The sequence below is a fragment of the Mariniluteicoccus endophyticus genome (genome assembly GCF_054780035.1).
Map to the genome: position 1 here is coordinate 57,672 of NZ_BAAGXC010000022.1, position 42,843 is coordinate 100,514.

Here is a 42,843-nt window from a genome sequence, read left to right on the forward strand (position 1 = left end):
CCCAGCTCGACGACCAGCGGCGCCGGCAGCTTGCAGTGCACGCGCACAGGCACGTCGTACGCGTACACCGGCAGGTCGACCCCGTCGCGGATCCGGCGGAAGTGGTCGACGATCTCCTGGAGGTCGTTGATGGCATAGAACGGGCCGGTGCACACGATGCCGGCGAGGCCCAGCCCTGACAGGCTTCGGGCCTGGTCGACGACCCGCGCCGCGGTGAGGTCGATGCACCCGGCCAGGACGGGCACCCGGCCGTCGACCGCCGCCAGCGTCGTGTCGATGATCCGCGCGCGGTCCGCGTCGGTGAAGTACGCCACCTCCGAGGTGGACCCCAGCGCGAACAGGCCGTGGACGCCGGCGGCGACGAGCCGCTCGACGTGGGTGGCAAGCGCGGCGTGGTCGACGGCACCGTCGGCGGTGAGGGGGGTGACGACCGGGGGCACGATCCCGTGCAGGTCGAAGGTCATGGCGTCTTCTTTCTCAGCGTGGTTTCTCGGCGTGATCGGGGCGGGAACGGGCGACCGGACGGTCAGCCAGCAGGGTTCAGGAGGCTCGGCACCGCGCCCAGCAGGGTGCGTGTGTAGTCGTCCTGCGGGTCGGTGAACAGCTGTTCTGCGGGGCCGACCTCGACGATTCGGCCGAAATACATGACGGCCATCCGGTCGGACACGTAGCGCACGGTGTTGATGTCATGGCTGATGAAGACCATCGACAGGTCGAGCGACGACTTGAGGTCGGTGAGCAGGTTCAGCACCTGCGCGCGCACGGACACGTCGAGCGCGGAGGTCGGCTCGTCGGCGACGAGCAGGTCGGGGTCGAGCGCCAGGGCACGGGCGATGGCGACGCGCTGGCGCTGGCCACCCGAGATCTGCCGCGGCAGCACATCCAGCGCCGACTTCGGCAGGCCGACCATCTCCAGCAGCTCGTGGACGCGCTTCTCGCGCTCGGCGGGGGTACCGATGCCGTGGACCTTCAGCGGATCGAGCAGGACGTCGCGGACGACCATGCGCGGGTTCAGGGCCGTCGCCGGATCCTGGAACACGACCGAGACCGCGCGCCCGAGCTCCTTGCGGCTGCGCCCGTCATGGCCGAGCGGGCGCCCACGGAAGCGCACCGTCCCGGACGTGGGCCGCTGCAGGCCGACCATCACGCGGGCAAGCGTCGACTTGCCACAGCCCGACTCACCGACGATGCCGAGTGTCTCCCCGGGCGCCACCGAGATGCTGGCGTCGTTGACCGCGTGGACCTTCTGCGCACGCAGGAGCGTCCCGCCGCGGCCGTGGTGGACGACGTGCACGTGGTCGAGCTCGACGATCGGCTGGTCGTTGCCCGGACGGGCTTCCGAGGACTTCATCGCAGGCTCCCCTGATGGTCGAGGTGGGTGGCATACCGGTGGTCGTCGGCGCCGGCGACCGGCACTATCACCGCCCGCTGGTCGCGGCCGACCTCGGGATGGCTGGAGCGGGGCGAGAACCGGTCGCCGGGCACGAAGTCGCGTGGCGACGGCACCACGCCGGGCACCTGGTGGAGGCGGTCCGAGCCGGCCTCGATCGACAGGACGGACCCGAGCAGGCCGCGGGTGTATTCGTGGCGCGGGTCGCCGAGCAGGTCCGGCGTACGCCCGGACTCCACGACCTGGCCGGCGTACATGACGGTGATGCGGTGGGCGAGCTGGGCGACCAGGGCGAGGTCGTGGGAGACGAACACCATCGCGAAGCCCAGCTGCTGCTGCAGGTCGCGCAGGAGGTCGACGACCTGCTTCTGCACGGTGACGTCGAGCGCCGTGGTGGGCTCGTCGGCGATGACCAGGCGCGAGTCGCGGGTCAGGGCCATGGCGATGAGGACGCGCTGGCGCTGGCCGCCGGACAGCTCGTGCGGGTAGGACTTCAGCGTGCGGTCTGGCTCGAGCCCGACGAGCTCGAGCAGCTCCTCGGCCCCGCGCGTCCCCCCGCGGCTGGTGAGCTGGGCGAGCTGGGAGCGGATGAGCATCGACGGGTTCAGCGAGCTGAGGGCGTCCTGGTAGACCATCGACATCTGGTGGCCGCGCAGCGCGTTGTGCTCCTTCGGCGACAGCTGCAGCAGGTCGCTGCCGGCGAACAGGATCTCACCGCGCAGGCGGGCCGTGGGCGGCAGCAGGCCCATGACGGCCATCGATGTGATCGACTTGCCGCAGCCCGACTCGCCGACTAGCCCCATCGTCTCGCCGGGGCGGACGGTGAACGACACGTCGTCGACGATGTCGACGTCGCCGTGGGCCTCGGGGAAGGCGATGGACAGGTTCTTGACCTCCAGCACCGGCGCGGCGGACTCGTCGGCCAGCACGAGCCGGTCGTCGCGGCGTGCCTCCACGGTGCGCAGCTCGGCGAGCCTTTCATCGAGCGAGACCTTGGGCTGCGGGCCGGGCACGACGGCCTCCACGGCGGTCGTCGCCTCGAGCGCGTCGTCGAGCCTGACCCGCGTACGCAGCCGCGGGCTGACCATGGCGTCGGTCATTCCCTCCGACAGCACGTTGAGGCTGAGCACCGTGACCAGGATCATCAGGCCGGGAAAGAACGTCGGCCACCAGTAGCCCGACAGCAGCAGCGACTTGCCGTCGGCCAGGATGTTGCCCCACGACGGGTTGGGCGGCTTCACGCCGGCGTTGATGAACGACAGCGAGGCCTCGAACACGATCGCATCCGCCACCAGCACGGTGGCGAACACCAGGATCGGGGCGACGCAGTTGCGGGCCACGTGCTTGGCGAGGATCCACGAGGTACGCGCGCCCATGACGCGGCTGGCGGCGACGTAGTCCTCGCCGAACTGGGACAGCACGTTGGCGCGCACCACGCGGGTCAGCTGGGGGACGTACAGGAACCCGATGGCGCCGACGAGCACGGGCAGCGAGCTGCCCCACACCGCCACGAAGACCGCCGCCAGGGCGATGCCGGGGAACGACATGACGATGTCGAGCGCACGCAGCAGGACCTCGGAGACCCACTTGTTGGAAGTCGCGGCGATCGAGCCGAGGACGAGTGCGACGGCCAGCGCAAACGCGGTGGCCAGCAGGCCGATGGTCAGCGAGGCGCGGGCGCCGTAGGCGACGCGGGAGAAGATGTCGCGCCCGATGGCGTCGGAGCCGAACCAGTGGTCGGCGCTGGGTGGCTGGACCGGCGTACCGCTGGCCAGCGGGTCGTACGGGGCGACCAGCGGGGCGGCGAGCGCCATGAGCCCGACCAGGGCGAGGACGCCCAGAGCGATCTTCGAGCCGAGGGGAAGCGCAGCGAGCCGCAGGCCGGGCTCGGACAGGCGTTCAGTGAGTCGACGGCGCATCACACGCTCCTGATCCTCGGGTTGACAAGCACATACAGCATGTCGACCACGATGTTGACGACGATGAAGGCGATCGCCACGGTGAGGGTGACGCCCTGGACGAGGAACACGTCGTTGCGGGTCACGCCGTCGAGGATGAGCTGGCCCATCGCCTGGATGTTGAAGATGATCTCGATGATGACCGCGCCGCCCATCAGGTAGCCGACGCGGAGCCCGAGGACGGTGATCGGCGTGATGAGGGCGTTGCGCAGCACGTTGCGGCCGACCACCACATGCTTGGGGATGCCTCCGCCGATGGCGGTGCGGACGTAGTCGCGGTCAAGCTCCTCGACCATCGACGTACGCACCACGCGAGTGAGCGAGCCGGCGACCGGCACGGCGAGGGCGAAGGCAGGCAGGAACAGGTTGTTGGCCCACACCGCCGGGTTCTCGGAGAAGGGCACCCAGGTGGCCACCAGTGCCGGGAACTGGCCCAGGCCGCCCGGGATGTCGCCGAGCGCCTGGATGAGCAGGATGGCCAGCCAGAACGAAGGGGTCGCCAACGAGGCGATCGACAGCACGCGGATCAGCTGGTCGGGCCACCGGTCACGGTATAGGGCCGCGACGACGCCGAGCACGAGCGCGATCACCACGGCCAGGAACAACCCGACGAACGTGAGCTGCAGGGTGATCGGGAAGGCCTGTCCCACCATCTCGGTGACCGGTACGTTGCCGCTGGACGTGCCCAGGTCGCCCCGCACCAGGTTCCCCAGGAACGTCGCGTAGCGGGTGAGCAGGGGCAGGTCGAGCCCGTGCTCGGTGCGGTACTGGGCCAGCGCCTCCGGCGACGCGGACTCCCCGAGTGCCAGCCGCGCGGGGTCGGCCGGGGAGAACGACATCACGAAGAACACGAGGAACGTGACGCCGAGGACCATCACGGGAAGCGCGATCAACCGGCGTCCCAGCAGTCGGATCAGTGTGGACACAGGGGCTCCTGGGTGTGGCCGCCGGGCCGCGGCGCAGCGCGGCCCGGCGGGAGGATCACTTGGTAGAGGCGACGTCGATGAACGACAGGCCCGTCAGCGAGATGGGCTTGAACCCGACCAGCGCCTTGTCGTCCCACGCCGTCGGCGACTTGCGGTGGAACAGCGGGTAGAGCGGCACCTCGTCCGAGACCAGGTCGAAGATGTCCTGCCACAGCGTCTTCTGCGCGTCACCGGTGGCCCGGGAGGCCTGGTCGAGGAGCTCCTGGACCTTCACGTAGGACGGCTGGCCCTTCCAGTGCATGCGCTGGTCGGTCCAGGTGTCACCCGCGTACCACCAGCGCAGCAGCAGGTCGGGGTCGTTGCCGAACACCGAGGGGTCGCCGGGGGCGATGACGATGTCGTACGCCTCGGGCTTGCCGTCGATGGTGTTGTAGACGTCGGCGGACTTCTTCTCGGTGAACTCGACCTGCAGGCCGGCCGCCTCCAGAGACTCCTTGATGATCGGCGTGGCCTTCTTCACCCAGCCGTGGTCGGTGCACAGCAGGCGGACCTTCGTCAGCCTGGTCTCACCGAACAGCTGCTTGGCCTTCGCCTGGTCGAACGCGTAGACGTTCTTGGCACGCTTGTAGGCCGGATGCTCCTGGTGGACGAAGGAGGTCGCGGCCACGGCGTTGCCGAGGAACGCCGTCTTGATGACCTTCTCCATGTCGATCGCATACAGCACGCCCTGGCGGTTGCGTACGTCGTTGAAAGGAGCCGCGCCACAGTTGAACATGGCGAACAGGAGGCTGAACCCGGTGACCGACTCCACCTTGTTGCGGCCCTTGATCGCGTCGATCGACAGGTAGGGCACCGAGTCGATGGCCTGTACCGAGCCGGACGTGAGCGCGTTGGTTCGGGTCGACTCGTCGGCGAGGATCTTCCACTCCATCTTGGCGGCCCGGGCCTTTCGGGGGCCTGTGTAGCCGTCGAAGCGCTCGAACTTGATGCTCTTCGAGGCGGCACCGCCGTCGGTGAGCTTCCAGGGGCCGGTGCCGACGGGCTTGGCGTCGAAGCCCTTCGCATCGGCCGTGACGGCCGCCTTCGGGACAATCTTGACCACGGCGAGGCGCTCGGGGACCAGGGAGAAGGGGTAGCTCAGCTTGAACTCGACGGTCTTGTCGTCAACCTTGACCACCTTGTCCAGGAACGGGATGAACGACGCGTACAGCGACTTGTTGGCCTTGTCGAGCACGCGCTCGAAGCTGAAGACCACGTCGTCGGCGGTCACCTTCGAGCCGTCGTGGAAGGTGGCGCCGTCGCGGAGAGTGGCGCGCCACGTCGTGTCGTCGACCTTCTGGGGCAGTGCGGAGGCCAGCGCCGGGTAGGTCTCACGGTCACCGGTCGGCATGATCTCCGTCAGGCCCTCCATGACATGCCAGTTCACCGCGACCGTGAGGGCGGCCGTGGTCGTCATCGGGTCATATCCGTTGGTGCCGAGCTCGTAGGAGATGCCAGCGGTGATCGTGCCCTGGTCGTTGGCTGCGCCGCCCTGGGTGGCGGGCCCGCCGCTGGTTCGCTTGTTGGGGTTGTCACCCCCGCCACAGGCCGACAGCGGCCCCACGATGGCGGCCGCGGCCGCGATGATTCCGGTTGCCCGGAGGAAGTCTCGTCGGCTACCGGCGAGCGGGACCCCGTTCGTCATTGAATTCTCCCCTTCGCTGATTTTAGATCAGACGTCTGATGTCTGATGAACAGATGCTAGCATAGGCACGACAGAAGGAGGGAGTAATGACCACCAATCGTCGCGAGTCCACCGCTCGTCTCACCGAGGTACGCCTCCGCGAGCTGATGCTCGACAAGGGCCTGCGCCCCGGCGACCCGCTGCCCACCGAGAGCGAGCTCTGCGATCGGCTCGGCGTCAGCCGCTCCAGCCTGCGTGAGGCCATGCGTACACTCACCGCCCTCGACATCGTCGACGTGCGCCACGGCCACGGCACCTTCGTCGGCCAGATGTCCCTCGAGCCCTTCGTGCAGGCGCTGGTCTTCCGCGGGTCGTTGTCGCACCGCGGCGGCCGCGACGTGCTCCGCGAGGTCGTCGAGTTCCGCGAGACGCTCGATACGGGGCTCGCTGGCAGCGTGTGCGCCGCCATGGCCGGCAGCGAGCACCCGCGCCTGGACGAGCTGGTCGACGAGATGGTCGCCCTGAGCACCCGGGGCAAGGACTTCACCGACGCCGACCGACTGTTCCACCAACTGCTGCTCGAAGAGGTGCCCAACCAGCTCGTGGGCCAGATGGTCACCGCGCTGTGGGACATCCACACGCGGATCCTGCCGCACATGGGCGTGCCGACCCCCGACGACATCCTCGCCACGGCCCACGCCCACGGGGCGATGGTGCGAGCCGCCCAGGCCGGCGACGTGGCCGCGTACCGCTCGGCCGTCGCCGACCACTACCTGCCGCTGCGGCGGGTGCTGGACCGCCAGGACGAGGAGGACCAGGGCGAGTCGGAGGGCTCAGGCGAGCAACCCGCGCGCTGACCCCAGGATCCCCGCTCCCTGGCCGAGCGCGGCCGCGGCGATCGGCATGTCGCCGGCCACCGCCCCCACCTGGGCATCGAAGACCTCTCGCCACAGCCCACGGCTGAGCCCGACACCCCCACCGAGCACGAGCATGTGCGGATCGAGGGCGACAACCAGCCGTGCCACCTCGCCGGCCAGACCGCGGGCGGCGTACGCAACGACCTCGCGCGCGACCGGGTCTCCTACCTCCGTCAGGGCGAACACCGCCCGCGTGTCCGGGCAGTCCCGGTCGCTGCGGCCGGGATGGGACTGGTAGGCGCGGTGGATGCCGGGTCCGGAGAACAGGTCGTCGACCAGCCCGCCCGCCACGTGGATCCGGCCGATCTCGCCGCAGTGGCCACGCCGCCCCGACAGGGGGCGGCCGTCGACCACGTAGGCACCCCCCACACCGGTGCCGACCGCGACCATCAGTGCCGTGGGCAGCCCCTGGGCCACGCCCGCCCAGGCCTCGCCTGCGGCATGGGCGTCCACGTCGTTGATGACCAGGACCTCACCGAGGTCGTAGCCGCGGGTGCGCAGTCGCTCGTACACACCGTCGGCGATGCGCGTCCCCGTCCACCCGGGCATGGTCGCGGTGGCGTCGACCACCACACCCCTCGCCGGGTCGATCACCCCGGCGCTGCCGATCCCGACGTCCCACCGGGCGGCGGGGTCCGCGGCGGCACAGGCCTCGACGACGTCGGCGACCGCATCCAGCACCGCAGCCGGCCCGGCCGCCGCCCGCGTCGGGCGGGTGTGGACCTCGCCGAGCTCGCCGCCGGCGGCGACGGTGGCACCGCTGCACTTCGTTCCGCCGAGGTCGATCCCGATCACCCTGGAACGCCCGATCACCCTGGAATGCATGCGCCCTGCCCCTTCGGTCTAGGATGAGCCCATCCTAGACATCAGACGTCTGTTCTCAAAGGAAGTCATGGAGATCATCACACGAGCCGACGCGGAATCCGTCGGCGCGTACGCCGCCTCGATCATCGCCGACGTCGTCACGCGGGCCGACGGTCGTGCCACCCTGGGCCTGGCGACCGGCTCCTCGCCCCTGCCCACGTACGCCGCCCTCGCCGCCCTCGTCCGCGCCGGCGACCTCGACCTCGCGCGGTGCCAGGCGTTCGCGCTCGACGAGTACGTGGGGCTGCCCGCCGGCCACCCGCAGTCCTACAGGGAGGTGATCCGGCGTACCGTGGTCGAACCACTCGGCATGGACCCCGACCTGGTCCACGTGCCCGACGGTGCGGCGGCCAACCCCGCTGCGGCCGCAGCGGCATACGACCGCACGATCGCCGAGGCGGGCGGCATCGACGTGCAGATCCTCGGCATCGGGTCGAACGGCCACATCGCGTTCAACGAGCCCACGTCATCGATGACATCGCGCACGCGGGTCAAGACGCTGACCGCCCGCACGCGCCGCGACAACGCCCGCTACTTCGACTCGCCCGACGACGTTCCGGTCCACTGCATCACCCAGGGACTCGGCACCATCGGCGAGTCGCGTCGCGCCCTGCTCGTCGCCACCGGGGCCAACAAGGCCACCGCAGTCGCGGCGATGATCGAGGGTCCGCTCAGCGCCATGTGCCCAGCCTCGGTCCTCCAGCTCCACCCGCACGCGACGGTCGTCATCGACGACGAGGCGGCGGGCCAGCTGGCCGGCATCGAGCACTACCGCGACATCCAGCTGCGGCGACCCGAGTGGCAGCCCCGATGAGGTTCGTCGTGGCGGACGCCGTCGTCGACGGCGCCCTGGCGGGGCCGCACGAGGTCGAGGTCGAGGGTGACCGGTTGGTCGCGCTGCGCCCCACCACTGCCGCACCGACCGTCGCCGGGGTCGCGGTCCCCGGTTTCGTCGACACCCACGTCCACGGTGGGGGCCGCGGCGACTACGCGAGCGCCGACCCCGACCAGATCCGTCGTGCCCGCGACTTCCACCTGGCCCACGGCACGACCACCACGTTCGCCAGTCTCGTCACCGCCGACGCGAACAGGCTCGCCGAGCAGATGGCGGTGCTGGCACGTTTCGTCGCCGACGGCGACATCGCAGGCATCCACCTGGAGGGCCCGTGCCTCGCCCACGCCCGCCGCGGCGCCCACGAGGCCGGGCTGCTGGCCGACCCCGACCCCGCGCTGGTCGACCAGCTCGTCGCGGCGGGTCCCCCGGCGATGGTCACCCTGGCCCCCGAGCTCCCCGGCGGCATCGCCGCGACCGAACGGTTCACCGCCGCTGGTACGGCGGTGGCGCTGGGCCACTGCGAGGCCGACGCCGCCACCGCGCGTGCGGCGATCGAGGCAGGCGTACGCGTCGTGACCCACCTGTTCAACGCGATGCCTGCGATCCATCACCGCGAGCCCGGTCCGGTGCCGGTGGTGCTCACCGACCCGCGCGTGACCGTCGAGCTGATCTGCGACGGCCACCATGTCAGCCCCGAGGTGGTAGCCCTGGCGGTGGCCACGGCCGGGCCGAGCCGCGTTGCGCTGGTCACCGACGCCATCGCGGCCACGGGCGTGCCGGACGGGCCGACGATGCTCGGGAACCTCGCGGTGACCGTCACCGACGGTGTGGCCCGCCTCGACGACGGTGGGAACCTCGCCGGGTCGACGCTCACCATGGATCGGGCGTTCGCCTTCTGCGTACGCGAGCTCGGACTCGGGCTCGCCGACGCCGCGACCATGGCCGCGACCACGCCCGCACGGCTGCACGGGCTCGACGACGTCGGCGAGCTCGCCACGGGACGCCGGGCCGACCTCAACCTCGTCTCCGCCGACGGAGACCTGCTCGCGGTGATGTCCCGCGGCCGGTGGGTCGGCGACCGCCGCCCCTGACGGGACGGCCCGCGCGGCTCAGATGTCGAGGAAGCGTACGTCCTTCGCATTGCGCTGGATGAAGCTGCGTCGCTGCTCGACGTCTTCACCCATGAGGATCGAGAACATCTCGTCGGCGCGCGCGGCGTCGTCGAGCGTCACCTGCAGCAGCACGCGGCCCTCGGGGTCCATCGTGGTCTCCCACAGGTCGTCGTGGTTCATCTCGCCCAGACCCTTGTAGCGCTGGATCGGGTTGACGTTCGGCAGCTTCTTGCCGGCCGCCAGGCCCTTGTCGCGCAGCGCGTCGCGCTCGGCGTCGGTGTAGGCCAGCTCGTGGGGCGCGTTGGTCCAGCGCAGGCGGAACAGTGGCGGCTGGGCCAGATAGACGTAGCCACCGTCGATCAGCGGCTTCATGAAACGGAACAGCAGCGTGAGCAGCAGCGTACGGATGTGGGCGCCGTCGACGTCGGCGTCGGCCATCAGCACGATCTTGTGGTAGCGCAGCTTGTCGATGTCGAACTCGTCGTGGACGCCCGTGCCGAACGCGTTGATGATCGCCTCGACCTCCTGGTTCTGGAGGATCTTGTCGATGCGTGCCTTCTCGACGTTGAGGATCTTGCCGCGGATCGGGAGGATCGCCTGCGTACGCGGGTCGCGGCCCTGCGATGCCGAGCCGCCGGCCGAGTCGCCCTCGACGATGAAGACCTCGCACTCCTCCGGGTTGGTCGAGGAGCAGTCCTTCAGCTTGCCGGGCAGGCCGCCGCCGAACAGCAGGCCCTTGCGGTTGCGGGCCATGTCGCGGGCCTTGCGAGCCGCGATGCGCGCCGACGCGGCCGCCTGGGCCTTGCGGACGATGTCCTTGCCCTCGGCCGGGTTCTGCTCGAACCAGTCGGACAGCTTGTCGTTGACGGCCTTCTGAACGAACGAGCGGGCCTCGGTGTTGCCGAGCTTCGTCTTGGTCTGGCCTTCGAACTGGGGCTCGCCGAGCTTGACCGAGATGATCGCGGTCAGACCCTCGCGGATGTCCTCACCCTTCACGCGGTCCTCGGGCTTGCGGACGAGCGCCCACGTCTCGCCCCATTTGTTGACCGTGTTGGTCAGTGCGGCGCGGAAGCCCTCCTCGTGCGTACCGCCCTCATGGGTGTTGATCGTGTTGGCGAACGTGTGGACCGACTCGTTGTAGGACGTCGTCCACTGCATCGCGATCTCGGCGGACAGGCCGGCGTCGTCGTCCTCGGCCTCGACGTCGATGACGGTCGAGTGGATGACGTCCTTGCCCTTCACCAGGTAGTTCACATAGTCGACGAGACCCAGATCGTATTTGTAGGTCGCCGTGTGCTGGTTGCCGTCCTCGTCGACGTGGTCGGGGCGTTCGTCGGTGACGGTGATCTTGAGGCCCTTGTTGAGGAAGGCCATCTCGCGGAAGCGCGTCGACAGCGTCTCGTAGGAGAAGTCGACCGTCTCGAAGATCTCGGGGCTCGGGTGGAACGTGATGCGCGTTCCCGTCTGGTCGGTCTCCTCACCCTTCTCGAGCTCGCCGGTGGGGACGCCGAGAACGAAGTCCTGTTTCCAGACGTGGCCGTCACGACGCACCTCGACACTCAGCTTGTCGGACAGCGCGTTCACGACCGAGGCGCCGACACCGTGCAGGCCGCCGGAGACCTTGTAGCCGCCGTCGCCGAACTTGCCGCCGGCGTGGAGCTCGGTGAGCACCAGCGTGACCGTCGGGATGCCCTTCGCCGGATGCATCTTCACCGGGATGCCGCGGCCGTTGTCGGTGACCTGGATCGCGCCCGACTCGAGGATGCGTACGTCGATGTCGTCGCAGTAGCCGGCCAACGACTCGTCCACCGCGTTGTCGACGATCTCCCACACCAGGTGGTGGAGGCCGCGCTCGCCGGTGGAGCCGATGTACATGCCCGGGCGCTTGCGGACCGCGTCGAGGCCCTCGAGCACGGTGATGGCGGACGCGTCGTAGACGCCGGCGTCGACCAGATGCTTCTTGTGGGCCTCGGCCTTCTCCTCGACCACCTCGGACGCCTCGGGCGAGATGCCGGGGTCGACGATCTCGGGGTCCATCTCAGGCGTGGGGTTCTGGGGAGTTTCGGTCACAGGGAGTTCCTCTCGTGTCAGCGACACGATCCTAGTCGGTCACACCGACAAAGGCCGGATCTTCCGGGGCCGGGCACTCAGCCGTAGGTGTCACGCGGGCCGCGGCCGCGTACCGATCGCCGCCCGTGCTTCCACGACGGCGCATCCGGGCCCTTCACGACGACCTTTGTCACCGACCCGTCGCCGAGTTCGGAGTTCAGCAGCGCCACCAGCTGGGGCGCGAACAGCCGCAGCTGGGTCGCCCAGGTCGTCGACTCGGCCCGCACCGTCAGCACGCCGTCGTCGAACGCCTCGGGGTGGGAGTGATCGGCGTTGACGGGCCCGACGAGCCGCGGCCAGTTGCCGAGCAGCATGTGGACGTTGACCTGCGCCGACCAGCCCCGTTCCGACATCAGGCGCTCGAACGCCGCGCCCAGCAGTTGTGGGTCGCGGTCGTCGGGACGCGCGCCTGAGCGATGCTCGCCGGTGGGTCGCTGGCGGCGGGGCTTCTTGCGGCGTACGCCCTTCGACTGGGCGCCGATCGACGCCGCGACCTGGCGGGCGAGGTCGAGGCCGGTCAGGTCGTGGGACTCGGCGGCGGCCGCCAGTTCGGAGGCTCGGTCGGCCGGATCGCCTTCGGGGCCCTCGTCGAATCGGTCGTACGCCTCGTCGGCCTCCGGGTCGATCGGCTCGTCGTCGAGCGGGCGGTCAGTCATGGGGCTCCTCGTCCTCAGCCTCGCTCGAAGAGCGGTCCGCGTCCGACCCGCTCCCCCCGTCCCGTTCTTCGTCGGCTGTCCTGAGCACCGGGACGGTCGGCAGATCGGCCGGCGGTTCCTCTCCGTCGGGGCCGACCCAGCCACGCACGACGCGGAACCTGGTGCCCTGCAGCATCTCGGGAACGTCAGCCCCCACGGCGGCGGTCACGAGCACCTGCTCACCCTCGACGACGCTGGCGGCAAGCCGCTCGCGGCGGGTGGTGTCGAGCTCGGCGAACACGTCGTCGAGCACCAGCACGGGCTCGATCCCGTCGGCGCGCAGCAGGTGGAACGAGCCGAGCTTCAGCGCCAGCGCGTACGACCACGACTCGCCGTGGGACGCGTACCCCTTGGCCGGGAGGTCACCCAGGAAGAGCGTCACGTCGTCGCGGTGGGGGCCGACGAGCGAGACACCGCGCTGCAGCTCGTCGCCGCGGCGCTCCAGCATGCGCGCCCGCAGCGCCTCGGCCAGCCCCTCGCGGGTCCAGGTGTCCCCGATCTCGAGCTGGGTCCTGTAGTCGGCGGTGGCGACGTTGTTCGTCGGCGCGATGTCCGCGTACGCCTGCGACGCCAGCGGCATCAGGTCGCGGAGCGTGTCGAGCCTGGCCTCGAGCAGCTCTGCGCCGACGACGGACATGTGCTCGTCCCACACGTCGAGCGTCGCTGAAGCGTACGGGTCGTCGGGGCGGACGCGGGATCCCTTGCCCGCCAACGACTTCAGCAGGGTGTTGCGCTGCTTGAGGACCTTGTCGTAATCGCTCTTGACCCCGGCCATGCGCGGCCAGCGGTTGATGACCAGCGCGTCGAGAAAGTGGCGCCGCTCGGCCGGGTCGCCCTTGACGATGGCGAGGTCCTCGGGCGAGAAGACGACGGTTCGCAGGATGCCGAGCACGTCTCGGGCGCGCGGCAGCGGTGAGCGGTTCAGGCGGGCCCGGTTCGCCTTGCCGGGCGTGATCTCGACCTCGAGGACGAGGCGGCGGTCGTCGTCGCGTCCCGCGCGTACGCCCGCCCGCACCAGCGCGCGCTCGGCCCCCGCCCGCACCAGCGGCACCTCCGACGCCACGCGGTGGGAACCCAGCGTCGACAGGTATTCGACCGCCTCGACCAGGTTGGTCTTGCCCTGCCCGTTGGCGCCGATGAAGATCGTGACCCCGTCGGTCAGCGGGACCTCCGCGAGCTCATAGCTGCGGTAGTCGGCGAGGGAGAGGTGGTCGACATACATGGCGGCACCAGCCTAGTGGTCGCGATCGCGTGAGTCTGTGCCGTGAGTACGCGGCAATCGCTCACACGGTTCGGCACGAGGGTCGCCCGCAGGGGGCCGATCGGCCCGCCCAGCCCCGCGTACGCAGCACCCGGCCGACCTGCCCCGCCGCCTGGCACGGGCGCGACACGGTGTCGGACCATCCGTAGCGCAGCGTGACCAGCCCCGACTCCGCGTGGCGGTTGTCGCGGCGCGCGTCCCGGAACTCGCCGCGGCCGGCGTGGCCCAGCAGGCCGTCGAGCTCGGCTCCAGCACGAGGTCGACCCGGCCGGCGGTCGTCACGACCTGACGCCGGCCGGCGGGAAGCCGGTGCGCGGCCAGGACGTCGCGGGCGAAGCGCAGCTGGAGCGGACACTCGGCGCCGGCGACGACCTCGGCGAACATGTCGGCGATCAGCGCCCCGGTGGGGCTGGCACGTACGCTGGGCCAGCGCGCGACGCAGCGCCTCCGGCCGGGTCCCGCCCCGGGAGGCGAGCGCCAGCGACCGCACGATCCCGTCGGGATCGGCGCGTGCGCACAGGTCGAGCGCGGTGTCGGCCCGGTCGGTGCCACCCGGACGGCCCACGGGCGTACGCCCGAGCTGGTCCCTATGGAACCGAACGCGGCCGAACGCCGACAGCTGGCGGCCGCCGGGCACCCAAACGTCGACGGTGCACGGGGCGTACGCAGCGGCCTCGAACCCCAGGGCGCCGTGCTCACCGGCCCGCAGGACGCCGGCCCACGCGTACGCCTCGAACGAGGGCTCGCCGGGCCGCGTGAGGTACAGGCCCGAGCCGAGGCGCTGCCAGCCCTCCGCAGCAGACGGGCCAGCGAGTGACGGCGTGAGCCCGTCGGCCAGGCACTGCTCCTGCGACAGGACTCCCGCCTGGAAGTCGGCTCGCCGCAGCAGCTCGTCGCTGGTCCGGTGACGCGCGTACATGGGCGCGATGCCGTGACGGATTGCCGCGACTGTGCGGCAATCCGTCACACGTTGACGTCCCCTACGCCTGACCGGTCTTGGCCAGGCCGCCCGACGACTCCTTCGGCACGGGGGCCGGGGTCGGACCGGCGGGCTCCGACGGGGCCGGCGACGCGGGCTGCGACGGCGTGGCGGTCGCCGGCGGCGGCGTCACCGCGGCCGCGCGCGGCCAGGCGACGACGACCGACGGACGCGGGACCGACGTGCCACCGTCGGGCCAGTGGGAGCGCTGCGACTCGAACGTCGCACCGTCGACCTCGCCCGGGTGCTGGATCGCGGCGGCGACGCGCTCGGAGTCGACCCACGGGCCGCAGCACTCGGCGCCGGTCGGCACCGACAGGAACTGCTTGAGCAGACCGCGCTGGGGGCCCTCGGCCACGGCAGCGAACATGCCGTCGTGGGCGCCGAGCTGGGAGCCGTCGGTCGAGATCCACAGGTTGCCGTGCTCGTCGAACGTGACGTTGTCGGGGCAGGAGATCGGCGAGACCTGCGACTTGTCGAAGCCGCCGAAGTAGGTGGCTGAGTCGTTGGGGTCGCCCGCGACGAGGAACAGGTTCCACGAGAACGTCTCGGCCGCGGCGTCGTTGTTGGTCTCGATGAGCTCGAGCACGTGTCCGTGCTTGTTGAGGTTGCGCGGGTTGGCCTCGTCAGCTCCAGCCTTGCCGGTCTTGCCGCGGTCGGAGTTGTTGGTGAGGGCGATGTAGACCTTGCCGGTCGTCGGCGACGGCTGGGCGTCCTCGGGGCGGTCCATCTTCGTGGCGCCCACCTTGTCGGCGGCCTGGCGCGTGAACAGGTAGACCTCGGCGGCGGTCATGCCCTCGACGTAGGACGTGTTGCCCGAGGCGAGCTTGATCCACTGGCCGGTGCCGTCGAACTTTCCGTCGGCGGGCAGGGCTCCGGAGCCGTCCATCGGGCCCGAGTTGCCCGAGAACTTCGCCACGTAGAGCGTGCCGTTGTCGAGCAGGTCGGAGTTGGCGCGTACACGGGCGCGACGCGTGCCGTTGGTCTGCATCTTCTCGGCCGAGACGAACTTGTAGAAGTAGTCGAACTTCTCGTCGTCACCCATGTAGGCGGCCACGCGGCCGTCGGCGGCCACGGAGATGTTCGCGGCCTCGTGCTTGAAGCGGCCCAGCGCGGTGCGCTTCTTCGGCGTCGAGTGGGGGTCGAAGGGATCGATCTCGACGATCCAGCCGAAGCGGTTGGCCTCGTTGGGCTCCTGGGCGAGGTCGAAGCGGCGGTCGAAGCGCTCCCACTTGCGCTCGGAGGCGACCGACGTGATTCCGTAGCGCTTCAGGCGGGCGGCCGTGGTGGCATCGGTGACCTTGTCGGCGTTGCCGAAGTACTGGTTGAAGTTCTCCTCGGCGGTCAACCAGGTGCCCCAGGGCGTGAGACCTCCGGAGCAGTTGTTGAGCGTGCCGTAGACGCGGCGACCCGAGGCGTCGGCCGCGGTGCGCACCAGCGGATGGCCGGCGACCGGGCCGGTCAGCTCGAACTCGCTGAGGGTGTGGAAGCGGCGGTTCAGCGGGTGGTCGATGATGGGCTCGACGTTGCCCGTGCCGGGGACCTTGCGTACGCCGACGACCGACAGGCCGTGGGCGGCCCAGCCGATCTCCACCTGCTCGCGGGTGGGGTTCTCCGGGTCGTAGCCCGGGAACATGATGTATTCGTCGGTGTATTCGTGGTTGGCGACCATGAGCAGGACGTTCGGGTCGTCGGTCGGCAGGAAGCCGAGGTAGTCGTTGTTGTAGCCCCACTGGCGCTGCTGGGACGCGGCTGTCTGGTTCATCGGGTCGAACTGCGGCGTACGCGGGAAGATCGGGTCGCCCCAGCGGATCACGACGTCCTGGTCGAAGCCCTCGGGGACGACGACCGTGTCGGCGGTCGACGGCGCGATGGCGTTCCAACCCATGCCCTGCGGGCTGCCGACGAACGGGATCGCCGCGGCCTCGGGGGCCTTCACGAAGGCCGTCGCGCCCGCACCGGCAGCCGCGACGCCGCCGACGACCACGGTGGCCTGGAGAAGCGAGCGGCGGGAGATCGCACCGGTGATCACGTCTCCGAGGTATTCGTTGTCGGTCTCGTTGGGGACCGGCTGGCTGCACTGGTCGGCGCAGCGCATCTGGCACGTGAGCTGCTGGCGGCCGATGGCCGGCGTGAGCAGCGTCAGCAGGTTGCGACGGTTCTCCATGAGGGATCCTTCTCGACGGGGGACGGACAGTTGCCTATGAGAACCTAAGGGCCACCGGGACTGTTCTCTGGTCGCTGAGGTGAACAGAGGACCAACTCTTTGCCTGCTTGGGTTTACGACACAGGGGCCTCGCGGAAATCGCTTCGCGGGGCCCCTGCGTGGGGGTGGTGGATCGGTGGTTCGCCGTGCGGCGATCAGACCTTGCCGGACTGGTCGCCGTCGGCCGGCGCGGCGGGCTTCTCACCGGGCATCGACTCGATGCCACGCACCGCGTGGCCACCGAACTGGTTGCGCATCGCGGCGATCATCTTCATCGCCGGCGAGTCCTCCTGACGCGACACGAAGCGCGCGAACAGCGCATCGGTGATCGTCGGCACCGGCACCGCCAGGTCGAGAGCCGCCTCGACGGTCCAACGGCCCTCGCCGGAGTCCTCCGCGTATCCCTTGAGCTGGTCGAGGTGCTCGTCCTCGTTGAGCGCGTTGACGGCAAGGTCGAGCAGCCACGACTTGATGACCGACCCCTCGCGCCACGAGTTGAACGTCTCACGCACCGAGGTGACGTGGCCGGCGGCCTCGAGGAGCTCCCAGCCCTCGGCATACGCCTGCATGATCGCGTACTCGATGCCGTTGTGGACCATCTTCGCGAAGTGGCCCGCACCGTGGCCACCCGCGTGGACGAAGCCGAAGTCACCGGCGGGCTTGAGCGAGTCGAAGATCGGCTGCACGTGGGCGACGACCTCGGGCTTGCCGCCCACCATCAGGGCGTACCCGTTCTTGATGCCCCACACGCCGCCGGATACGCCGCAGTCGAGGTAGTCGATGCCCGAGGCGGCCAGGCGCTCGGCGCGCGGCCCGTCGTGGGTCCACTTGGAGTTGCCGCCGTCGATGATGACGTCACCCTCCCCGAGCAGCCCCGCGAGCTCGGCGATGACCCCGTCGACGAACTTGTCCGGGACCATCACCCACACCACCTTCGGGGAGTCGTGCAGCGCGTCGACCATCGCCTGCAGGCTCTCGACCTCGGAGACCTCCGGGTTGGTGTCGAAACCGATGATGTCGTGACCGGCCGCCTCCAGCCGCGCCAGCATGTTGCCGCCCATCTTGCCCAGTCCAACAAGGCCCATCTGCATGGTGGTGCTCCCTCGGTGTCGCGTACGCGTCGTTGTGCCCAGAACCCTAGTGGCAGGTCGTCGGAACCGGACTGGCGCCCCGCGCGACCAAGTACGCGGGTGGGGCTCGCCGGGGGACGAGCCCCACTCCTCTTTTCCCGAGGGAGCGGGCGACCCCGGCAAGGGGGGAATCTTCCAAGGGCCGCGGGGTGTCGGGTGGCCGACGATCCCCCTAGTTTCGACGGAGTACACACCCCCCGGCAGGAGCCCCCCATGCTGAAGCGCCTCTCGTCCCTGTCCCGCGCGACCCGCGCGTTCCTCGCCCTCGCCCTCGTCGCCGTCACCTGCGGCATCGGCACCCCCTTCGCCCTCGCCGCGGCCGCGCCGAAGTTCGAGGCGCCGTTCGCGTGCGGCTACAAGCAGGGTGGCGGCACGAGTTCGGGCGCCCACAAGACGCCCTGGGAGATCGACTTCTGGACTCCCGTCGGCGTCCCGATCCACGCCTCGGCGGCCGGCACCGTACGCATCGCCTCGTTCCAGAGAACCGGCGGCTACGGCAAGCTCGTCGTCATCGAGCACTCCGGCGGTTGGCGCACCTACTACGCCCACCTCGACGCCATCAACGTGAAGGTGAACCAGAAGGTCACCCAGGGCCAGCGCATTGGCAAGTCGGGCGCGACGACGGCCAAGTACGCCAACATGGGCCCCCACCTGCACTTCGAGGTGCGCGCCAACCGCAGCTGGCCCGGCGGCATCCGTCCCGCGGTCTTCCACGGCAAGAAGTTCCCCTACCCGAGCGGCTACATCACGTCGCAGAACTGCCCGAAGAAGGCGACGCCGACGAGGCCCAAGGCGACTGCCAAGGCAACGCCGAAGACCACGGCCAGGGCAACGCCGAAGACCAGGACGACCGCCACCCCGAAGGCCACCGCCACAGCAGCGACGAAGGCTGCGACGCCCAAAAAGAAGACCACGGCGACCGCGACCCCGAAGACCTCGCCCGACGCGAAGTCGTCAACCACGAACCCGACCACGACCGCCACCCCAGCCACGCCGAGGGCCACCGCCATCCCGACCACGGCCACCCCGACCACGGCCACCCCGACCACGGCGACGCAGACCGCGGAGCCCACGGTCGAGCCCACCGAGACCCAGCGTCCGGCCGCGGAGCCGGAGGCCGACGACCTTCCTGACCTGTCAGACACCAACCCGCAGATCGAGGAGCCGAACCAGCCGAAGGAGCCGGTCGCCGACGCCTCTCCGCGCGACGCCGACCCCGTCGTCGACCAGGAGACGGGCTTGACCCAGTCGGGCAACAAGGTCCCACCGGCCGACACGGCCCCGGCGTCGGAGGTTCAGCCCGCCCGTGACGAGCAGGGTGGCTACGGCGGCAAGGACTCCAAGGGCGGCCTCGCCAAGACCGGCTGCTGACCCACCGACCCGTGGCGGCCCGGGCCGCACGCGGCCCAGGTTCACACGGCGGCGCGGAAGAAGTACGAGCGGCGGCGCTTGATGAGCCCGTCGCGGTAGTGGAAGAAGTCGGCGAACGACTCGTGGGCCTGCGTACCGTCGCGCAGTACGCCGTCGAAGTCGCCGTGGATGGCGACCGTGTCACCCTCGACGACGACGTCACGCAGGGTGTGCCGGCCTTCGGCGATCACCCGCGTACCGCCGTAGAAGGCCTCCATCGCGGCGCGACCCTCGATGGGGTCGTATCCGGGGCGCTCGTAGACGCAGTCGTCGGTGAACAGGTCGTGCATCGCCGGGAAGTCCTGGGCGTCCACGAGCTCGTAGTAGCGGCGGGCCAGTGCGTGGAGATCCATGCCCGGAGTCTGTCAGGAATCCCCGGCTCGGTGAAGTGGTGAGACAGATCGCAAACCACTCGCCGGAATCTGAGTGTCCGGCGACAAATGTCCTGCGATTCGTCTCGGTCGCGTCGTCTCGGTCGCGTCGTCTCAGTCGCAGTCGTCGCAGATGCCGGTGGCGGGCATCTCGAGGTGGCAGGTGGGGCACACGGATGCCTTGCGCGGCGGTGGCAGGTCGCGCGTCGATTTCGTGGGCGTGCCGGTGTTCTTGACCTTGCGGGCGCGGGGCTTCGCCGGCTCGTCGCTCACGACGGGGATCTTCGCGCCGTACGCGCGGTAGCACTCCAGACGGGCGGCGGTAGCCAGCTCCTCGTTGGCGTGGCCGATGGGACGGCCGGCGCCGTCGGTCACCAGCGACGTCAGCTGGGGTACGCCCTGCTCGCGGGCGCGGGCTTCGACGAGGCCGAGGACGGGGGCGATCCAGGACGAGGTCGGCTCGGAGGTGTGGATCTGGGAGCGACGCTGGACCTCGGAGCCGAGGTCGTCGGTGGTGAGGGTGCGGCGGTAGCGCCCGGCCACCGCTTCCAGCACGTCCCACGCGTACAGGGACCACTCCGCGATGGCCTCCTTGACGGTGACTTCCGATCGGTCAGTGTCGCGCCAGAAAGAAGACATGTGCGGGACCTCCTCAGGTCAGCCCCAGTCTTCCACCGACAGCGCCACGGCCAGAAATCGACCATTGGTCTAGCGCGGGGACCGCGTACGCCCACCGCCACAGTGTCGGCCATGGGCGTCCGGGATGAGGGCCGGGTCGCGATGAAGGTCTCTTGGACCGATTGAGGACAATGGGGTCATGAACTGGATCCTTCGTCTCCTCGCCACCGCCGCGGCCACCGCTGTGGCCGTCTGGCTGGTCCCGGGAATCACGGTCACCGCCCCCGACACCACCGGGAAGGTCGTGACGCTGATCGTCGTCGCCGCGATCTTCGGCCTGGTCAACTCAGTCGTGAAGCCGATCTTCGCCACCCTCACCGGGTGTCTGATCATTCTGTCGCTCGGGCTGTTCCTGCTGGTCATCAACGCGCTGATGCTGATGCTCACCTCGTGGCTCGCCCAGAACATCGGCTTCGGCTTCGACGTGGCCGGGTTCTGGCCCGCGCTGCTCGGATCGATCGTCATCAGCCTCGTCTCGGGTCTGCTGTCGGCATTCCTGCCCGAGAAGGACAAGCGCCGCGCGTGAGGGAGTCCTGGGCTCGGGCCATGGACATCGACGTTCTCGTGGTCGGCTCGGCGAACCTCGACCTGGTGACCCACCTCGACCGGCGTCCCGGCCCGGGCGAGACCGTGCTGGGCGGTGACCTGACGCGGCTGCCCGGTGGCAAGGGCGCGAACCAGGCGTGGGCCGCGGGCCGCGCGGGGGCGCGTACGGCGTTGCTGGCCTGCATGGGATCCGACGAGGCCGCCGAGACGCTGCTGGCCTCGCTGACGGGCGCGGGCGTGGACACCACGGGCGTACACCGGGTCGACGCCCCGACCGGGACCGCGCTCATCATGGTCACGCCCGACGGCGAGAACTCGATCGTCGTGTGCCCGGGCGCGAACGCCCACCTCACGCCCGAGGTCGTCGCGAACGCTGCGGAGGTCCCGGCCGCGCGGGTCGTCGTGTCCCAGCTCGAGGTCCCGCCCGAGACGACGGTCGCGCTCGCGCGCCGCGTACGCGAGGCCGGCGTACGCCTGGTGCTGAACGCCGCACCGTCGGCACCGCTGCCCGACGACGTGCTCGCCGCGTGCGACCCGCTGGTGGTCAACGAGACCGAGGCGGCCGACCTGGCCGGCACCACCGGCTCACCCGCCGCGCTGGCCGCCGCGCTGCTCGACCGCGGCCCGCGCTCGATCGTGATCACCCTCGGTGACCGCGGCTCGCTGGTGGCCGACGGCACGACCATGCAGGAAGTCCCCGCTCAGAGCGTGCAGGTGGTCGACACCACCGGCGCCGGGGACTCGTTCGTTGGCGCGCTCGCCGCCGCCCTCGCGGAAGGACAGTCGTTGGCCGAGGCCGCACGCCGGGGCACGGAGGCGGCGGCACGCGTGGTGGGTCAGGACGGCGCTCAGCCCGTCTAGCAGGATGTCAGCGTGGTGGCCGCCAGCAGATGGTTCATCCAAGTCCCCAGATGCGGCAAGGCCGACGACACTTCCCTCCTGTGGCTGTTCCAGTCACATCCGCCGTTCCTAGCATCGAACTCGAATGGCCCACGGGCATCAGCCGATCAGCAGCAGCTCCTCGCCCAGGAGCACCAGCGCACCGGCCGGAGTGACGAGCGAGTCGATCCAGTCGCCGTCGCGCACGACCGACGTGGGATGGCGGGCGTCGACGACGTCGTAGCGCTGCGCGTCGAAGGGCTGCCCGCTCGCGAGGGCGACGAACGGGTTGGCCTCGGTGACGACGACCGCGCCGAGCGGGTGTGCCGCCCACCGGCGCAGGGCTGTGCCCCGCGTCCAGACGCGTTCGCCGACCGCCCACACGGCGGTGCGGTTGCCCGCGGGTGCGGCCCACCACATGCCCGGTCGCAGGGTGCCGAGCCAGCCCTGGTCGGGGACGCCGACGGGCCGGCCGACACCACGCGTCAGGTCGACGACGAAGATCTCCTCGTCCCCCGCGGTCACCCAGACGGCGTCGTCGCTGCCGCTGGCGATGCGGCAGTCGTGTCGTGCGGTGCGGATCTCGCCCTCCATCGGCGGCCCGCCCTCACGGCGCACCACGAACCGGCACGCCGTCACGTCGACCACGTGGCGTCCCGTCGAGATGCTCGTGGCGGGCAGGTCGGTCGCCAGCTCGGTCCCGTCGGCACCGGAGACCAGCGACACCGGACCCTCACCGGTCAGCAGGTCGCGCGCCGGCTCGAGCACGGTCGGCGCATCGGTCCAGCGATAGCCCGCCCGCATCGCCACGGGCCGCGACCACAGCTCGGCCCCGGTTCGGGTGTCGAGCGCCACCGTCCGCGGGCCGTCGAGCGCGACGAACACGCGGCCCGCGTCGGGGTCGACGCCGGCGGTCCGGCTGCCTGCGGGGAACGTACGCGTCCACGCCCAGCGACCGTCGTCGTCCAGCAGCCGCAACCGCACCGCGCTCCCAGGCGCGGTGACGTCGGCGACGAGCAGCCCGCCGGGCACCGCGTGGGCCTCGACCAGCTGGCCGGCCTCCCCCACCTCGCGCCGCGACCCGCCGGCCAGCGAGACCTGCGTCAGCGCGGGACCGGTCGCGAGCAGGGCCTGCCTGGCGCCGGCGCCGACGATGGTGCTGGCGTGGCCCGCGTACGGCACGGCCCAGACGAGCCCCCGGTCGGCGGCCGCGCGCCCCCACGCGACCAGGCCGGCGACGAGCGCCAGCGCGATCGCGCACGCGACCAGCACCGTACGCGGTCGCCCGTTGTCCCTCACCGGGCGGCGGTCAGGGCTTCACGGCGCGGATCACCCGGTCGAGCCGGTGATGCGCACCGGCACCACCGGTGACGTCCCGCTTACGGGTCTCGTCGAGCACGACGTCCCAGCCACGGTCGGCGACCGCCGCCGCGACGTCGTCGAGCCCCACGTAGTCGGCCGGGTCGTAGCCGCGCTCGCGGGCATGCTCGGGGTCGACGTCTGCGTGGTGGCAGAACAGCAGCGTGCCGCCGGGCTCCACCGCACCCAGCAGGGCCTCCAGCGCACGCCCGTCCGCCTTCGGCAGCGCCGGGTAGAACGACGAGACCACGGCGTACGTCCCCAGGTCGGCCGCGGTGAAGTCGGCGGCGTGGAAGGCGACGCGTACGCCGGCCGCCTCGGCGGCCGCCCGCGCGCGCTCGATGGCGACCCCGGACACGTCGATGGCCGTCACGTCCCAGCCGCGGGAGGCCAGCCAGACCGCGTCCGCGCCCTCGCCGCAGCCGACGTCGAGGATCCGCCTGCTGGTCTCGGGGCCGAGCTCGGCGACCAGGAGACCGTTCGGCTCGCCGGACCACATGCGCTCACCCTCGGAGCGGTAACGCTCGTCCCAGTCGGCGGCGGTGTCGATGCGGTCAACGGCATGGTGGTGGTCGTGGGGTGCGGCTGGCTCCTCGTCTCGTTGACGCTCGCTCGTAGAGCGGTGGGAGAGGTCACCCGGAGAGCGGTCGGAGAGGTCGCCCGGAGACCGGGGGTCGCTCCTCACTCGTCGGCCCCTGACAGGTCGATGTCGACCATCAGCTCCTGGGCGATGTCCTCGAGCCGGGACGCGACCTCGGCCCGGTCGGCGCCGTCGGGCGCGGTGAGCAGGGCCTTGGCCTCGAACAGGCGGCCACCCGACATCGGGGCGTCACGAGTGGTGGTCTCAAGGTCGAGGAAGCTCACGCCGGCAGCGACAAGGGCCGCGGAGATCTCACGCACGATGCCCGGGCGGTCGTTGCCGACCAGCGCCAGGGTCCACTGGGCACCCGCGGGCTTCTGGTCCTCGGTGTGGGTCACCTTCACCTCGAGGACGCCGAGCCGCTCAAGCTGGGCTGCGAGTCCGTCGACCTTCGCCTCCGGCACGTCGACCAGGACGATGCCCGCGAACTTGCCGCCGAGGCGTGCCATGTCGCTGTTCAGCCAGTTGCCCTCGTGCTCCGCGACCTTCGCGGCCAGCGCGTTCACCAGTCCGGGGCGGTCGTCGCCCACCACCGTCAGCACAAGATTCGTCATGGGCTCAGCCTAGAGTGCAGCCATGCGCGTCGCACTGGTCACCTCCGCCCAACGTCCGAACCTCGACGAGGACGGCCCCCGCCTGCTGGCCGCGTGCGAGTCGAGGGGCCTCGAACCCCACGTCGTGGCCTGGGACTCCAACGCCGACTGGTGTTCGTACGCGGCCACCGTGATCCGCTCCACATGGGACTACACCGAGCGCATCGACGAGTTCCTTGCATGGACGCGTATCGTCCCGAAACTGATGAACGACGCCGATACCGTCGCCTGGAACAGCGACAAGCGCTACCTGCAGGACCTGGCCGCGGCCGGCATCCCGACCGTCCCGACCCGCTTCGTCCCCCCCGGCGGAGAGCTGCCGTCGGTCGACGCCGCCGAGATCGTCGTCAAGCCCGCGATCAGCGCGTCGGCCAAGGACACCGCCCGCTTCACCGCCGGCGACCCGGCCGCCGCCGACCTGCTCGCCGAGATCGGTGCCTCGGACCGGTACGCGATGGTCCAGCCCTACCTGACCGCCGTCGACACCGAGGGCGAGGCGTCCCTGGTCTACTTCGACGGCCACTACTCCCACGCGTCCACCAAGGCGGCGGTCCTCAGCGAGGCCGACGGCGAGCGCGTCACGCCGCGTACGCCGACCTCCACCGAGGACGAGCTGGGACGCCGCGTCCTCGCCTACGTCTCTGAACGCTTCGGCACCCCGCTGTACGCCCGCATCGACATGCTGCCCACACCCGACGGGCCCGTGCTGCTCGAGGCCGAGCTCATCGAGCCCAGCCTCTGGCTGCGGGAGGACGAGTACGCCGTCCGCCTCGTCGAGGCCATCGGCAACCGCGCCTGAATCCCGTCAGACCCGGCCGTGTTCGAAGTGCCGCTACCGGCTGCCGCGTCCCACGTCCACCCCTGGGGCCGGTCGGCCTGCCGACCGGGGCTGGCATATCCGCGCATCTCGGTCCACTCCTGCTGGGTGGGCGGCACGGCCTTCTTTGTGGCGAGCTTCGCACCTCGCTCAGACGCCGAGGCGCATGAGCATGATCACGTGCTTGTAGTCATTGATCGGCTCGCCGTCCATCTCGGGCAGGCCCGTGATCAGGCAGGGCTTGCCGGCGGCGGTGAACGCGAAGTTCGCGTACGGGGCGTCGATCGCGCCGAGCCCGTCGAGCAAGTACGTCGGGTTGAAGCCCGCCGCGGTCAGGGCCGGCTCGCCGTCGGTGTGGTTGATGACCTGTGCCGGCAGCTGCTCGGAGGCGTGGGCCTGGTCACCGGTGCGGGCGTCCAGCAGGATCGAGTCCTCCTGGATCGTCATGCGCAGCGACGTATGGGCCTCGGCCACCAGCGCGACGCGCTTGGCGGCGGAGATCAGGTCGGCCGTGGCGACGCGGACCGTCAACTTCGGCTCGATCGACATCAGGTGACGGACCTTGGGAAACTCTCCGTCGATGAGGCGGGTCGTGGTCTCGCGGACGCCGCCGGAGCCGCTGCCCTCGAAACCGATGAGTCCGTCACCGGCACCCGCTGTGGCCAGCGACATCGTGACGCGCTCACCGGAGGTCATCGACTTCGCGGTGTCGGACAGCACCTTGGCGGGGACGAGCGCCGCGCCGGAGGCCTGCGGGCGGTCGGGGTTCCAGGTGATCTCTTTGAGCGCCATGCGGTAGCGGTCGGTGGCGAGCAGCGACAGCGTGTCGCCCTCGATCTCGACGCGTACGCCGGTGAAGACCGGCAGGAGCTCGTCGCGGCCGGCGGCGACCACGACTTGGGAGACCGCGCGGGCGAACTCGTCGGAGGCGACGGTGCCGGCCGACTCGGGCATCGTGGGCAGCGCTGGGTATTCGGCGACGGGAAGCAGGTGAAGCGTGAAGCGTGCGGACCCACAGACGAGATCCATCTTGGACTCGTCGCTGGTGATCTCGACCGGCTTGTTGGGCAGCGAGCGGCAGATCTCGGCGAGCAGGCGACCGGAGACGAGTGCCTCGCCCTCGTCGACGACCTGGGCGGCGACGTTGACCTGGGCCGACGTCTCATAGTCGAAGCTCGACAGCACGACGCCGTCGTTCGTCGCACGGACCAGGAGGCCGGCCAGGATCGGGACGCTGGGGCGGGTGGGCAGGCTCCGGGCCGCCCACGCCACGGCTTCCGCCAGGACGTCACGCTCGAGGCGAATCTTCACGAGGGCTCCTTCGTCGGGGCTTGCACTCACACTCGTGGATCGGCAGTCAAGACGACGCGCCGGTCCGGGGCGTCGATCATATCCACCTCGTCGTTCGCCAGCCAACCGCCCGGCAACACCGTTGTCATTCGAGGGGGCGTCTGGGCGTCGATCCACAGCTCACAGCGAACTGGCTTTGAGCCTCTTGGAAGAATTCGTCCTCTCATGGTGGTCATAGGGGTTGTGGATCGTGTGGACAACCCTCGTTCGGGCTGGTCAGAAGCACATCGGTGTTCTTCCTCTGATGTGGAGAACCCAGAACTACACGGGTAGTACTTGAGGAAGGAACTGTCTGACCTCTGGTCTGACCCACATCCGAGTGCCTGGATGTGCACCGACGGGCACCGTTATCCACAAGTTTTCCCCAATGTGTGGACACTCTCATCTCGTTCCTGACCGTTCGGTGAACTTTCAGGTCACGCTCAAGTACCGTTGGTCAAAACCACACCGACGAAGCGGGGAACCATGAACCAGACAGCGACCAAGGGCGGTCGGCGCCGTGAGCAGATCTTGGCGGCGGCGGTCGAGCTCTTCGGCGAGGTCGGTTATCGCGGCACCTCGCTGCGCGACATCGCCCAGCGGGTGGGCATCACCCACCCGGGCCTGCTCTACCACTTCCACTCGAAGCAGGAGCTCCTGAGCGCCGTTCTCGAGCGCCGCGACGAGACCAACGACGACGTCTTCAACCTGCTCGAGCAGCCCGGCCCCGTCGAGCACGTCCGCAAGGTCCTCGAGCTCGCCGAGCACAACTCGACGATCCCCGGCATGATCGAGCTCTTCGCGACGCTGTCGGCCGAGTCGACCGATCCCGAGCACCCGGCGCACGACTACTTCACGGCCCGCTACGAGCGCATCGTCGGCATCAACCAGCAGATCTTCGACGACCTCGCCGAGGGCGGCCACCTCAAGGACGATGTCGACCCCGAGGGCCTGGGCGCGAGCTTCACCGCTCTCATGGACGGCATCCAGATCCAGTGGCTGTACGCCCCCGACACGGTCGACATGCCGGCGATCCTGAAGAAGTACTTCAACACGTACCTCAAGGAAGAACTCTGAGGGGCTGAGGCCTCCCGAAGCGCAACTTCTGCACCATCCGTGCATCGGGAGCACTGCGGTGGTCTGCGTACGCACGCCGCCGCTCGCGCCGCTGCCCGGCGTACCGGGAAATCGACATCACAGGCCGAAAACTCCACAACAGGCGTTGGATGACCTGTCGTGAAGTTTTCGGCCTGTCGTGGGGGCGCTGGGTGGGGGCAGACGGAGCTAGTACTTCTGCTGCTGCTTGATGCGGTTGGTGAGCTCCGTGACCTGGTTGTAGACCTGGCGACGCTCGGTCATGAGCTGGCGGATCTTGCGCTGGGCGTGCATGACGGTGGTGTGGTCGCGGCCACCGAACTGCTGGCCGATCTTCGGCAGGGAGAGGTCGGTGAGCTCCCGGCAGAGATACATGGCGATCTGGCGGGCGGTGGCGAGCACGTGCGTACGCGACGAGCCGCACAGGTCGTCGACGGAGATGCCGAAGTAGTCGGCGGTGGCCTGCATGATCAGCGGCGCGGTGATCTCGGTCTCGCCGCCCTCGGGGATGAGGTCGCGTAGCACCTGGGCGGTGAGGTCCATGTTGACCTCCTGCCGGTTGAGGCTCGCGAACGCCGTCACGCGGATGAGGGCGCCCTCGAGCTCGCGGATGTTGGTCTGGATGCGCGAGGCGATGAACTCGAGCACGTCCAGGCTGACCGTGAGCCGCTCCTGGGTGGCCTTCTTCTTGAGGATCGCGATGCGAGTCTCGAGGTCGGGGGCCTGGACGTCGGTGATGAGGCCCCACTCGAACCGGCTGCGCAGGCGCGGCTCGAGCGCCTCGAGCAGCTTCGGCGGGCGGTCGGAGGTCATCACGATCTGCTTCTGCGCGTTGTGGAGCGTGTTGAACGTGTGGAAGAACTCCTCCTGCGTCTGGATCTTCGACTCCAGGAACTGGATGTCGTCGATCAGCAGCACGTCCACGTCGCGGTAGCGTCGGCGGAACTCTGCCGTGCGGTTTTCCGAGATCGCGTTGATGAAGTCGTTGGTGAGCTCCTCGGTGGACACGTAGCGCACGCGTACGCGGTCGTAGTAGTTGCGCACGTAGTGGCCCAGCGCGTGGAGCAGGTGGGTCTTGCCCAGCCCGGATTCGCCGTAGATCATCAGCGGGTTGTACGCCTTGCCCGGCGCCTCCGCCACCGCCACCGCCGCAGCGTGGGCGAAGCGGTTGGACGAGCCGATGACGAAGTTCTCGAACGAGTACTTCGGGTTGAGCCGGGAGTCGATCTCGGACGGGCGGGGCGCCTGGCTGGCATGCCGGCTCACGCCCTCGCCGAAGCTGTCCTGGCCCCGGTCGATGGCGGTGTCGGGGGTGGGGCGCGAGGTGGGAGCCTCCTCCGGCGCCGCGGTGGGCTCGATCACCATGTCGTGGAGCGACTCGTCGATGGTGATGGCCAGGCGCGACTCGCGGCGGAAGATGTCGGAGAGGTCCTGCTCGATGCTCTCGCGCATAGTCGACTCCAGGCGGTTGCGCGTGAACTCGTCGGGGACGGCGACCATGACGGTCGAGCCGTGGACGGTGAGCGGCATGGTGCGCCGCAGCCAGATGAGGTCCTTGGTGGGCGCGCCTTCGACGACCTTGCGCCAGGCCTGCTCCAGCTCGGTCTGGGGGTCGACCTGGTCGGCGAACTGGTCATACGGATGCGCTCTGCGCAGTCCCGGATCACCCTGTTCGTTCGACTCGGTCAAGACGCTCTCCACATTGGTTCGAGATGGGCTCCGGCGCGCCCCAGCGTACAAGATAGTGCTTTCCCCACATAGTTATCCACAGGCTGTGGAGCGGCATAGCACCCGACGCTAGTCCGTTCACAGGATCCGTGCAAGACGTCAGGCGAGTCTCCCGGCGTGTCGGCTGGACACGCGTACGATGACTTCTTCGGTTTGACCGGAGGGCGTCACCCGCGTACCGTTTCATGGTCGCCGGGATGTCCGGCGCCTTTCTTGTGCCCACACGACACGACTTGAGGTCTTCCCGATGAGCAAGCGTACTTTCCAGCCGTCCAACCGGCGTCGCAGCCGCACCCACGGCTTCCGCCTCCGCATGCGCACCCGCGCCGGTCGCTCGATCCTGGCCTCGCGTCGCCGCAAGGGCCGCGCCAAGCTCGCTGGCTGAACGACTCCGCGGCCGTGCTGCCGTCGAGGCTGAGGATGCGCTCGTCGCTGGACTTCCAGCGCACCGTCCGTCAGGGCGTGCGCGCAGGTCGGCCCACACTCGTGGTGCACGCCCTGCGCGTTGACGTATCCGAGGTCGATCCCACCACCCCGGTGCGGGTCGGTCTCGTCGTCTCGAAGGGGGTCGGCAACGCGGTGGTTCGTTCGCGCGTGAAGCGTCGCCTGCGTCATCTGGCGCGTCCCCTCGCGCTCGCCACGGACCATCCGCTCCACGTCGTGATCCGCGCCCTGCCTGCGGCCGCGACCTCGGATCAGCTCGACACCGACCTGGCCTTGGCCTGGGCGCGGGCGAGCGACAAGGCGTACGCATGAAGTGGCTCATCATCGGCTTCATCAAGGCGTGGCGCCTGCTGATCAGCCCGCTCTACGGCAACGTGTGCCGCTACTACCCGAGCTGCTCGGCCTACGGCCTGGAATCGGTGCAGGTCCACGGCGCGTGGCGCGGTTCGGTCCTGACCATACGCCGCATCGCCCGCTGCAACCCGTGGTCGGCCGGCGGCTACGACCCGGTGCCCGGCACTGCGGCGGCGCGGGAGTGGGAGCATGAGCAGGCCGAGCAGGCCCGGTCGCGTGCCGCGCGCGGCGGCGACTCGCCCTGGAAGCACGACCCGAACGATCCTGAGCACAACCGACACGAGCACGACGAAGGTGTGAATTGATGGACCTCCTCCTGACCCCGATGGCCGGTTTCTGGGACACGATCCTGTATCCGCTGCACTGGGCGGTCTCCGGCCTGCTCGTGCTGGCGCATGCGATCTTCTCGCCGCTGTTCGGCGCCGACTCGGGTGTCACCTGGGTGCTCTCGCTGATTCTGCTGACGGTGTTCATCCGCACCGCGTTGATCCCGCTGTTCGTGCGCCAGATCCGTTCGTCGCGCAACATGCAGATCTTGCAGCCGAAGGTGCGCGAGCTGCAGAAGAAGTACGCCCACGACCGGGAGAAGCTCGGTCAGGAGACGATGAAGCTGTACAAGGACGAGGGTGTCAACCCGATGGCGTCCTGCTTCCCGCTCCTGCTGCAGATGCCGATCTTCTTCGCGCTGTTCAACGTGCTCAACGGCGCGGCCCGCGGCAAAGCCGTCGGCATGTTCCTCGAGCAGCGCCCAGAGCTGGTCCAGTCGCTGAGTCAGGCCAAGACCCTGGGCGGAGCGCGCCTCGCCGACTCGTTCATGCCGATGAGCAACGGCTTCGGCTCGGTCCAGGTCGTCGCGCTCGTGCTGATCCTCGCCATGGTGGCGACGCAGTTCTACTCCCAGCTCCAGCTGATGAGCAAGAACATGCCGCCGGAGGCGATGACGGGCCCGATGGCCCAGCAGCAGAAGATGATGCTCTACCTCTTCCCGGTGATCTTCGGCGTGGGTGGCATCTCGTTCCCGATCGGCGTCCTGATCTACTGGACCGCCACCAACCTGTGGTCGATGGGCCAGCAGTTCTTCGTCATCCGTAACTCCCCGACCCCGGGCACCCCGGCGTACGAGGCATGGGAGGAGCGCATGCGCAAGAAGGGTCACGACCCGAAGACCATGCGTCCCGGCGAGAAGCCGAAGCGCGGCGGTGCGACGGTGGCGAAGTTGCGCGGTGAGGACACCTCTGAGCCGACCAACGATGACCTCGCCGCTCAGAAGCCGCGCGTGCAGAGGCAGCAGCCGCGTCGCGAGACGCGTTCCAAGCGCAAGAAGTGACCCCACCTCGGCCGACCCATGGCCACCCGTCCTCCCGGACGGTTTCGATGAAGGAGCAGCAGCCGTGACCGAGAACACCGACGAGAACGTCCGCGCGGAGGACGAGCAGCCCACGAGCCAGTCGATCGCCGACGGCGTCGAGACCGACGAGGATGCGAACGCCGACGTCGAGGAGACCGGCAACGTCGATGGCGACGAGGACAAGGACGCGCCCGCGGGCAAGAAGTCGTCCAAGCTGGCCGCCCTCGACGAGGAGGGCGACATCGCCGCCGACTACCTGGAGGAGCTGCTCGACATCGCCGACCTCGACGGCGACATCGACACCTTTACCGAGGGCGGCCGCGCCCACGTCTCGATCGTGACCGACAGCACGGTCCTGGTCGGCAAGGACGGCGAGGTCCTCGAGGCCCTCCAGGAGCTCGCCCGGCTGTCCGTGATGACGGAGACGGGCCGCCGTTCGCGCCTCATGCTCGACGTGGCCGGCCACCGCGACAAGCGACGCCGCGAGCTCACCGACCTCGCCACCGACGCCATCGAGGAGGTCAAGGCGTCCGGCGAGCCCGTGCGCCTGACGCCGATGAACCCATTCGAACGCAAGATCGTCCACGACGCGGTCGCCGCCGCGGGTCTCGTGTCCGAGTCGGATGGCGAGGAGCCGCAGCGCCGCGTCGTCGTCCTCCCGAGCTGACCTCCGTGACTCCCCCGGAGGTCTTGGCCGCCGCCCGGCAGGTCTTCGGCGACCGCTTCGAGCTCGCCGAGTCATATCACGACCTGCTGGCCGGCCAGGGCATCGAGTGGGGCCTCATCGGCCCTCGCGAGGTCGACCGGTTGTGGGAGCGGCACATCCTCAACTCGGTGGCGCTCGCCCATCTGATGCCCCAGGGCGCCCTGGTCTGTGACGTCGGCTCCGGTGCCGGGCTCCCCGGCGTACCCCTGGCGATCGCTCGGCCCGATCTGAGGATGACCCTGCTCGAGCCGCTGCTGCGCCGCTCGAACTTCCTCACCGATGTTGTGGACAAGTTGGGGATAACCGAACACGTCGGTGTGGAAAGAGGGCGCGCCGAAGACTTCGACGGCGACTTCGACGTCGTGACGTCGCGCGCCGTCGCCCCGCTGGCCAGGCTCCTGCCGTGGTGTCTGGACCTGATGGGGGCGGGCGGGTCGCTCGTGGCGCTCAAAGGCGCCTCTGTGGCGGATGAGGTCAAGACTGTGGACAAGTTCTTGGACAGGTTCCGCCTGCGAGCCGAGATTCTGAGTGTGCGCGCCCACCCTGCGGTGGAACCCACGACCGCAGTACGCGTCACGCGCCGCTGAGTCGGTCCGGGTCGAGTTCCGACTACTACTCCCAGCTGCCGACGAAGTACGCGAACCTCACTTACGACGGCATGTACAGCGAGCGCGGCGACGCACTGTTCTTCCCCCTGTGGGCAGGGATCCCCGACGACGCCGGCGTCCTGTGGTGGTCGCCCGGGCACTCGCCCGAGGGCTGGGACATGTGGTGTCTGGCGCGCCGGAGCCCCACCGACCTCGGAGATGGCTGGTTGGGGTGCGGGGCGAAGCCCCAGTCTGTCGCAATGTCTCACGGGATCTAGCGTGGCGACGAGACAGGCTCAGACTTCCTGATCGTGTGCAAGCCCGCGTGGTGACCACGTCACCGACGCGATCGGACGTTTCCAGTCCTCGTCTACGGCGTGTGAGGCGCCCTCAGGACAGCAGGCGAACCAGATCGGGGACGAAGGACTCGCGTCTGGCGCTCGACGAGTCGGCGAGGTAGGACGCGACGAGGGTCGCCACGACGACGTCGACGACGATCTCGGGTGACGGGGTGTTCAGATGTTGTCGAGCCCGAACTCATTCGAATGACACTGCGGCCTTTTTCTCCGAGTCCACCTTCAACTGGAATATATCTGGTCGTGCGTAGTGGCCTACCGCGTCCAGATCGTACCTGGATTCGGGGATCATCGCGAGATCGATCTCGGCGGTTATCAATCCTTCTTCACCCCTGAGTGGACCCGCCAGCACATCGCCATACGGGTTGCAGATAATGCTACCGCCGTCGATGAGCGGATCGCCCTCCGGCCATCCAGAGGGGTTCTCCCTGCCCTGCTCGGCTGCCGGTGGCTGATACTGGCAGGCGCTCACCACGAAGCATCGACCCTCAGTGGCAATGTGGCGCATGCTGGCTTGCCACACATCACGGGCATCCACAGTGCTGGCAGCCCAGATCTCGACCCCTTGCGCGTACATGGCAGTGCGCAACAGCGGCATGTAGTGCTCCCAACATATGGCACCACCAACCTTGCCGATCTCAGAATCGGCGACGAACAAGGTGCTGCCATCGCCCTGTCCCCAGATCAGGCGTTCGGTAGCGGTGGGCATGAGCTTACGATGTTTGCCGATGTACCCAGCATCTGGATCAAGATATATCTGGGTGCAATAGAGGGTGGAACCATCCCGCTCGATGACACCCACCACCAACACGGCGCCGGTGCGAGCGCTGAGCTCGGCGAGCGTATCCACTTCTGGACCCGGGATCGAGATTGCTTGCTCGAAGTAGCGAGCGAACGCCTCCCTGCCATCTTGCATGCGGTATCCCAGTAACGTACCGAAACCTTCGCCCTTGGGATAGCCTCCAAGAACTGCCTCCGGCATCACCACCAGATCGAGATTCTCGCTCTTGATCTGCGATTCAAACGTCAGGATATGTTCCAGCGTAAACCCGGTGCCTTCGGGACGTGAACCGATCTGTAAAGCGCCAATTCGCGTTGATTTCATGCCTGATTTCCTAGCGTTGGAGGCGACAATTCGATGGTCTCAGCGTAGTACGGAACGTGGAGATGATTGATGCAGGGCTCACTTGAAGCGAGCCGCCGAGGAACAGGCAGAACGGGTGGGCGGAAGGATCTCGCATCCCGCACGGCTCCCTGTAGCTGAATTGGATCTTGAACGGCGCCACATTCCTCGGCCCAGGCTACATCAGACTCGAGATGGGAGAGTCGAGTCCCAAACCCGTAAAGACAGGGATGTGACCAAGGGTCACGTGCTGGACGAGGGGTCAAAGCGTGACTGGGGTCAGCGCTCGAGCGGCCGGGATGGGTCAGTTGGCGTCGTCCTGGACCTTCATGATGTCGAGGATGCGATCGAGGTCCTCCTCGGAGGCGAACTCGATCACGATCCTGCCCTTGTTCTTGCCCATGTCGACGCGAGCGCGGGTCTCGAAGTGGTCGGATAGCCGGTCGGTCAGCTCCACCGCACGGGGCGGGCGCTCCTTGGGGGCGCGGGCGGCTCGGGGCTCGGAGCCGGTGTCGCCCAGCATGACGATCTCCTCGGTCGCACGCACCGAGAGGCCCTCGGCGACGATCCGCTGGGCGAGGCGTTCCTGGGCCAGCTGGTTGTCGAGCCCGAGCAGTGCGCGGGCATGTCCCGCGCTCAAAACGCCGGCCGCGACGCGGCGCTGGACCGACGGCGGCAGCTTGAGTAGACGGATGGTGTTGGAGATCTGGGGACGGGAGCGCTTGATGCGCACCGACAACTCCTCCTGGGTGCACCCGAAGTCGTCGAGGAGCTGCTGATAGGCGTTGGCCTCCTCGAGCGGGTTGAGCTGGGCGCGATGGATGTTCTCGAGGAGCGCATCGCGGAGCAGGTCGTGCTCCTCGGTGCGGCGCACGATCGCCGGGATCGTCTTCTTGCCGGCGACCTGCGAGGCCCTCCACCGACGTTCACCCATGACCAGCTCGAACTTGTCCTTACCCAGCGGTCGGACGACGATGGGCTGGAGGAGGCCGACCTCCTTGATCGACTCCACGAGCTCATCGAGGAGGTCCTCGTCGAACTCGGTACGCGGCTGCTTGGGGTTGGGAGTGACCGCGCCGATGGGGATCTCCGCGTAGTAGGACCCCTCAGGGATCCTGCGGGAGGACTTCTGGGAGTCGATGACCTCGTCGACGGGGCGATGGCGGGGAGCGGTGTCGGTGTTCTGGATGAGCTGGCCGAGGCCTCGGCCGAGTCCGGACTTCTTGGCTGGGGTCGTCATGAGTTCTCCTTCGCGCCGCGCTCGGCGATCTCCCGGGCGGCCTTGATGTAGCAGTCCGCTCCGATGGACTCGGGGTTGTAGGTGAGGACGGTCTGGCCGTACGAGGGGGCCTCGGCGATCCGGACAGATCGAGGGATGACGTTGTGCAGGGTCTGCTCCGGGAAGTGCTTGCGTACCTCGTCGGCGACTTGGGCAGACAGGCGTGTGCGCGCGTCGAACATCGTGAGAAGCACGGTGGAGAGGTGGAGGTCGTCGTTCAGTTCACCCTTGACGAGTTTGATCGTGTTCATCAGCATCGAGACACCCTCGAGCGCGTAGTACTCGCACTGGATCGGGATCAGGATCTCCTGGGCCGCGACCAGTCCGTTGAGCGTGAGGAGCCCTAGCGACGGCGGACAGTCCAGGATGATGTAGTCGGTCGGGTTGTCCTTCAGATATCTGCGGATCGCCTTCGCCAGCCGGCTCTCGCGCGCGACCGTGGAGACGAGCTCGATCTCAGAGGCGGCGAGGTCGATGGTGGCAGGCAGTACGCGTAGGCGGGCCGCCTCGGGGGACTCCTGCACATGTTCGGTGATCGCGTCGCCGTCGATGAGGACCTCGTAGGTCCCCGGTGTTCCTGGCGGGTGCTCGATGCCCAGCGCGGTGGACGCGTTGCCCTGAGGATCGAGGTCGATGACGAGGACGTCCAGCCCGCCCAGTGCCAGTGCAGCGGCGAGGTTGACGGCGGTCGTCGTCTTTCCAACGCCCCCCTTCTGGTTCGCCACGACCAAGGTGCGGGTCGAGAGGGGCCTGGGCAGCTGGGCCTCGAGTGGCTCCTCGGGATCCGGTTCGGCGCGTGGATCGAGGTCGACAGGGGTCTCGTCGGGCTCGGGTTCCGGGGCGGGTTCAGGTTCGTCGGGAAGGCTGCGGGGATCGGTCAGTTCTTCTTCCACATCCACCGGAACGCCTCGTTCGGAGTCGGGGGCCGTCTCGGGACGTGGCTGGCTGACGCTGTCAGCCAGAAACATGGGCGTTTCACGTGAAACGTTGGGCCACCCCACTCCTGGGGTCGCGTAGGCGCGGCCGGGCCAGCCAAGAGACGGCTGTGCTTTGTCGCTCATCGATGCCTTCCTACGTCGCTTCAGCAGGTGGCCACACTACAGGGAAACGAGCAACGCGTTGATCATGGACGCCTCCGCGGTTTTGGCCGGGTCCGGGTGGGCCCGTTTGGAGGCGGGGTCAACGCACGGAAGTTTCACGTGAAACGGCCGCGTCGTCGAGTCGAGCGAGCTTCCTTCGTACGTCCTTGGTGGCGAAGTGTTCCGCAACGAAGGAGAGAAAAGGAATGGTGCCGGCCAGCGCGATGCCGATGAGCCGTCCGACGTCCCACTTGGCCTTCATACCGAGATTGATCGCGCTTGCGAGAAGGGCCATGTAGAGCCAGCCGTGGGCGATGCCCAGGGACATGTTGATCTTTGCGCCGAGCGCGTTGAGGTTGGGGTCGGAGGCGAGGTACTTGAGGGGCATGCCGACGCACATCAGGACGACCAGCGCGATACCCACGATCCAAGCGAGGGCGCGGTAGATCGGCAACGCCTTGCGCACGGCCTCGGCGTCGATGCCTTTCACGGTGTTGTCCACAACTCTCCTCTATTCATGCACGCGCGTGTGCGGGGGATCCACAGGGGGCGTCTCATTCTTCCACAGTGTCTTCCACAGGCTCCTTGGGAGCCATGAAGCCCTTCTGGTGCGCTGCGTCGCGAGACAGCTTCACAGTCGCCGCCATCGTCGCGGCGGCGAAGATCCACCACTGCAGCGCGTAACCGCTGCTTCGTGCGTTGCCGGCATTGCTGGGGAGGACGACCTCCGCGTGCTCGAGGCCGTGGGACTGGGAGCCGGCCGCGACCAGGTTGAGGTATCCGGGCATCAGGGCACCGTCCCACTGCTGTGCGACGAGAGGGAGGCGTACGGTCGCAAGCTTTCCGTCGCCGAGGTCGGTGCCCGACTCCCCCTCGCTGGGCAGGAAGACCCCCACCTCCGTTCGCTGCTCGATCGGCACCTCGGGCGCGGTGCACGTGCGGCTCACGCCTCGGACCACGGGCACGAGCGTCCCGTCCTGGAGGCGGAGGGGGGAGAGCACGCGGCAGCGGTTCGCGTCCTTGGTGTCGGGGACGAGGATGTCCTGTCCCGGGAGATAAGTGCCGGTCGCCTCGAGTGGCCGCCCGTACGCGTCCTTGGGGATCTCCTCGGTGTTCACGGCGTCGGTCAGGGGGATCGCCGGGAGAGACATGCGGTCGACGAGGTGGTCCTTGCCCTGGGACCGGAACACCGACATCTGCCAGAGTCCGAGCGTGAGCATCACTGCGGTGACCACGAGCCCGACCGACCAGATGATCGCCTGCTGACGGCGGCGATGACGAGGGTCCTGGGGTGTGTCGCTCATGGTGCCACCAGTCTACGCTTGTCCCATGAATGGCGAGGGGCTCATGCGTGCTCGGCACCGTCGCCTGCGTCCGTTTCACGTGAAACATCTGGAGGCCCTCCCCGCGACCTGCCGCTCCTGTCCCCTAGGTCCTCTCGCCATCCCGGCTCTTCGTGACGCCGAACCGGCGGGGTGGGTGCGGGCCTCGGAGGGAGAGTGGGGGCAGGCCGGTGTCTCATGTTGGGACGACGGGCAAATCGTCGGCTACCTGCTCGTGAGCACCCCGCTGCATGTGCCTCGCTCCGGGCCCCAGAGCGGTGTCGCCCAGCGGCCTGACGCCGCCGTCGTCATGTCGCTGCGGGTCATCGACGAGTACGCGAGGCTTGGCATCGGCCGTCAGCTCGTTCAAGCGGCCGCGGCCATGATCGCGAGGGGTCCGGCACCTTTCCGCGCACTCGAGGTGGAGGCGACTCGAGCTGTGGCGACGTGCGCGCTGCCGTCGGCCGAGTTCCTGACGGCGGTGGGCTTCGAGATCTGCCGTCCCGATCCCGTCCGTCCTCGTCTCCGGCTGGACGTGGACCGGGCGGTGCGCTGGAGGCCCCACCTGAACGCGGCGGTCGTCGACCGGCTCACGGCGTGGGCGCGACCGCTCCCGGCCGAGCCCGCGAATCGCGAGGGCTGATCAGCCCAGGGTTCGCAGCTCGGCGGCGGTGGCGCGTACCTCCAGGGTGGCGGCCGGGACGTCGAGATCCTCCAGGGCGACCACACCCACCGCCGACTCCACGTCCCCGAGGACGACTCCCGAGGCGACTCCGATGGCCCCGACCTGGATCTGGCCGCGGCTGACCGCATGTCCATCCCGCCGCGCGTCGGCGACCGCAGCCGGCTCACCTGCCGTGTGCGGGCGGAGAGCGAGCAGGGCGATTCCCGACGCGCCCCGGACGAGGTCGTGTCGTGACCCCACCTGGTAGCCGACCCGAAGCACGGTCCCGTCGGGCTCCTCGACGGCGACCACGACGCACTCGTCGCCCTCGGCCACGGCCAGGTAGGCGGTGGCGCTGGTCCGGGAGGCCAGCCGACCGAGCAGCGGGGCGGCCGTCGCTCGGAGCGTGGGCGCGAAGCGGGCCGCGAGCGTCGTGACCCCCGCGCCGAGGCGTACGCGTCCGTCCGGAGACCGATGGACGAGGCGGTGGTCGGCGAGCGTCGCCACGATGCGGTACGCGATGGCCCGGTGGACGTCGAGGACCTCGGCCACCTCGGCGACCGTGAGCCCGTGGGGGGCGCGGGAGACGGCGTCCAGTGCCGTCAGGCCGCGGTCGAGCGTCTGCAGCGTGGCCACGTCTCCCCCTTGCTGGACAGATGTCCATGTGCGCTATCGGTCAATGATGTCACGAATCGGCTGCGATTGCTCATGGCGACGAATGAGGCGTTGCCGATGTGATGTGCAACACCTTACGGTGCGTGCGCTGGGAGAACACCAGTGTGCACTATTCGTCACATGCGCAGAAATGAGGAGTGTCCATGACGTGCCCCGTCTCACACCGAGCCGCCGAATTCGATCCGTTCGAGGGGGCCTATCAGGTCGACCCCGCGGAGGCCCTGCGCTGGAGCCGCGAGGAGGAGCCCATCTTCTTCTCGCCGAAGCTGGGCTATTGGGTCGTGACGCGCTACGACGACGTCAAGGCGGTCTTCCGCGACAACGAGACCTACTCGCCCGCGATCGCGCTCGAGAAGATCACCCCGAACAGCGACGAGGCCAACGAGGTGCTGCAGTCCTACGACTACGGCATGCGCCGCAGCCTGGTGAACGAGGACGAGCCCGAGCACATGCCACGCCGTCGTGCACTGATGGAGCCGTTCACGCCCGAACAGCTCGCCGGGCGCGAGGAGATGGTGCGCCGGCTGGCCCGCCGCGCGGTGGACGCGATCATCGACAAGGGCCGTGCCGACCTCGTGGACGACATGCTGTACGCCGTCCCGCTCGAGGTCGCCATGCACTTCCTCGGCATCCCCGAGGAGGACCACGGACCGCTCAAGGAATACTCGGTCGCCCACACCGTCAACACGTGGGGCCGCCCGAAGCCCGAGGAGCAGGTCGCCGTCGCTCACGCGGTCGGCAACTTCTGGCAGTACGCCGGGGGCGTCCTCGACAAGATGCGGCAGTGCCCCGAGGGGCCGGGTTGGATGCAGTACAGCATCCGCGTACAGAACGAGGAGCGGGCCAACGGCGCGAAGCCCGGCGAGGAGGTCGTCACCGACTCCTACCTTCACTCGATGATGATGGCCGGCATCGTCGCCGCGCACGAGACGACGGCCCACGCGTCGGCGAACGCCGTGCGCCTGCTGCTGGAGAACCGTGAGGTCTGGGACGAGATCTGCGCCGACCCGACCTTGATCGCCAACGCCGTCGAGGAGTGCCTACGCTTCTCCGGCTCGGTGGCCGCCTGGCGCCGGCTGGTGATGGAGGACACCGAGCTGTCCGGCGTACGGTTCAAGAAGGGAGACAAGCTGCTGATCGTGCAGGCCTCGGCCAACCACGACGAGCGCCACTTCGACAACCCCGATGAGATCGACGTACGCCGCGCCACGGCGTCCGACCACCTGACCTTCGGCTACGGCTCCCACCAGTGCCTCGGCAAGAACCTGGCCCGCATGGAGATGCAGGTCTTCCTCGAAGAGCTCACCTCGCGCCTGCCCCACCTGCGCCTGGCCGAGCAGGAGTTCACGTTCGTGCCGAACACGAGCTTCCGCGGTCCCGAACACCTCTGGGTCGAGTGGGACCCCGAGCAGAACCCCGAGCGCACCGACCCCACGGTCCTCGACCGCCACGCCACCATCCGCATCGGCGAGCCGAGCCGGCACACCATCGCACGCAACGTGGTCGTCGAGGCCGCCGACCAGGTCGCCGAGGGCGTCGTACGCCTCACCCTGCGCGACGTCACGGGCAAGCCGCTGCCCCGCTGGACGCCGGGCTCGCACGTCGACATCGAGTGCGGAACCGACGCCGACGGCAAGCAGATCTCGCGGCAGTACTCGCTGTGCGGTCCCACCGACGCCGACACCTACGACATCGCCGTCCTGCGTGAGGACGCGGGCCGCGGCGGCTCGCGCTGGGTCCACGAGAACGCCCACGTCGGCGTCCGCCTGCGCATGCGTGGCCCGTCGAACCACTTCCGCATGGACGAGGGGTCGACCGCGCCGCTGGTGCTCGTCGCCGGCGGCATCGGCATCACCCCGGTCCTCGCCATGGCCGACCGCGCGCGGGAGCTCGGCCTCGACTACCACCTTCACTACGCGGGCCGCTCGCGTACGACCATGGCCTTCCTCGACCGGCTGGAGGCCGACCACGCCGGCCGTCACACCTTGTACGCCAAGGACGAGGGCCACCGCGCCGACCTGGCTGAGCTCACGGCCGATCCGACGACCATGGTGTACGCCTGTGGCCCCGAGCGGCTGCTGGAGGCGCTCGACGCGATCGTGCCCGAGGAGCGCCTGCGCGTGGAGCACTTCACCTCCACCCTCGGCGAGCTCGACCCGACCAAGGAGCACGCGTTCGACGTCGTCCTCGCCGACTCGGGCCTCACCCTCACGGTGCCGAACAACCAGACCGTCCTCGAGACGCTGCGCGGCGCGAACATCGATGTCCCCTCCGACTGCGAGGAGGGGCTGTGCGGCACCTGCGAGGTGCCGGTGCTTGACGGCCAGGTCGACCACCGCGACGTCGTGCTGTCCCGGGCCGAACGTGAGGCCAACACCTCGATGATGACCTGCTGCTCCCGCGCCTGCGGGGGTTCGCTGACCCTCCGTCTCTGACCGAGACCTTGATCAGATCCTGAAAGGAAACCCATGAGTTCGTCCGCCACCGAGGGAGTCACCGGCGACACCCTCAACGCCCGTCCCAAGGGCTTCACCCGCGTCATGGCCGGTTCCATGGTCGGCGCGGTGCTCGAGTGGTACGACTTCGCCCTGTTCGGCGTTCTCGCCGCGACGATCTTCGGACCGCTGTTCTTCAAGTCGGCCGACCCCATCGTCGGCACGCTCCAGGCCCTCGCGACGATGGGTCTGGGCTTCGTCGCCCGTCCGCTCGGAGGCGTGGTGTTCGGTCACCTCGGTGACAAGTTCGGCCGCCAGCCGATGCTGGTGACTACCTTCCTGATGCTGGGTGCGGCCACGGCCGCGATCGGCTTTCTGCCGACGCTCCACTCGGCCGGCGTGTGGGCCACGGTGCTACTCGTCCTGCTGCGTCTGGTCCAGGGCTTCGCCCTCGGCGGGGAGTTCGGGGCGGCCGTCCTGCTGGTCTCCGAGTACGGCGACAAGGACAAGCGGGGCTTCTGGGCCTCCTGGCCGCAGGCCGGCGCCCCGATGGGCACCGTCCTCGCCACGGTGGTCGTCACCGCGCTCCAGATGATCTTCCCGGGCCAGGCGTTCATCGACACGGGATGGCGTGTGGCGTTCTGGCTCGCCATCCCGCTGCTGGCGTTCGGGTTCTGGGTGCGTCACGGCATCGAGGAGTCGCCGGTCTTCCAGGCCGCCCAGGAGCACGCCGCCCAGACCCAGACGGAGACGCCGAGGTCGTCGATCGTCGAGGCGCTCGCGAAACCCCGCGCAGTGCTCCACGGTCTGGGCGTACGCCTGGGCGAGAACATCGCGTTCTACTTCTACACGGTGTTCGTGCTGTCGTTCGCGACGAAGGTGCACAAGTACGCGATGCCCGACGTGCTGAAGGTCGTGGGCCGCCCCCGTCATTCGGTCCGGACGGTGTGTGAGTCGTCGGTTTCGATTTGATGGGTGCAT

40 protein-coding genes and 2 pseudogenes (1 of these 42 cut by a window edge) are annotated in these 42,843 nt (G+C 69.1%); 17 read left to right on the forward strand and 25 right to left on the reverse strand.

Annotation, left to right across the window (positions count from 1 at the left end; translation table 11 throughout):
- The 5 genes from ACYVGD_RS11560 to ACYVGD_RS11580 all read right to left on the reverse strand — a co-directional run.
- Positions 1 to 464: the 5' portion of a dihydrodipicolinate synthase family protein gene (locus ACYVGD_RS11560; protein WP_460743795.1), read on the reverse strand. Its footprint begins 448 nt before the window's first position; 464 of the gene's 912 nt are visible here — the first part of the coding sequence; the start codon lies at positions 462 to 464; its stop codon lies beyond the left edge, outside the window.
- Positions 465 to 526: 62 nt separating this feature from the next.
- Positions 527 to 1,351, reverse strand: a complete 825-nt coding sequence (locus ACYVGD_RS11565; RefSeq protein ID WP_460743796.1) for an ATP-binding cassette domain-containing protein — start codon at positions 1,349 to 1,351, stop codon at positions 527 to 529.
- Positions 1,348 to 3,309 (reverse strand): dipeptide/oligopeptide/nickel ABC transporter permease/ATP-binding protein, encoded by a 1,962-nt coding sequence (locus tag ACYVGD_RS11570; RefSeq protein WP_460743797.1) that lies wholly within the window; start codon positions 3,307 to 3,309, stop codon positions 1,348 to 1,350. Before ACYVGD_RS11570 ends, ACYVGD_RS11565 begins: the two co-directional genes overlap by 4 nt.
- On the reverse strand, positions 3,309 to 4,274 hold the full coding sequence (locus tag ACYVGD_RS11575) for an ABC transporter permease (protein ID WP_460743798.1): 966 nt from the start codon (positions 4,272 to 4,274) through the stop codon (positions 3,309 to 3,311). The genes ACYVGD_RS11570 and ACYVGD_RS11575 overlap by 1 nt, the downstream gene beginning before the upstream one ends.
- A 55-nt stretch (positions 4,275 to 4,329) precedes the next feature.
- Positions 4,330 to 5,958, reverse strand: a complete 1,629-nt coding sequence (locus ACYVGD_RS11580) for an ABC transporter substrate-binding protein (RefSeq protein WP_460743799.1) — start codon at positions 5,956 to 5,958, stop codon at positions 4,330 to 4,332.
- A gap of 86 nt (positions 5,959 to 6,044) precedes the next feature.
- Here ACYVGD_RS11580 and ACYVGD_RS11585 point away from each other — a divergent pair, with 86 nt between their 5' ends.
- The gene (locus tag ACYVGD_RS11585; RefSeq protein WP_460743800.1) at positions 6,045 to 6,794 is read left to right on the forward strand and encodes a FadR/GntR family transcriptional regulator; all 750 of its coding nucleotides are present in this window, start codon (positions 6,045 to 6,047) and stop codon (positions 6,792 to 6,794) included.
- Here ACYVGD_RS11585 and ACYVGD_RS11590 read toward each other — a convergent pair.
- Complete coding sequence (locus ACYVGD_RS11590) at positions 6,771 to 7,679, reverse strand: ROK family protein (protein WP_460743801.1); 909 nt, start codon at positions 7,677 to 7,679, stop codon at positions 6,771 to 6,773. The two genes, ACYVGD_RS11585 and ACYVGD_RS11590, sit on opposite strands and share 24 nt — an antisense overlap.
- A 67-nt stretch (positions 7,680 to 7,746) precedes the next feature.
- Here ACYVGD_RS11590 and nagB point away from each other — a divergent pair, with 67 nt between their 5' ends.
- Both nagB and ACYVGD_RS11600 read left to right on the forward strand, forming a co-directional pair.
- The gene (nagB, locus tag ACYVGD_RS11595; protein WP_460743802.1) at positions 7,747 to 8,532 is read left to right on the forward strand and encodes a glucosamine-6-phosphate deaminase; all 786 of its coding nucleotides are present in this window, start codon (positions 7,747 to 7,749) and stop codon (positions 8,530 to 8,532) included.
- Positions 8,529 to 9,644 (forward strand): N-acetylglucosamine-6-phosphate deacetylase, encoded by a 1,116-nt coding sequence (locus ACYVGD_RS11600; RefSeq protein WP_460743803.1) that lies wholly within the window; start codon positions 8,529 to 8,531, stop codon positions 9,642 to 9,644. The genes nagB and ACYVGD_RS11600 overlap by 4 nt, the downstream gene beginning before the upstream one ends.
- A gap of 18 nt (positions 9,645 to 9,662) precedes the next feature.
- On the opposite strand, the pseudogene gyrB reads toward ACYVGD_RS11600, so the two are convergent.
- The 6 genes and pseudogenes from gyrB to gnd form a co-directional block, all read right to left on the reverse strand.
- Positions 9,663 to 11,606, reverse strand: a pseudogene (gene gyrB / locus ACYVGD_RS11605) (DNA topoisomerase (ATP-hydrolyzing) subunit B); the annotation flags it as partial.
- A 206-nt stretch (positions 11,607 to 11,812) separates the two neighbouring features.
- Positions 11,813 to 12,430, reverse strand: coding sequence for a DciA family protein (locus ACYVGD_RS11610; RefSeq protein ID WP_460743804.1), 618 nt, complete (start codon positions 12,428 to 12,430; stop codon positions 11,813 to 11,815).
- Complete coding sequence (gene recF, locus ACYVGD_RS11615) at positions 12,423 to 13,691, reverse strand: DNA replication/repair protein RecF (RefSeq protein ID WP_460743805.1); 1,269 nt, start codon at positions 13,689 to 13,691, stop codon at positions 12,423 to 12,425. Before recF ends, ACYVGD_RS11610 begins: the two co-directional genes overlap by 8 nt.
- Positions 13,692 to 13,752: 61 nt before the next feature.
- A complete protein-coding gene (locus tag ACYVGD_RS11620; protein ID WP_460743806.1) occupies positions 13,753 to 14,649 on the reverse strand; it encodes a hypothetical protein in 897 nt (298 codons plus the stop codon).
- Positions 14,650 to 14,710: 61 nt separating this feature from the next.
- A complete protein-coding gene (locus ACYVGD_RS11625) occupies positions 14,711 to 16,876 on the reverse strand; it encodes a PhoX family protein (RefSeq protein ID WP_460743807.1) in 2,166 nt (721 codons plus the stop codon).
- 194 nt (positions 16,877 to 17,070) lie between these two features.
- The gene (gene gnd, locus ACYVGD_RS11630) at positions 17,071 to 18,006 is read right to left on the reverse strand and encodes a phosphogluconate dehydrogenase (NAD(+)-dependent, decarboxylating) (protein ID WP_460743808.1); all 936 of its coding nucleotides are present in this window, start codon (positions 18,004 to 18,006) and stop codon (positions 17,071 to 17,073) included.
- Between the two features lie 252 nt (positions 18,007 to 18,258).
- Between gnd and ACYVGD_RS11635 the strand changes: the two genes are divergently transcribed.
- Positions 18,259 to 19,416 (forward strand): M23 family metallopeptidase, encoded by a 1,158-nt coding sequence (locus tag ACYVGD_RS11635; RefSeq protein WP_460743809.1) that lies wholly within the window; start codon positions 18,259 to 18,261, stop codon positions 19,414 to 19,416.
- A 41-nt stretch (positions 19,417 to 19,457) separates the two neighbouring features.
- Here ACYVGD_RS11635 and ACYVGD_RS11640 read toward each other — a convergent pair whose 3' ends face one another.
- Together ACYVGD_RS11640 and ACYVGD_RS11645 are read right to left on the reverse strand one after the other, a co-directional pair.
- Positions 19,458 to 19,808: a nuclear transport factor 2 family protein gene (locus tag ACYVGD_RS11640; protein WP_460743810.1), complete on the reverse strand. Its 351-nt coding sequence runs from the start codon at positions 19,806 to 19,808 to the stop codon at positions 19,458 to 19,460.
- A gap of 132 nt (positions 19,809 to 19,940) precedes the next feature.
- Entirely contained in the window at positions 19,941 to 20,465 is a 525-nt protein-coding gene (locus ACYVGD_RS11645; RefSeq protein ID WP_460743811.1) for a hypothetical protein, read from the reverse strand.
- A gap of 178 nt (positions 20,466 to 20,643) precedes the next feature.
- On the opposite strand from ACYVGD_RS11645, the gene ACYVGD_RS11650 reads away from it, so the two are divergent.
- Together ACYVGD_RS11650 and ACYVGD_RS11655 are read left to right on the forward strand one after the other, a co-directional pair.
- Positions 20,644 to 21,030: a phage holin family protein gene (locus ACYVGD_RS11650; RefSeq protein WP_460743813.1), complete on the forward strand. Its 387-nt coding sequence runs from the start codon at positions 20,644 to 20,646 to the stop codon at positions 21,028 to 21,030.
- A 20-nt stretch (positions 21,031 to 21,050) separates the two neighbouring features.
- Positions 21,051 to 21,911: a ribokinase gene (locus tag ACYVGD_RS11655; protein ID WP_460743814.1), complete on the forward strand. Its 861-nt coding sequence runs from the start codon at positions 21,051 to 21,053 to the stop codon at positions 21,909 to 21,911.
- Between the two features lie 138 nt (positions 21,912 to 22,049).
- On the opposite strand, the gene ACYVGD_RS11660 is transcribed toward ACYVGD_RS11655, so the two are convergent.
- Genes ACYVGD_RS11660 through ACYVGD_RS11670 form a run of 3 tightly spaced genes read right to left on the reverse strand, consistent with a single transcriptional unit; the run spans position 22,050 to position 24,482 of the window.
- Positions 22,050 to 23,228, reverse strand: a complete 1,179-nt coding sequence (locus ACYVGD_RS11660) for a PQQ-binding-like beta-propeller repeat protein (RefSeq protein ID WP_460743815.1) — start codon at positions 23,226 to 23,228, stop codon at positions 22,050 to 22,052.
- A 10-nt stretch (positions 23,229 to 23,238) separates the two neighbouring features.
- The gene (locus ACYVGD_RS11665; protein WP_460743817.1) at positions 23,239 to 23,973 is read right to left on the reverse strand and encodes a class I SAM-dependent methyltransferase; all 735 of its coding nucleotides are present in this window, start codon (positions 23,971 to 23,973) and stop codon (positions 23,239 to 23,241) included.
- The gene (locus ACYVGD_RS11670) at positions 23,970 to 24,482 is read right to left on the reverse strand and encodes a glycine cleavage system transcriptional repressor (protein WP_460743819.1); all 513 of its coding nucleotides are present in this window, start codon (positions 24,480 to 24,482) and stop codon (positions 23,970 to 23,972) included. The genes ACYVGD_RS11665 and ACYVGD_RS11670 overlap by 4 nt, the downstream gene beginning before the upstream one ends.
- Positions 24,483 to 24,504: 22 nt before the next feature.
- Here ACYVGD_RS11670 and ACYVGD_RS11675 point away from each other — a divergent pair, with 22 nt between their 5' ends.
- A complete protein-coding gene (locus tag ACYVGD_RS11675) occupies positions 24,505 to 25,320 on the forward strand; it encodes an ATP-grasp domain-containing protein (protein WP_460743820.1) in 816 nt (271 codons plus the stop codon).
- Positions 25,321 to 25,488: 168 nt separating this feature from the next.
- On the opposite strand, the gene dnaN is transcribed toward ACYVGD_RS11675, so the two are convergent.
- Positions 25,489 to 26,649: a DNA polymerase III subunit beta gene (gene dnaN, locus ACYVGD_RS11680; RefSeq protein WP_460743821.1), complete on the reverse strand. Its 1,161-nt coding sequence runs from the start codon at positions 26,647 to 26,649 to the stop codon at positions 25,489 to 25,491.
- 504 nt (positions 26,650 to 27,153) lie between these two features.
- Here dnaN and ACYVGD_RS11685 point away from each other — a divergent pair.
- Positions 27,154 to 27,744: a TetR/AcrR family transcriptional regulator gene (locus ACYVGD_RS11685; protein ID WP_460743822.1), complete on the forward strand. Its 591-nt coding sequence runs from the start codon at positions 27,154 to 27,156 to the stop codon at positions 27,742 to 27,744.
- Positions 27,745 to 27,951: 207 nt separating this feature from the next.
- On the opposite strand, the gene dnaA is transcribed toward ACYVGD_RS11685, so the two are convergent.
- Positions 27,952 to 29,451 (reverse strand): chromosomal replication initiator protein DnaA, encoded by a 1,500-nt coding sequence (gene dnaA / locus ACYVGD_RS11690; protein WP_460743823.1) that lies wholly within the window; start codon positions 29,449 to 29,451, stop codon positions 27,952 to 27,954.
- 286 nt (positions 29,452 to 29,737) lie between these two features.
- On the opposite strand from dnaA, the gene rpmH reads away from it, so the two are divergent.
- From rpmH to rsmG, 6 genes are all read left to right on the forward strand, one after another.
- Positions 29,738 to 29,875, forward strand: a complete 138-nt coding sequence (gene rpmH, locus ACYVGD_RS11695; RefSeq protein ID WP_094362520.1) for a 50S ribosomal protein L34 — start codon at positions 29,738 to 29,740, stop codon at positions 29,873 to 29,875.
- 14 nt (positions 29,876 to 29,889) lie between these two features.
- Entirely contained in the window at positions 29,890 to 30,246 is a 357-nt protein-coding gene (gene rnpA / locus ACYVGD_RS11700; RefSeq protein ID WP_460743824.1) for a ribonuclease P protein component, read from the forward strand.
- Positions 30,243 to 30,593 carry a membrane protein insertion efficiency factor YidD gene (gene yidD, locus ACYVGD_RS11705; RefSeq protein WP_460743825.1) on the forward strand — a complete coding sequence of 117 codons (351 nt, stop codon included), beginning with the start codon at positions 30,243 to 30,245 and terminating at the stop codon, positions 30,591 to 30,593. Before rnpA ends, yidD begins: the two co-directional genes overlap by 4 nt.
- The gene (gene yidC, locus ACYVGD_RS11710; RefSeq protein ID WP_460743827.1) at positions 30,593 to 31,615 is read left to right on the forward strand and encodes a membrane protein insertase YidC; all 1,023 of its coding nucleotides are present in this window, start codon (positions 30,593 to 30,595) and stop codon (positions 31,613 to 31,615) included. The genes yidD and yidC overlap by 1 nt, the downstream gene beginning before the upstream one ends.
- Before the next feature lie 235 nt (positions 31,616 to 31,850).
- Positions 31,851 to 32,303: a Jag family protein gene (locus ACYVGD_RS11715; RefSeq protein ID WP_460743839.1), complete on the forward strand. Its 453-nt coding sequence runs from the start codon at positions 31,851 to 31,853 to the stop codon at positions 32,301 to 32,303.
- 5 nt (positions 32,304 to 32,308) lie between these two features.
- Complete coding sequence (gene rsmG, locus ACYVGD_RS11720) at positions 32,309 to 32,929, forward strand: 16S rRNA (guanine(527)-N(7))-methyltransferase RsmG (RefSeq protein ID WP_460743829.1); 621 nt, start codon at positions 32,309 to 32,311, stop codon at positions 32,927 to 32,929.
- Positions 32,930 to 33,466: 537 nt separating this feature from the next.
- Here rsmG and ACYVGD_RS11725 read toward each other — a convergent pair.
- From ACYVGD_RS11725 to ACYVGD_RS11745, 5 genes and pseudogenes are all read right to left on the reverse strand, one after another.
- A complete protein-coding gene (locus tag ACYVGD_RS11725) occupies positions 33,467 to 34,390 on the reverse strand; it encodes a carbon-nitrogen hydrolase family protein (RefSeq protein ID WP_460743830.1) in 924 nt (307 codons plus the stop codon).
- Between the two features lie 322 nt (positions 34,391 to 34,712).
- Positions 34,713 to 35,648, reverse strand: coding sequence for a ParB/RepB/Spo0J family partition protein (locus ACYVGD_RS11730; protein WP_460743831.1), 936 nt, complete (start codon positions 35,646 to 35,648; stop codon positions 34,713 to 34,715).
- Positions 35,645 to 36,580: a ParA family protein gene (locus tag ACYVGD_RS11735; RefSeq protein ID WP_460743832.1), complete on the reverse strand. Its 936-nt coding sequence runs from the start codon at positions 36,578 to 36,580 to the stop codon at positions 35,645 to 35,647. The genes ACYVGD_RS11730 and ACYVGD_RS11735 overlap by 4 nt, the downstream gene beginning before the upstream one ends.
- A 286-nt stretch (positions 36,581 to 36,866) precedes the next feature.
- Positions 36,867 to 37,244, reverse strand: a pseudogene (locus tag ACYVGD_RS11740) (DUF3817 domain-containing protein); the annotation flags it as partial.
- Positions 37,245 to 37,320: 76 nt separating this feature from the next.
- On the reverse strand, positions 37,321 to 38,070 hold the full coding sequence (locus tag ACYVGD_RS11745) for an SURF1 family protein (RefSeq protein WP_460743834.1): 750 nt from the start codon (positions 38,068 to 38,070) through the stop codon (positions 37,321 to 37,323).
- A 43-nt stretch (positions 38,071 to 38,113) separates the two neighbouring features.
- Here ACYVGD_RS11745 and ACYVGD_RS11750 point away from each other — a divergent pair, with 43 nt between their 5' ends.
- Positions 38,114 to 38,731 carry a GNAT family N-acetyltransferase gene (locus ACYVGD_RS11750; protein WP_460743841.1) on the forward strand — a complete coding sequence of 206 codons (618 nt, stop codon included), beginning with the start codon at positions 38,114 to 38,116 and terminating at the stop codon, positions 38,729 to 38,731.
- Here ACYVGD_RS11750 and ACYVGD_RS11755 read toward each other — a convergent pair whose 3' ends face one another.
- Complete coding sequence (locus ACYVGD_RS11755; protein ID WP_460743835.1) at positions 38,732 to 39,388, reverse strand: IclR family transcriptional regulator; 657 nt, start codon at positions 39,386 to 39,388, stop codon at positions 38,732 to 38,734.
- Between the two features lie 182 nt (positions 39,389 to 39,570).
- On the opposite strand from ACYVGD_RS11755, the gene ACYVGD_RS11760 reads away from it, so the two are divergent.
- The gene (locus tag ACYVGD_RS11760; protein WP_460743836.1) at positions 39,571 to 41,862 is read left to right on the forward strand and encodes a cytochrome P450; all 2,292 of its coding nucleotides are present in this window, start codon (positions 39,571 to 39,573) and stop codon (positions 41,860 to 41,862) included.
- A gap of 33 nt (positions 41,863 to 41,895) precedes the next feature.
- Positions 41,896 to 42,834, forward strand: coding sequence for an MFS transporter (locus ACYVGD_RS11765; protein ID WP_460743837.1), 939 nt, complete (start codon positions 41,896 to 41,898; stop codon positions 42,832 to 42,834).
- Positions 42,835 to 42,843: the final 9 nt, after the last annotated feature.

Excerpts from the sequence above, each read along its gene's own strand:
- ACYVGD_RS11565 (WP_460743796.1), bottom strand. The coding sequence starts at position 1,351 with ATGAAGTCCTCGGAAGCCCGTCCGGGCAACGACCAGCCGATCGTCGAG.
- ACYVGD_RS11570 (WP_460743797.1), bottom strand. The coding sequence starts at position 3,309 with ATGCGCCGTCGACTCACTGAACGCCTGTCCGAGCCCGGCCTGCGGCTC.
- ACYVGD_RS11580 (WP_460743799.1), bottom strand. The coding sequence starts at position 5,958 with ATGACGAACGGGGTCCCGCTCGCCGGTAGCCGACGAGACTTCCTCCGG.
- ACYVGD_RS11585 (WP_460743800.1), top strand. The coding sequence starts at position 6,045 with ATGACCACCAATCGTCGCGAGTCCACCGCTCGTCTCACCGAGGTACGC.
- ACYVGD_RS11590 (WP_460743801.1), bottom strand. The coding sequence starts at position 7,679 with ATGCATTCCAGGGTGATCGGGCGTTCCAGGGTGATCGGGATCGACCTC.
- nagB (WP_460743802.1), top strand. The coding sequence starts at position 7,747 with ATGGAGATCATCACACGAGCCGACGCGGAATCCGTCGGCGCGTACGCC.
- ACYVGD_RS11600 (WP_460743803.1), top strand. The coding sequence starts at position 8,529 with ATGAGGTTCGTCGTGGCGGACGCCGTCGTCGACGGCGCCCTGGCGGGG.
- ACYVGD_RS11610 (WP_460743804.1), bottom strand. The coding sequence starts at position 12,430 with ATGACTGACCGCCCGCTCGACGACGAGCCGATCGACCCGGAGGCCGAC.
- recF (WP_460743805.1), bottom strand. The coding sequence starts at position 13,691 with ATGTATGTCGACCACCTCTCCCTCGCCGACTACCGCAGCTATGAGCTC.
- ACYVGD_RS11620 (WP_460743806.1), bottom strand. The coding sequence starts at position 14,649 with ATGTACGCGCGTCACCGGACCAGCGACGAGCTGCTGCGGCGAGCCGAC.
- ACYVGD_RS11625 (WP_460743807.1), bottom strand. The coding sequence starts at position 16,876 with ATGGAGAACCGTCGCAACCTGCTGACGCTGCTCACGCCGGCCATCGGC.
- gnd (WP_460743808.1), bottom strand. The coding sequence starts at position 18,006 with ATGCAGATGGGCCTTGTTGGACTGGGCAAGATGGGCGGCAACATGCTG.
- ACYVGD_RS11635 (WP_460743809.1), top strand. The coding sequence starts at position 18,259 with ATGCTGAAGCGCCTCTCGTCCCTGTCCCGCGCGACCCGCGCGTTCCTC.
- ACYVGD_RS11640 (WP_460743810.1), bottom strand. The coding sequence starts at position 19,808 with ATGGATCTCCACGCACTGGCCCGCCGCTACTACGAGCTCGTGGACGCC.
- ACYVGD_RS11645 (WP_460743811.1), bottom strand. The coding sequence starts at position 20,465 with ATGTCTTCTTTCTGGCGCGACACTGACCGATCGGAAGTCACCGTCAAG.
- ACYVGD_RS11650 (WP_460743813.1), top strand. The coding sequence starts at position 20,644 with ATGAACTGGATCCTTCGTCTCCTCGCCACCGCCGCGGCCACCGCTGTG.
- ACYVGD_RS11655 (WP_460743814.1), top strand. The coding sequence starts at position 21,051 with ATGGACATCGACGTTCTCGTGGTCGGCTCGGCGAACCTCGACCTGGTG.
- ACYVGD_RS11670 (WP_460743819.1), bottom strand. The coding sequence starts at position 24,482 with ATGACGAATCTTGTGCTGACGGTGGTGGGCGACGACCGCCCCGGACTG.
- ACYVGD_RS11675 (WP_460743820.1), top strand. The coding sequence starts at position 24,505 with ATGCGCGTCGCACTGGTCACCTCCGCCCAACGTCCGAACCTCGACGAG.
- ACYVGD_RS11685 (WP_460743822.1), top strand. The coding sequence starts at position 27,154 with ATGAACCAGACAGCGACCAAGGGCGGTCGGCGCCGTGAGCAGATCTTG.
- rpmH (WP_094362520.1), top strand. The coding sequence starts at position 29,738 with ATGAGCAAGCGTACTTTCCAGCCGTCCAACCGGCGTCGCAGCCGCACC.
- yidD (WP_460743825.1), top strand. The coding sequence starts at position 30,243 with ATGAAGTGGCTCATCATCGGCTTCATCAAGGCGTGGCGCCTGCTGATC.
- yidC (WP_460743827.1), top strand. The coding sequence starts at position 30,593 with ATGGACCTCCTCCTGACCCCGATGGCCGGTTTCTGGGACACGATCCTG.
- ACYVGD_RS11725 (WP_460743830.1), bottom strand. The coding sequence starts at position 34,390 with ATGAAATCAACGCGAATTGGCGCTTTACAGATCGGTTCACGTCCCGAA.
- ACYVGD_RS11730 (WP_460743831.1), bottom strand. The coding sequence starts at position 35,648 with ATGACGACCCCAGCCAAGAAGTCCGGACTCGGCCGAGGCCTCGGCCAG.
- ACYVGD_RS11745 (WP_460743834.1), bottom strand. The coding sequence starts at position 38,070 with ATGAGCGACACACCCCAGGACCCTCGTCATCGCCGCCGTCAGCAGGCG.
- ACYVGD_RS11750 (WP_460743841.1), top strand. The coding sequence starts at position 38,114 with ATGCGTGCTCGGCACCGTCGCCTGCGTCCGTTTCACGTGAAACATCTG.
- ACYVGD_RS11760 (WP_460743836.1), top strand. The coding sequence starts at position 39,571 with ATGACGTGCCCCGTCTCACACCGAGCCGCCGAATTCGATCCGTTCGAG.
- ACYVGD_RS11765 (WP_460743837.1), top strand. The coding sequence starts at position 41,896 with ATGAGTTCGTCCGCCACCGAGGGAGTCACCGGCGACACCCTCAACGCC.